General features: G+C 63.4%; 41 protein-coding genes. 22 read left to right on the top strand and 19 right to left on the bottom strand.

The window, feature by feature from the left end:
* The first annotated feature begins 233 nt into the window (after positions 1-233).
* The 3 genes from NKH01_RS31545 (at position 234) to msrA (ending at position 2,151) form a co-directional block, all read left to right on the top strand.
* Positions 234-1,040 (top strand): DUF1223 domain-containing protein, encoded by an 807-nt coding sequence (locus NKH01_RS31545; protein WP_502912703.1) that lies wholly within the window; start codon positions 234-236, stop codon positions 1,038-1,040.
* On the top strand, positions 1,037-1,345 hold the full coding sequence (locus tag NKH01_RS31540) for a hypothetical protein (protein WP_352848301.1): 309 nt from the start codon (positions 1,037-1,039) through the stop codon (positions 1,343-1,345). Before NKH01_RS31545 ends, NKH01_RS31540 begins: the two co-directional genes overlap by 4 nt.
* Positions 1,346-1,422: 77 nt before the next feature.
* Positions 1,423-2,151, top strand: a complete 729-nt coding sequence (gene msrA, locus NKH01_RS31535) for a peptide-methionine (S)-S-oxide reductase MsrA (protein WP_353006080.1) — start codon at positions 1,423-1,425, stop codon at positions 2,149-2,151.
* A 228-nt stretch (positions 2,152-2,379) separates the two neighbouring features.
* On the opposite strand, the gene NKH01_RS31530 is transcribed toward msrA, so the two are convergent.
* The 3 genes from NKH01_RS31530 to NKH01_RS31520 form a co-directional block, all read right to left on the bottom strand.
* The gene (locus NKH01_RS31530) at positions 2,380-4,914 is read right to left on the bottom strand and encodes a mechanosensitive ion channel family protein (RefSeq protein ID WP_353024198.1); all 2,535 of its coding nucleotides are present in this window, start codon (positions 4,912-4,914) and stop codon (positions 2,380-2,382) included.
* A 101-nt stretch (positions 4,915-5,015) separates the two neighbouring features.
* The gene (locus NKH01_RS31525) at positions 5,016-6,020 is read right to left on the bottom strand and encodes a cytochrome d ubiquinol oxidase subunit II (protein WP_352481386.1); all 1,005 of its coding nucleotides are present in this window, start codon (positions 6,018-6,020) and stop codon (positions 5,016-5,018) included.
* Entirely contained in the window at positions 6,017-7,390 is a 1,374-nt protein-coding gene (locus NKH01_RS31520; RefSeq protein WP_353024196.1) for a cytochrome ubiquinol oxidase subunit I, read from the bottom strand. Before NKH01_RS31520 ends, NKH01_RS31525 begins: the two co-directional genes overlap by 4 nt.
* A gap of 263 nt (positions 7,391-7,653) precedes the next feature.
* On the opposite strand from NKH01_RS31520, the gene NKH01_RS31515 reads away from it, so the two are divergent.
* The 4 genes from NKH01_RS31515 (at position 7,654) to NKH01_RS31500 (ending at position 10,662) form a co-directional block, all read left to right on the top strand.
* The gene (locus NKH01_RS31515) at positions 7,654-8,580 is read left to right on the top strand and encodes an ABC transporter ATP-binding protein (RefSeq protein WP_023718883.1); all 927 of its coding nucleotides are present in this window, start codon (positions 7,654-7,656) and stop codon (positions 8,578-8,580) included.
* 14 nt (positions 8,581-8,594) lie between these two features.
* Complete coding sequence (locus NKH01_RS31510; RefSeq protein WP_023718882.1) at positions 8,595-9,356, top strand: ABC transporter permease; 762 nt, start codon at positions 8,595-8,597, stop codon at positions 9,354-9,356.
* A gap of 137 nt (positions 9,357-9,493) precedes the next feature.
* The gene (locus NKH01_RS31505) at positions 9,494-9,985 is read left to right on the top strand and encodes a MarR family winged helix-turn-helix transcriptional regulator (RefSeq protein ID WP_353024193.1); all 492 of its coding nucleotides are present in this window, start codon (positions 9,494-9,496) and stop codon (positions 9,983-9,985) included.
* The gene (locus NKH01_RS31500; RefSeq protein WP_023718880.1) at positions 9,982-10,662 is read left to right on the top strand and encodes a GNAT family N-acetyltransferase; all 681 of its coding nucleotides are present in this window, start codon (positions 9,982-9,984) and stop codon (positions 10,660-10,662) included. Before NKH01_RS31505 ends, NKH01_RS31500 begins: the two co-directional genes overlap by 4 nt.
* A 103-nt stretch (positions 10,663-10,765) precedes the next feature.
* Here NKH01_RS31500 and NKH01_RS31495 read toward each other — a convergent pair whose 3' ends face one another.
* The gene (locus NKH01_RS31495; RefSeq protein ID WP_353024191.1) at positions 10,766-12,757 is read right to left on the bottom strand and encodes a PhoX family protein; all 1,992 of its coding nucleotides are present in this window, start codon (positions 12,755-12,757) and stop codon (positions 10,766-10,768) included.
* 202 nt (positions 12,758-12,959) lie between these two features.
* Between NKH01_RS31495 and NKH01_RS31490 the strand changes: the two genes are divergently transcribed.
* The 4 genes from NKH01_RS31490 to NKH01_RS31475 all read left to right on the top strand — a co-directional run bounded on the left by NKH01_RS31490 (position 12,960) and on the right by NKH01_RS31475 (position 16,497).
* Complete coding sequence (locus NKH01_RS31490) at positions 12,960-13,298, top strand: hypothetical protein (RefSeq protein WP_352918696.1); 339 nt, start codon at positions 12,960-12,962, stop codon at positions 13,296-13,298.
* A gap of 14 nt (positions 13,299-13,312) precedes the next feature.
* On the top strand, positions 13,313-14,014 hold the full coding sequence (locus NKH01_RS31485; RefSeq protein ID WP_023718877.1) for a phosphatase PAP2 family protein: 702 nt from the start codon (positions 13,313-13,315) through the stop codon (positions 14,012-14,014).
* A 319-nt stretch (positions 14,015-14,333) separates the two neighbouring features.
* The gene (locus NKH01_RS31480) at positions 14,334-14,603 is read left to right on the top strand and encodes a helix-turn-helix domain-containing protein (protein ID WP_023718875.1); all 270 of its coding nucleotides are present in this window, start codon (positions 14,334-14,336) and stop codon (positions 14,601-14,603) included.
* A 181-nt stretch (positions 14,604-14,784) separates the two neighbouring features.
* Positions 14,785-16,497, top strand: a complete 1,713-nt coding sequence (locus NKH01_RS31475; protein ID WP_352939222.1) for a SulP family inorganic anion transporter — start codon at positions 14,785-14,787, stop codon at positions 16,495-16,497.
* Between the two features lie 13 nt (positions 16,498-16,510).
* On the opposite strand, the gene NKH01_RS31470 is transcribed toward NKH01_RS31475, so the two are convergent.
* A complete protein-coding gene (locus NKH01_RS31470) occupies positions 16,511-17,371 on the bottom strand; it encodes an SMP-30/gluconolactonase/LRE family protein (protein WP_352851348.1) in 861 nt (286 codons plus the stop codon).
* 115 nt (positions 17,372-17,486) lie between these two features.
* Between NKH01_RS31470 and NKH01_RS31465 the strand changes: the two genes are divergently transcribed.
* Positions 17,487-18,290: a helix-turn-helix domain-containing protein gene (locus tag NKH01_RS31465; RefSeq protein ID WP_352851346.1), complete on the top strand. Its 804-nt coding sequence runs from the start codon at positions 17,487-17,489 to the stop codon at positions 18,288-18,290.
* Between the two features lie 681 nt (positions 18,291-18,971).
* The gene (locus NKH01_RS31460; RefSeq protein ID WP_502912702.1) at positions 18,972-19,451 is read left to right on the top strand and encodes a DUF6647 family protein; all 480 of its coding nucleotides are present in this window, start codon (positions 18,972-18,974) and stop codon (positions 19,449-19,451) included.
* A 110-nt stretch (positions 19,452-19,561) separates the two neighbouring features.
* On the opposite strand, the gene NKH01_RS31455 is transcribed toward NKH01_RS31460, so the two are convergent.
* Genes NKH01_RS31455 through NKH01_RS31445 form a run of 3 tightly spaced genes read right to left on the bottom strand, consistent with a single transcriptional unit; the run spans position 19,562 to position 21,833 of the window.
* Positions 19,562-20,374, bottom strand: a complete 813-nt coding sequence (locus tag NKH01_RS31455; protein ID WP_352789088.1) for a C40 family peptidase — start codon at positions 20,372-20,374, stop codon at positions 19,562-19,564.
* Positions 20,375-20,415: 41 nt separating this feature from the next.
* Positions 20,416-21,363: a CHAD domain-containing protein gene (locus tag NKH01_RS31450; RefSeq protein ID WP_353024183.1), complete on the bottom strand. Its 948-nt coding sequence runs from the start codon at positions 21,361-21,363 to the stop codon at positions 20,416-20,418.
* Positions 21,360-21,833 carry a CYTH domain-containing protein gene (locus NKH01_RS31445; RefSeq protein WP_353024181.1) on the bottom strand — a complete coding sequence of 158 codons (474 nt, stop codon included), beginning with the start codon at positions 21,831-21,833 and terminating at the stop codon, positions 21,360-21,362. Before NKH01_RS31445 ends, NKH01_RS31450 begins: the two co-directional genes overlap by 4 nt.
* A gap of 88 nt (positions 21,834-21,921) precedes the next feature.
* On the opposite strand from NKH01_RS31445, the gene NKH01_RS31440 reads away from it, so the two are divergent.
* Genes NKH01_RS31440 through NKH01_RS31425 form a run of 4 tightly spaced genes read left to right on the top strand, consistent with a single transcriptional unit; the run spans position 21,922 to position 25,650 of the window.
* On the top strand, positions 21,922-22,638 hold the full coding sequence (locus NKH01_RS31440; protein ID WP_353024179.1) for a CerR family C-terminal domain-containing protein: 717 nt from the start codon (positions 21,922-21,924) through the stop codon (positions 22,636-22,638).
* Entirely contained in the window at positions 22,635-23,588 is a 954-nt protein-coding gene (locus NKH01_RS31435; RefSeq protein ID WP_353024177.1) for an HlyD family secretion protein, read from the top strand. The genes NKH01_RS31440 and NKH01_RS31435 overlap by 4 nt, the downstream gene beginning before the upstream one ends.
* Positions 23,585-24,505: an ABC transporter ATP-binding protein gene (locus NKH01_RS31430; protein ID WP_353024175.1), complete on the top strand. Its 921-nt coding sequence runs from the start codon at positions 23,585-23,587 to the stop codon at positions 24,503-24,505. Before NKH01_RS31435 ends, NKH01_RS31430 begins: the two co-directional genes overlap by 4 nt.
* Before the next feature lie 8 nt (positions 24,506-24,513).
* Positions 24,514-25,650 (top strand): ABC transporter permease, encoded by a 1,137-nt coding sequence (locus NKH01_RS31425; protein WP_023718863.1) that lies wholly within the window; start codon positions 24,514-24,516, stop codon positions 25,648-25,650.
* Between the two features lie 36 nt (positions 25,651-25,686).
* On the opposite strand, the gene NKH01_RS31420 is transcribed toward NKH01_RS31425, so the two are convergent.
* From NKH01_RS31420 to NKH01_RS31410, 3 genes are all read right to left on the bottom strand, one after another.
* The gene (locus NKH01_RS31420; protein ID WP_352848277.1) at positions 25,687-26,340 is read right to left on the bottom strand and encodes a glutathione S-transferase family protein; all 654 of its coding nucleotides are present in this window, start codon (positions 26,338-26,340) and stop codon (positions 25,687-25,689) included.
* A 92-nt stretch (positions 26,341-26,432) separates the two neighbouring features.
* On the bottom strand, positions 26,433-27,410 hold the full coding sequence (locus NKH01_RS31415; RefSeq protein WP_353024173.1) for a threonine/serine dehydratase family protein: 978 nt from the start codon (positions 27,408-27,410) through the stop codon (positions 26,433-26,435).
* Positions 27,411-27,612: 202 nt separating this feature from the next.
* On the bottom strand, positions 27,613-27,930 hold the full coding sequence (locus NKH01_RS31410; RefSeq protein WP_023718860.1) for a hypothetical protein: 318 nt from the start codon (positions 27,928-27,930) through the stop codon (positions 27,613-27,615).
* 181 nt (positions 27,931-28,111) lie between these two features.
* Between NKH01_RS31410 and mbfA the strand changes: the two genes are divergently transcribed.
* Positions 28,112-29,095 (top strand): iron exporter MbfA, encoded by a 984-nt coding sequence (gene mbfA / locus NKH01_RS31405; protein WP_023718859.1) that lies wholly within the window; start codon positions 28,112-28,114, stop codon positions 29,093-29,095.
* Positions 29,096-29,101: 6 nt separating this feature from the next.
* Here mbfA and NKH01_RS31400 read toward each other — a convergent pair whose 3' ends face one another.
* From NKH01_RS31400 to NKH01_RS31390, 3 genes are all read right to left on the bottom strand, one after another.
* The gene (locus NKH01_RS31400; protein WP_023718858.1) at positions 29,102-29,446 is read right to left on the bottom strand and encodes an antibiotic biosynthesis monooxygenase family protein; all 345 of its coding nucleotides are present in this window, start codon (positions 29,444-29,446) and stop codon (positions 29,102-29,104) included.
* Complete coding sequence (locus NKH01_RS31395) at positions 29,443-29,775, bottom strand: NIPSNAP family protein (protein ID WP_353006071.1); 333 nt, start codon at positions 29,773-29,775, stop codon at positions 29,443-29,445. The genes NKH01_RS31400 and NKH01_RS31395 overlap by 4 nt, the downstream gene beginning before the upstream one ends.
* 95 nt (positions 29,776-29,870) lie before the next feature.
* On the bottom strand, positions 29,871-30,086 hold the full coding sequence (locus NKH01_RS31390) for a DUF1127 domain-containing protein (RefSeq protein ID WP_353024170.1): 216 nt from the start codon (positions 30,084-30,086) through the stop codon (positions 29,871-29,873).
* A 68-nt stretch (positions 30,087-30,154) separates the two neighbouring features.
* On the opposite strand from NKH01_RS31390, the gene NKH01_RS31385 reads away from it, so the two are divergent.
* Positions 30,155-30,829 carry an ArsR/SmtB family transcription factor gene (locus NKH01_RS31385; RefSeq protein ID WP_353024168.1) on the top strand — a complete coding sequence of 225 codons (675 nt, stop codon included), beginning with the start codon at positions 30,155-30,157 and terminating at the stop codon, positions 30,827-30,829.
* Positions 30,830-31,052: 223 nt separating this feature from the next.
* Here the strand turns inward: NKH01_RS31385 and ligD are convergent, their stop codons facing one another.
* From ligD to NKH01_RS31370, 3 genes are all read right to left on the bottom strand, one after another.
* Positions 31,053-33,554, bottom strand: coding sequence for a DNA ligase D (gene ligD / locus NKH01_RS31380; RefSeq protein WP_353024166.1), 2,502 nt, complete (start codon positions 33,552-33,554; stop codon positions 31,053-31,055).
* Positions 33,555-33,563: 9 nt separating this feature from the next.
* Positions 33,564-34,415, bottom strand: a complete 852-nt coding sequence (gene ku, locus NKH01_RS31375) for a non-homologous end joining protein Ku (RefSeq protein ID WP_353024164.1) — start codon at positions 34,413-34,415, stop codon at positions 33,564-33,566.
* Positions 34,416-34,540: 125 nt separating this feature from the next.
* Complete coding sequence (locus tag NKH01_RS31370; RefSeq protein WP_023718852.1) at positions 34,541-35,047, bottom strand: YciE/YciF ferroxidase family protein; 507 nt, start codon at positions 35,045-35,047, stop codon at positions 34,541-34,543.
* Between the two features lie 407 nt (positions 35,048-35,454).
* Between NKH01_RS31370 and NKH01_RS31365 the strand changes: the two genes are divergently transcribed.
* The 3 genes from NKH01_RS31365 (at position 35,455) to NKH01_RS31355 (ending at position 38,016) form a co-directional block, all read left to right on the top strand.
* Positions 35,455-35,601: a hypothetical protein gene (locus NKH01_RS31365; RefSeq protein WP_023718851.1), complete on the top strand. Its 147-nt coding sequence runs from the start codon at positions 35,455-35,457 to the stop codon at positions 35,599-35,601.
* 256 nt (positions 35,602-35,857) lie between these two features.
* Positions 35,858-36,238, top strand: a complete 381-nt coding sequence (locus NKH01_RS31360) for a thiol-disulfide oxidoreductase DCC family protein (protein WP_353024201.1) — start codon at positions 35,858-35,860, stop codon at positions 36,236-36,238.
* Positions 36,239-36,288: 50 nt separating this feature from the next.
* A complete protein-coding gene (locus NKH01_RS31355; RefSeq protein ID WP_353024161.1) occupies positions 36,289-38,016 on the top strand; it encodes a saccharopine dehydrogenase family protein in 1,728 nt (575 codons plus the stop codon).
* On the opposite strand, the gene NKH01_RS31350 is transcribed toward NKH01_RS31355, so the two are convergent.
* Together NKH01_RS31350 and NKH01_RS31345 are read right to left on the bottom strand one after the other, a co-directional pair.
* Positions 37,929-38,312, bottom strand: coding sequence for a DUF1850 domain-containing protein (locus NKH01_RS31350; RefSeq protein WP_352858787.1), 384 nt, complete (start codon positions 38,310-38,312; stop codon positions 37,929-37,931). The genes NKH01_RS31355 and NKH01_RS31350 overlap by 88 nt on opposite strands.
* Positions 38,309-40,405 carry a TRAP transporter permease gene (locus NKH01_RS31345; RefSeq protein ID WP_353024159.1) on the bottom strand — a complete coding sequence of 699 codons (2,097 nt, stop codon included), beginning with the start codon at positions 40,403-40,405 and terminating at the stop codon, positions 38,309-38,311. The genes NKH01_RS31350 and NKH01_RS31345 overlap by 4 nt, the downstream gene beginning before the upstream one ends.
* Positions 40,406-40,492: the final 87 nt, after the last annotated feature.

Here is a 40,492-nt window from a genome sequence, read left to right as displayed (position 1 = left end):
TTTTGTGACCGGCAAATGCGCCTTCAACAAGCGGCCTTCGGAGACCGTGCTTACGCAATAGCCGGGCCAAGTGCCGATCTCCCCCACAAGGGGGGAGATCGGATGTCGCCTCGGCTCTCGCCAATCCCTAAGACGAAAAACTTGGACTTCTCCTCAATCACGAAGCGGTGATGCTGTAACGAACCGTGCGTCGGCGGCGAAGTGTGGACATGGAACCGCACAAGAGGACAGCGATGACCGGATCGAAACGCAGCACGGCCCTTGTCGGGCTCTCCCTAGCATTTTTTTCGGCGACTTTGTTTTCGGCAATCGGGTTTTCGGCAACCAGCGTGGCTGCCGGCCAGACGCTGACCGTCGTCGAGTTGTTCACCAGCCAGGGCTGTTCGTCCTGTCCGCCGGCCAACGCCAATCTGATCAAGGTCAAGGACCAGCCCGGCGTGCTGGCGCTGTCCTTCAACGTCACCTACTGGGACTATCTCGGCTGGAAGGACACATTCGGCAAAGAAGAATTCACGCAGCGCCAGGTCAGTTACGAGCCGTCGCTCGGCCGTTCCGGCCCGTTCACGCCGCAAGTGGTGGTCAACGGCAAGGCCGATGCGGTCGGCGCCAGGCCGGGCGAGATCGAGCAGCTGATTTCGAGTGGCGGCCACGGTGACGGACCTTCGTTGTCGCTCGCCGGCGGGAAGGTCAGCATTGGCGCCGGTCCGGTGCCCGGCGGCAGGGCCGATGTCTGGCTGGTGCGTTACGACAAGGGCGTCGTCGAGGTGCCGGTGGCGCGCGGCGAAAACACCGGGCGCACGCTGCCGCACGCCAATGTCGTGCATTCGCTGACCAGGCTGGGCAGTTGGACCGGCGACGCCACCGCGCTGCCGTTGCCGGCCGCTGCAAGCGGCCTCAGCACCGCGGTGCTGGTCCAGGTGCCGGGCGCGGGCCGATCCTCGGTGCCGCTGCGAATTAGAACCCGTTCCGAATTTGCGCAACGCCGCAGCGGCGCCGCCGCATGCGATCAACCCTGCCATAACCCAAGGAGACCACCATGACCAATCACCTGACCCTGGCGGCACTCGCCCTCGCACTTTGCTCGACGGCGCTGTTTGCCGGAGGCGCGGCGCGGGCCGAAGATGCGATGAAGCCGGCGAACGCCATGGCGACAAACGCCATGAAGCCGGCAACCGATGCCATGAAGCCGGCCGGCGCCATGGCGCCTGATGCAATGGCCACAACTGCGATGAAGGCGGGCGATCCGATGAAGGCCGACTGCATGGACAAGGCCGCCGCCGAGACGGACGCCATGAAGAAGGCAGAGGCGACCAAGGCCTGCGATGCCATGGCTCCGGCCAAATAGGCGATGCGCACAGCAATGTGAGAGCCCGGCGGATCTATCCGTCGTATAATCCACACCAGCATCATGGGAGATCAGACATGACCGGAGCCCTGAAACGATCGTCGATTTTCGCAAAAGCAGCACTTGCCGCGCTCATCCTCACGGCTGCTGCTGCCGTGTTCTGGCAGACACCGGCAGTCTCGGCCGAAGACGCGGTGGTGATCCCGCCGCCGGCAATGGACGAGAAGGCCACCGCCGGGACCGAAAAGGCGGTCTTCGCCGGCGGCTGCTTCTGGGGCGTCCAAGGCGTGTTCCAGCACGTCAACGGCGTAACCAGCGCGGTCTCCGGCTATGCGGGCGGCGACAAGGACACGGCCGTCTATGAAATGGTCGGCACCAGCCGGACAGGCCACGCCGAATCCGTCGAGATCACCTACGAGCCATCCAAAGTCAGCTATGGCCAGCTGCTGCAGGTGTATTTCTCGGTGGCGCACAATCCGACGCAGCTGAACTACCAGGGGCCGGACAGCGGCACCCAGTACCGCTCGACGATTTTTGCCGAAAACGACACGCAGAAAAAGATCGCCGAAAGCTACATCGCCCAGCTCGACAGGGCCAAGGTGTTTGCAAAGCCGATCGTGACGACGCTGGAGACCGGCAAGACCTTCTATCCGGCCGAGGACTATCACCAGGACTTCCTGACGCTCAACCCGACCTATCCCTATATCGTCTACAATGATCTTCCCAAGGTCGAGAATCTGAAGCGGCTGTTCCCCAACCTCTACAGCGAAAAGCCGGTGCTGGTGCTGGCCGCCAACAAGAGCTGAGCTTTTGGGGCCTGCCTAAACTGGAAGCGTCGGCGGGACAGCGCCCCCCTCTGGCCTGCCGGCCATCTCCCCCACTTGGGGGGAGATTGGATGTCCCCGGCTTTCGCCAACCACCGATGTTGGAGGGAGGGAGCCGGCGCCGACGCTGCAATCTCGCTCCTTGTGGGGGAGATGGCCGGCAGGCCAGAGGGGGGCGCGAAGGATCGCCGACGCCTCTGCGCAAACGACCTAAACCCCCTTTTTCCAGGGCAGGCTCCAGCGCACTTTCTCCAGCGTCGCCTTTGCCTCGGCCGAGTCCGGGTCGGGCTCTGTCTCACGATAATGCGCCGAGCCCTCAGGCGGGTAGGCAAGTGTGTTGTTGAACGCGAATTTGTCGATCTGGCTGAAGTCGGGGAAAGGCAGGTTTTCCGTCTCGCGCCAATCGCTGACCCTTTTCTCCGCGGCGATGCGTTTTTCGTCGTCGATCGGAAGGTCGGTGGCTCTGTATTCCAGCGATGAGGGGAAGGCGAACTGCGCGCCGGCATCATCCATGATGTTGATCATGGACAACAGGATGTCCTCGCGGATGGCTTGGAACTCGGCCACGTCGGCGGTTTTGACGTAGGTGAACACGTCGATGTCGAGCGAATAGGCGCCGAAGCCGGCAAAGCGCACGCGGCACGGCTCGTCGACGACGCGCGGATGGGCGATCAGCAGCTTGCGCAGCTCGGCCAGGACGTAGCGCAGCTGATCGGGCGTGGTCTCGTAGCGCAGCTGCAGCGTCGTCGCGAACCGGGTGCGGTCGCGATGCGCGTAGTTCTCGATCTGCATGCCGGCGAAATCCGAATTCGGCACCGAGATGATCGTGCGGTCGAGCGACCGGATGCGTGTCGAGCGCATGCCGATATGCTCGATCGTGCCGGACTGGTCGCCGAACTTGCAGAAGTCGCCGACGCTGACCGGCCGATCGGCATAGAGCGTCAGGCCGGAGAGGAAGTTCTGCAGCGTCGGCTGCGCCGCCAGCGCCACCGCCAGGCCACCGATGCCGAGACCGGCAATGACGCCTTCATAAGGGATGGCGAGCACTTCGGCCAACAGCAGGAAGGCGACGACCAGCACGGCGACGCGCGCGACGCCGGTGGACAGCGAAATCAGCGTGTCGTGATAGCCGGGCACTTGCCACAGCCCGCGATAGTGTTCGGCGACCTTGCCGATCAGGTGCCAGACCACCGGCACGGCGCCGATCACGATCAGGCTCCAGGCGATTGCCTTGACCGGGGCGGCGACCACTTGCGGCAGGCCGAGCGGGCGCGGCGTCAACAGCAGGAAGAAGCCAAGCACGATCGAGCGCACCGCCCATTCGACGATGCGGAAGAAGGCCGAGCTGTCCGTCCTTCGCACAAACAAGGAAATCAGCGCATTGGCGATGAAGCCGAAGACGATGCCGGCCACTGCGGCAAGGCCGAGCATCCACCACTGCCAGTGCTCCATCGGTCCGGCGCGGGTGAGCAGGCCGGGGCTGATCTCGCGGGCGAGGCCACGGGCGATGAAGAACGGGTCGGTGCTGGCGAAGGCAGCGAACTCCGGCGCCACCGGCACGTCTTCCACGTCGGCGTAGAGCGCGCGGATGTGGGCGAGCGTCTCGGGCGTGAACTGCCAGATCTTGCCCTTCTCGGTCTCGACAGGGCCGATGACGATGTTGCCGGCGGGATGCTCGAAATAGATGAAGGGGGTGTTGCTCTTCGGGTCGTCGGGGATCTCCTGCCAGTAGACATAGCCGATGCGGTCGATGACCTTTTTGAGATAGCGCTCGAGCAGGAACGCCTCGTCGCCGCGCACCGCCTGACTGTAGTTGCGCAGGTCGAGCGCCGCCTGTGCCGGATCGCCGGCCTCGGTGAGGCCGCTCAACAGTACCTTGAACGTATCGCGTGGCGAGGCGAGCCTGCTCGGATCGTCCACCATGTCGACGGCTTCGCCACGCGCTTCCTGGAATTCGGCGAGCTTGGCCTGAAGCTGGCCAAGTGGCGGCCCGACGATAAACCACTCCCCATTCTTGCGGCGAAAGGTGAGATCGAAGGAAACCCTGGTGCCATATTGCGGGAGCGTCGCCGTCACCTCGTCGCCGGCAATCGTATCATGCGGCAGGCTCCACAGGCGGAACGTCGCGTTGTCGATGACGGTGAACAGGAGCTTGGTGTAATCGGGCATGTTGAGGCCGCCGCGGTCGGCCTCGGTGACGTCGACGAGGCCCGCTGCCAGACCGGCAAGACCCATGCCGCCGCCGGTCGCGCGCGGCACGTTGTCGGCGCCGCTCTCGTTCATCGTCTGCAGGAACGAGCGCATGGTGCTCATCGGGCTCGACTGGTCGACACGGACGTCCTCGACGGCGCTGACGCGCACGCCTGTCCACCATTCGGCGGTGGCGACATCGAAACGGCCCATGAAGCTTTCGCCGTCAGGCGACTGGACGAAGGTGAAGGCGCCCTGGCGGTCGCCTTCGAACCAGTGGCCGACAAGCTTGTCGCCTTCGGCCTTCGCCTCGATACGGCCGCTGTAAAGCGGGTAGACGCCCTTTACGTCGGCGCCGGTCTGCTCGAACTTGATCTGGGCGCCGCCGCCGCGCCATTTCGTGTCCCACACGCCGGTCCAGCTGGCCGCGTCCTGCGCATGCGCCTGCGGCATGGCCGGCAGCAGGCCTGCAAGCGCGAGTGCGCCGACCAGCGCGACCGTCCGGATCAGCATCAGCAACAGCCGATCCTGTCTCGCCGCAAAAAAGGGGGTCATTCTGTTGCCCTTCTTCTGCCGGCGATTCTGCTGGGCCGGCCAGAGAGGGTTATTCCGCTTGAAGATGAATATTCTGTTTCGGCCGGCGCCGGCGAAGCCGGTCAGTCATAGGTCAGATCCGTCGCCTTGCCGCCGAACACGCGGTAGGCAAAGAACGAATAGAAGATGATGATCGGCAGCACGACGACTGTCCCGACCAGGATGACGGCCAGGCTTTCGGGTGCCGAAGCAGCCTGCCAGATGGTCAGCCGGTCGGGCACGACGAAGGGGTAGAACGACCAGGCGAGCCCGGCAAAGCCAAGCGTGAAGATCGCGGCCAATGTGAGGAACGGGAGCAGCGCGTGGCGATCGTCGGGCTTCGGCAGATGAAAGGTCTGGCGCCACAGCCACAGGAACAGCACTGCCGACAGGATCGGCAACGGCGACAAATAGAGCATGGCCGGCCAGACGAACCATTTGTCGAAGATGCGCGCGCTGGCAAAGGGCGTGGCCAGTGATACTGCAACCATGCCGAGCGCGGTCAGCACCAGTGCCGTGCGCAGCCACAGCACCGCTTTCTTCTGCAAGTCGCCTTCCGTCTTGTAGATGACCCAGGCCGCGCCCATCGCCGCGTAGGCGGCGGCAAGGCAGAGCGCCACCAGCGCCCCGAAAGCCATGCCGCCAGGGCCGACGTCGAGGCCGAGCACATAGACGCCGAGCATATAGCCCTGCGCCAGCGACGCGATGACCGAACCGAGGAAGAAGATGCGGTTCCAGCGGTGCTTCCTGCCGGCCGGCACCTTGGCGCGGAAATCGAAGGCGACGCCGCGCAGGATCAAGCCGACCAGCAGCACGAAAACCGGAATGTAGAGCGCGGTCAGGATGGTGCCGTGCGCCAATGGGAAGGCGACCAGCAGCAGGCCGACCGCCAGCACCAGCCAGGTCTCGTTGGCGTCCCAGAACGGGCCGATGGCGGCGATCATCGTATCCTGTTCGGTGTCTTCGGCTGCCGCGAACAGGATGCCGATGCCGAGATCGAAGCCGTCGAGGATGACGTAGATCAGGATGGCTAGGCCCATCAGGCCGGCGAAGATCAGAGGTAACAGGGTCGGCCAGTCGAAGCTCATGATGTTTCTCCCGGTTGCGCAACCGGCTGCGACAGCGGCCTGTTCATGACGCCCGGCAGCGGCGAGGTGTCACCATCCTTCGCCGCCTTCAATGCCAGATGCACCAACACGCCGAGATAGGCGATCAGCAGCAGCACGTAGAGGATGAGATAGACCGCGAGCGACAGCGCGACATGGCTGCCGGCGACCGGGCCGACAGCATCGGCGGTACGCAGCACGCCGGTGACCAGCCAGGGCTGGCGGCCGATCTCGGTGGTGTACCAGCCGGCCAGCGTCGCCAGCCAGCCGGACAGCGCCATCGGCACCATGACCAGCGCCAGCGGCTTAGGCAGGCTGTGGCGGCGCTTGAGGAAGAAGGCCGCCGACCAGGAGACGGCGAGCATCAACAGGCCGGTGCCGACCATGATGCGAAAGCCCCAGAACACCGGAAACACCGGAGGATGGTTGCCGGCATAATCGTTCAGCCCCGGTACGATGCCGCCGGCGCTGTGCCTGAGGATGAGGCTGGCGCCGTCGGGAATGGTGAGCTCGAACCTGTTCTCCTTGGCCGCTTCGTCGGGAAGCGCAAACAGCACCAGCGGCACGTTGGGACCGGTGTTCCAGTTGGCCTCCATGGCGGCGATCTTCTGCGGCTGATGTTCAAGCGTGTTGAGGCCGTGCTGGTCGCCGGCAAAGATCTGGATCGGGATCAGGATCGCGGCGGCGAAGACACCGGTGCGCAGCGCCTTCCACATCGATTCCGAGCGATCGCCGTAGAGATAGCGCAGCGCCGACAGGCCAGCGATCAGGAACGAGACGGTCAGCCCCGAAGCAAGCAGCATATGAACGAGCCGGTAGGGCATGGACGGATTGAAGACAACGGCCCACCAGTCGGTGGCGTGCGCAACACCATCGCGAATTTCGAAGCCGGCCGGCGTCTGCATCCACGAATTGAGGGCGATGATCCAGAAGGCGGACAGAGTGGTGCCGCCGGCTACCAGCACCGTCGCCAGCGTGTGGACGCGGTTTGAGACGCGGCGGAAGCCGAACAGCATGATGCCGAGGAACGCCGCCTCGAGGAAAAAGGCCGTCAGGATCTCGTAAGCCAGCAGCGGGCCGGCGATGTTGCCGACCGTCTCCATATAGCCCGGCCAGTTGGTGCCGAACTGAAAACTCATGGTGACGCCGGAAACCACGCCCATGGCGAAGGACAGCGCGAATACCTTAACCCAGGTGAAATAAGCGCGCATCCAGGCGGAGTCGCCTGTCGCGTTGTAGCGGAGCTTGAAGAACAGCAGCACCCAGCCGAGCGCGATGGTGATCGCCGGGAACAGGATGTGGAACGAGATGTTCGCGCCGAACTGTATGCGCGACAGGATGAGCGGGTCCATGGCGGCTCCAGCTGCTGCTTGTTTGTACAAGGATAGGCTTCATGCGCCGGGCGGTCAAAGCGGCGTCCCGCCGCGAGGCGGAACGCCGCAGTGCCGGTTAATCTGCTTTTGCGTGGAATTTTGCTGGACGACCAGGCGGGTGTTGCCTATTCCGGCGAACCTCGATGTCCAGAACTGTCAGGAGCGCCATTGACATCCGGATTTGCGCACCGACATTCAGCGGATTAAATCAACAACTCTGTTTCAAGCAGCCGTTTTCAGCCATGCAGCCGATCATCTCGATTTCCGGGGTCACGAAGACCTACGCCACCGGCTTCAAGGCGTTGAAGGAGATCAATCTCGATATCGTGCGCGGCGAGATATTTGCGCTGCTGGGGCCGAACGGCGCCGGCAAGACGACGCTGATCTCGATCGTCTGCGGCATCGTCAACCGCTCGTCGGGCACCGTCACGGTCGACGGCCATGACATCAACCGCGACTACCGCGCTGCGCGCGGCCTGATCGGGCTGGTGCCGCAGGAACTGACCATCGATGCCTTCGAGAGCGTGTGGGCGACGGTCAATTACAGCCGCGGCCTGTTCGGCAAGCCGGCGGACAAGGCGTTCGTCGAAAAAGTGCTGCGCGACCTGTCGCTCTGGGACAAGAAGGACGCCAAGGCGATCACGCTGTCCGGCGGCATGAAACGCCGGCTGATGATCGCCAAGGCGTTGTCGCACGAGCCGCGAATCCTGTTCCTCGACGAACCGACCGCCGGCGTCGATGTCGAGCTGCGCCAGGACATGTGGGCGATGGTGCGCCGGCTGCGCGAAGACGGCGTCACCATCATCCTGACCACGCACTACATCGAAGAAGCCGAGGCGATGGCCGATCGCGTCGGCGTCATCAACCGCGGCGAGATCGTGCTGGTCGAGGACAAGGCCGAGCTGATGCGCAAGCTTGGCCGCAAACGGCTTGTGCTGGAACTGCGCAGCCCGTTGGCCACCGTTCCCGATGCTTTTTCGCACTACGCGTTGGAGCTTTCGCCCGATGGCGGGCAGCTGACCTATACCTATGACAACCAGAGCGAACGGCCGGGCGTCGCCTCGCTGATCCGCGAGCTCGAGGCGGCCGGCATCCAGTTCCGCGACATCGATACGGAAAACAGCTCGCTCGAGGAGATCTTCGTCAATCTGGTGAGGAAACAGGCATGAACCCGCGCGCGGCCATGAACCTTCATGCGGTATGGGCGATCTATCGGGTGGAGATGGCGCGCGCCCTTCGCACTGTGCTGCAGAGCATCGTTTCGCCGGTCATTTCGACGTCGCTCTATTTCGTAGTCTTCGGCTCGGCCATCGGCTCGCGCATCACCGAGATCGACGGCATCAGCTACGGCGCCTTCATCGTGCCGGGGCTGATCATGCTGTCGCTGCTGACGCAGTCGATCTCCAACGCCTCCTTCGCCATCTACTTTCCGAAATTCGTCGGCTCGATCTACGAATTGCTGTCGGCGCCGGTGTCCTATCTGGAGATCGTCATTGCCTATGTCGGAGGTGCGGCGACAAAGTCGATCGTGCTTGGCCTGATCATTTTGGCGACGGCCTCGCTGTTCGTGCCGCTGACGATCGAGCATCCGTTCTGGATGCTCGCTTTCCTGGTGCTGACGGCCGTGACCTTCAGCCTGTTCGGCTTCATCATCGGCATCTGGGCAAGAAGCTTCGAGCAGCTGCAGCTGGTGCCGCTGCTGATCATCACACCGCTGACCTTCCTCGGCGGCAGCTTCTATTCGATCAACATGCTGCCCGGCATCTGGCGCACGGTGACGCTGTTCAACCCGGTGGTCTACCTGGTTAGCGGCTTCCGCTGGAGCTTCTACGGCAAATCCGACGTTTCGGTCGGCGTCAGCCTCGGCATGACGGTGGTCTTCCTGCTTGTCTGCATAGCGATCGTCGCCTGGATCTTCAGAACCGGCTACCGGCTGCGCAACTGATCGATTGGCCTTGCCAGGCAAAGCAGCCTTATCGATCAACGGAAACAGCACTGAGTGCAGCCCCTGCGACGATAGCCCCTTGACCTTCATGTTTTGTTATATATCATGTTATGATTTATCGCGAGGCGGATTGGCCTATGGAAGACGTCATACGATCGCTTGGCTTCCTGTGCCTGGGCAGCAGGATGAAGCGTATAGGCGAGCAACTGCAAGCGGAGGCGCAGCGCCTTCTCGACCGGCTGGATGTTCCGGTTCAGGCGAGCCAGTACCCACTGCTGGCCGCGCTCGACAGGCTAGGCCCCCTGCCTGTCGGGGAACTGGCGCAATCCCTTGGCATCGCGCAGCCAGGCGTAACGCGAAGCGTCTCGCTTCTCACCGAGTTGGGATTGCTCGAGGTCAGTCCGTCGATCGATGACCAGCGGCGCAGGGTCGTCTCCCTCACCAGGGACGGCCGGCGGCTGGTCGATGTCGCAAAGCGCGAGGTCTGGTCGCGCATCGAGAACGCCGTCGCGGATCTGTGCGCGGATCTTTCGGGGCCGCTTCTCGATCAGTTGGCCGCCATCGAGGACGGCCTCGCCGCGGCTCCTCTCGACCGTCGTGCACCAAAACCGAGAGATGCCGTGCAATGAAACACCTGCTTGACCGCCCGATCTGGAGCGCGCTTCAGACGCGACATCAGGCCTTCGCGCAAGGTGGCAACCTCGCCAGGCGATATCGGCCGTCGATTGTTCCTTTCGCCGCCACTGGCGCGGACGACGCGGAAAGCCTGCGGGCACTTGAAAAGCTTGTCTCCCCAGGCGAGAGTGTGATCCTGCTTCAAGCGGACGCCATTGCTCTGCCCACGGGGCTTTCCGCGACGTCGACCGCAGCCGGGGTTCAGATGATTGCCGAGCAGCCGTTGCAGATCGTCTCCGACCAGCGCGTGCAACGTCTGACGCGAGACGACGCCGCTGAGATGCTGGCTCTGGCGTTGGTCACCAAGCCTGGCCCATTCACGCTCGAAGCCTTGAGCCTGGGCGATTTTTGGGGTGTGAAAATCGAGGGCAGACTTGCGGCGATGGCCGGCGAGCGCATGAAGCAACCTGGCTATACCGAACTCAGCGGGGTGTGCTCACATCCGGAATTTCGCGGCGGTGGCCTGGGCAAGCTGTTGTCAATATTCGTGGCAAACCGGATAGTGGCACGCGGCGAAGTTCCCTATCTCCACGCCTATGCCAGCAACGCCACGGCCATTAGATTGTACGAGTCCATTGGCTTCAGGTTGCGAAGCACAATGAATGTGGCCGTGGTTCAGCGCACCGAATGATTCGTCGGCGCATAATGCGTAGCATGGATGCATCCCGCATCGGGAAAGGAAGGATTTCGTATCGCCGAAATCCTTCCTTGAGACTGCAAGACCTTGCTGCGTGTCAGACCGCGATCTTGCCACCACCTTGCCTGGTGATGGCAACGACCGCCGGCCGCACCGGCATGTCCGGCTTGAAGTCGGGCCAGCGGGTCGACAAATCCTCATAGTAGGACGGACGGCCGAAAGCCTCCCAGTCCTCGCCACCGTCGCCTGGATGCTGGACGGCAACGAAAGCGGTCTGGTCGTCCGGCGCAAACAGGGGACCACACATTTCGGCGCCGATCGGCACGCGGAAGAACAGTTTTGAGGTCGCCCGCGCCGGCCCTTCCGTATCGACCGCCCACAGACCGTCGGTGCGGCCAGTGGCCTTCGGACCCTGACCGTCGGTGGCGACCCAGAGGCGGCCGGTCGAATCAACCGCGCAATTGTCCGGCATGCCGAACCAGCCATTGGCCGTGGTTGCGGTCGAGAAGGTGGCGCCGACTGCCGCAACCGAGGGATCACCGCATTTCAAGAGCACCTCCCACTTGCCCTTGGTGGCGGCAAAATCGCCGCCGTCCTCGACGATCTCGATGATGTGGCCAAAGGCATTTTCGGCACGCGGGTTGGCGGCGTCGACCTGATCGGCCTTGCGCTTCGAATTGTTGGTCAGCATGACATAGACCTTGCCGTTGGCGGCATTGGGCTGGATGTCTTCAGGGCGGTCCATCTTGGTGGCGCCGAGCAGGTCGGCGGCGCGGCGCGTCTCGATCAGCACGTCGGCCTGGCTGGCAAAGCCGTTCTCCGCCGTCAGCGGTCCTTGGCCGAAGACGATCGGCAGCCATTCGACCGAACCGTCCTCGGCGAACTTGGCGACATGCAAGGTGCCGTCGTCGAGCAAATCCATATTGGCGGCGCGGTCGTCCGGATTGAACTTGCCTGTGGTGACGAACTTATAGACATAGTCGAAGCGCTCGTCGTCGCCGAGGTAGAAGACGACACGGCCATCCTTGGCGACGATCGATTCGGCGCCCTCATGCTTGAAGCGGCCCATTGCGGTGCGCTTCTTCGGCACCGAAGTCGGATCCTGGACGTCGACCTCGACGATCCAGCCAAAGCGGTTCGGCTCGTTCGGCTCCTTGCCGATGTCGAAACGGTCGTAATGCGCTGCCCATTCATAAGCACCTTCGGGAATGCCGAGGCGCTTGTAATTGGCGGCTTCCTTGTGGCCTTGCGGCAGCTCGCCCGAGAAATAGCCGTGGATGTTCTCCTCGGCCATGACATAGGTGCCCCACGGCGTGACGCCGCCGGCGCAGTTGTTGACGGTGCCGACAACTTTCGTGCCGCTCGGGTCGGCGCTGGTCTTGACTCGGTCATGGCCGGCGACGGGGCCGGACAGCGCGATCTCGGTGTTGGAGGTGATGCGGCGGTTGAGCTTGCCGTCGCGAACGACCTGCCATTTGCCGGCTTCCTTGCGGATCTCGACAATGGTGCCGCCATGCGCCGTCATCTCGACGTCGACTTGTTCCTTGCTGAGAGGCGCCTGCTTGGCTTTGCCATCGACGATGGTGACGAGGCCCGGAAACATCAGGTGCGGATTGGTGTATTCGTGGTTGACGACCAGCAGGCCGTGCTCGGCCGAGCCGTCGATCGGGATATAACCGACATAGTCATTGTTGTAGCCGAATTGTCTGGCCTGGGCTTCCGCCGACTGTTTTGTCGGATCGAATTCCGGCGAATCGGCGAACAGCGGATCGCCCCAGCGCAGCAGCACGTCGGCGTCATAGCCGGGTGCGACGTGATGCTTGTCGTCGATGCCGGCCTCGAGCTCGTCGAAAGCGAAGGCGGAGCCTTCGGCGGCGCGGGCGTTGTCGGCGGTGATCAGCGCCAGCGGGCTGACGGTAGCGGCTATGGCCGAGACGGCAAGCGAGCCCTTGAGGAAGCCGCGGCGCGAGAACCGCGCGGCGATGATCTCACCCATGGTGCGGTTGTCGCTGGGATTGGCTCCTGGCCCATCGTTTTCCTCGAGCAGGCTGGTGCGGAAATGGGCGTCAGGGGTGCGATGTTCGGTCATAGGGGCCTGCCTCTGGCTGGATGGATTGCTGGAGCGTGTTGCCTGGCCAATCCGGTATCGCCGGCAGGTCACAGTTTGATGACATGCCGGCTAATTGCCACCTGCGATTTCGTATCCAACATCGGCCCGCTTGACCGCGACCGGCGCTTCGGAAACAAGAGCTGCGGCAGGCGCGTAAGGACCGCATCGGGAGGAGCAAAAAGTGAGTTTCTGGGGACTTGGGCAGCTCTGCATTTCGACAGTGATCTTCCTGCTGGCGGCGACGGCGGCGAAGCAATGGGGACTGGCGCCGAGCCTCGGCAAGATCGTGCTGACGTTAGCGCTCTATTCGCTCGGCAATCTGATCATGCTGAGGCTGATCCGAGAATTCGGCATGTCGGTGTCGTTCAGCCTGTCAGCGGTGATCCAGCTGGTGTCGGTGAATGTGGTGGCGCTGGTCTTCTTCGGCGAGCGCGTCAATGCCTTACAGGCAACCGGCATCGTGCTTGCTATCGCAGCTGTGGCGCTGATCACGCTCGGGCCCTATCTGCAAAGGCTGTAACTGCGATCGGGCCGATGAAGAAGACCGCAAGCAGACTGCGCAACTGGCTGGAGTTCCCGGTTCTGCTGGCCGGGCTGATCATTGCCGGCGGGCTGTGGGGGTTCGAGGAGCTAATGGAGATGGCGCGGGCCACTACGCCGCATGCCTTCGATACCGAAATCCTGCTTGCCTTCCGCAAGGCCGGCCAACCCGACAATCCGATCGGACCGGCGTGGCTGGAAGGAGCGATGCGCGACATCACCAGCCTCGGCAGCGCCAGCGTGTTGGTGCTGATCACGGCAGCAATGATCGTCTATCTGCTCCTCATCCGCAGGCCAGGCGCGGCGCTTCTCATGTTCATCGCGGTAGCGGGCGGCCAGGTCCTGTCAAGCGTGCTCAAGTTCGATATAGATCGGCCGCGCCCCGATCTGGTCTCGCATCTCGCCGACGTGGCATCACTTTCGTTTCCGAGCGGCCACGCCATGCTGTCGGCGGTGACATATTTGACGCTGGGCAGCATGGCGGCGCGGTTTTTGCCCGGGCGGACAACGAAGATCTATGTGCTCGGTCTGGCGGTGCTGACGACGGTGGTGGTCGGCATCAGCCGCATCTATCTCGGCGTCCACTGGCCCTCCGACGTATTGGCCGGCTGGTGCGCCGGCTTTGCCTGGGCGATGCTGTGCTGGCTTGCGGCCCGGTTCCTGCAGCGATGGCTCGGGCGGGCCGGCGGCACCTGACTCATGTCAGTCGATTTGCGGTCAAATCAGCCTGTTGATCAGGCCATGACCCGCAGCCTGCCAGCAGGAAAACCATCGACAGCAAGGCTGTCGAGGTCGCCAACGCATTGAATATCTTCACCTGCTCATCCTTTTTGAGTCGTTGCCTGTGAAATCGGGATCGCAATGGATGTCCCGCCAAACGATGCCGAAATTGTAGCATGCTAGCGCATCGGCTGGCAAAGAGTGCTGCATGTTTCACATATGCAAGATGATGCTTGAACCATCATAATGAAGGTATTACACGTGATATCGCAGACTCAGACGGGCGTTATGGCCGATGATCACTGCCGCGCAGATGCGTGCCGCGAGGGCGCTGGCCGGCATCGATCAGAAGACGCTCGCCGAGCGCGCCGGGGTTTCGCTTCCAACCATTCAGCGCATGGAAGCGAGCGACGGCGTGGTCCGGGGCGTGGTCGATACGCTGATGAAGGTCATCCAGGCCCTTGAAGAGGCCGGGGTCGAGCTGATCGGCGACAACCAGGCGAGCGAGCGTGGCGGCAGGGGCGTTCGCCTCAAGCCTGTCACGCCGCAGAACCCGCAAGGCTGACGGTACTGCCGCATCGCCGAAAATCGAAATCGATTTTCGGATAGTCCAATGCGCGGTTCAAAAGTGTTGGAGCGTACCTGTGCGTCGATTTGGACGCACGCCGCTCCAAGTCGCGACGGCGACCGCCGACAGTCCTGCCGACGATCCCGCCGCCTCCTTGGTTTCATGGGGAAGGCACTCGATGGATCAGACCCGGCGGGCAGTGCATCAACCGGCACGGCCGACATTTTCCGAACTGTTCACGCCGAAGCTGGTGACGGTGCTGCGCGAGGGCTATACGCTCGCGCACTTCAAGGCGGATGCCATCGCCGGGCTGACTGTCGCCATCGTGGCGCTGCCGCTGTCGATGGCAATTGCCATTGCTTCAGGCGTGACGCCGGAGCGCGGGCTCTACACCTCGATCATTGGCGGCTTCCTGGTCTCGGCGCTTGGCGGCAGCCGTTTCCAGATCGGCGGCCCGGCCGGCGCCTTCATTGTGCTGGTGGCTGCGACGGTGGCGCGAATTGGCGTCGACGGCTTGCTGCTGGCGACGATGATGGCCGGCCTGTTCCTGCTTGCCATCGGCTATCTCGGGCTTGGCACCTACATCAAGTTCATCCCCTATCCGGTGACCGTCGGCTTCACCGCCGGCATCGCCGTCATCATCTTCTCCGGCCAGATCGTCGAACTCTTCGGGCTGAAGCTCGCCGGCAAGGAACCGGGGCCGCTGGTGCCCAAGCTGATGGCCATCGGCGAGGCGGCCGGAACGATCAACCTCGCCGCAACCGCGGTGGCGGCACTGACCATCATCACCATTGCGCTGTTGAAGCGGTTTCGGCCGAAGTGGCCGGCCATGCTGATTGCCATCGGGCTGGCATCACTCGTCGTGGCATTGCTCGCCATGCCGGCCGAAACGATCGGCACGCGCTTCGGCGGCATCCCGCGCAGCCTGCAATGGCCGGCCTTCCCGCCGCTCAGCCTCGACAGGATAATCGACGTGCTGCCGGACGCCATCGCCTTTGCGCTGCTCGGGGCGATCGAATCGCTGCTGTCGGCCGTCGTCGCTGACGGCATGACCGGAAGGCGGCATCGCTCCAATTGCGAGTTGGTGGCGCAGGGCTTCGCCAATATCGCCTCCGCCTTGTTCGGCGGTATCTGCACCACCGGCACCATTGCCCGCACCGCGACCAATGTACGGGCCGGCGCGCATGGACCGGTCTCAGGCATGATGCACTCGGCCATCCTGCTTGCCCTGATGCTGGTGGCGGCACCGCTGGCCAGCTATATCCCGCTTGCGGCACTTGCCGGCGTGCTGGCGGTGGTGTGCTGGAACATGTTCGAGAAACAGGCCTTCGCCACCTTGCTGCGCGCCTCGCGCGGCGATGCGCTGGTACTGCTGGCGACGTTCCTGATCGTCATCTTCCGCGACCTGACCGAAGGCATCGTCGTCGGTTTTGCGCTGGGCTCGATGCTGTTCATCGACCGCATGGCCAAGAGCATCGCGGTGGAGGCGGACCATCAATCCTTGGTCCAGGAAGACGTTGCCGACCGCGCCAGCGCTTATGATTCCAGCGAGGCGAGCGATGCCGATACCGTCGTCTACCGGATATCGGGCGCCTTTTTCTTCGGCGCCGCCTCGACCGTCGGCACGGTGCTGGACCGCATCGCCGACCAGCGCAGGAACTTCATCCTCGACTGTTCGGCGGTGCCGTTCTTCGATTCGACGGCGGCCAATGTTATTGAGGGCGCGGCCCACAAGGCCAAGCGCGCCGGCGTTCGCTTCATTATCTCAGGCGCTTCACCGCAGACACGCCGCATGCTGATCAACCACGGCGTCAAGCGGCCGCTGGTGACTTATGCCGCCTCGATCACGGATGCGCGGGCGCAGCTGAAGAAAGCCGCGCCCGCCGCCTGAGCCGATGGCTGGCTTAGTCGAGGCCTAATGCCGCGATCTCTCCGTCGTTCATCAGCGGCACGAAGATTGTCGACTTGCCGTCGGTGCCGATGTCGGCGCTGCCCGGCTTGAACGTCGCAACCGCTTGCGGCGTGCCGCCGGCTTTGTAGCTGTAGAGCGTGCCGGTCATATACGCGGTGGCGTAAACGCTGCCGCCGATGGCGACGACGCCATCGAGGTTAGCGAACTTTTCTGCGCCGGGCAGTGACGCAATTGCCTTGGTGGCGAGATCGACCGAGAGCAGGCCGCCCGGCTCCGCGGTGCTGAAATCGGGCTTGATGCCCTTGCCCCACGAAGCGACGATCAGCCGGCCGCCATCGGCGAAGATGCCATTCGGCGAAGCAAGCGCCGCATCCCTGACGAACAGTTCGGGCCGGTCGCCGTCGATGCGATAGATCGTATCGGCAAGCATATCAGTGACGTAGACCTTGCCGGACGCGTCGGCGGTCACGTCGTTGAGGAAGACCGCGTTCGGCACGTCGATCGTCGATGTTAGCTTGCCGCTTGCGAGATCGACGACGCGCACATGGGTGAGGTCGGCGACGTAGAGTTTGCCGTCGGCAATCGCCATGCCCTTGGGCGCGTCCATGCCGTCGGTCCAATGTTGCGTAACCATCTTGCCGTCCACAGACAGGACCGACAGGTATCCATTGCCGTCGGCGTCGCCGGGATTGCCAACGATATTGGAGATGATGATGCGTTTGCCGGCGGCATCGAACAGCGCCGATTCCGGTTGCTCAAGCCCGGTAGCGCGCCAGAGTTCGGCCGCCTGAACTGCCGGCGCGGCGGCGATGCCGACCAGGGCGAGAAGTATCGAGGTGAAGAGGCTCTTCATGGCTAGTCTCCTGTAATGGAATGGGGGAGAGCTAGGCCTTTCGATACTTTTCGGGAAGATGTATCGGGACTAGTACCGAAGGCTGATACCAAATCGCGTAAAAGAGGTGCATCCCATGAACGGCCCGATCTTCGAAGCGCTGAAGCGGACGCTTAAGGCCAAGGGCGTGACCTACCGTGTCCTTGCCGAGCGGATGGGCGTTTCCGAGCCGACGGTGAAGCGCATCTTCCATGAGCGCAACTGCAAGCTCGACCGGCTGATCGAGATCTGCGATGCCGCCGGCGTGGAGTTGGAGAACGTGCTCGGCTCGATGAACAGGGGACCGGGACCTGCCAACCGGATCGCGCCGGAGATCGAGCGCAGGCTCGCCGGGCGGCCGGCACTGCTGTTCGTCTTCGTCATGCTTTCCGAGAAATTCACGCCCGAAGGCATCATGCGCTCACAAGGGTTGAGCGAGGCTTCGATGTTCCTCTATCTGCGCGACCTCGAGGAACTCGGCCTGATCGCACTCGGTGGCGGCCTGTCGGCAAGGCTGCTGGTCGAGGCGCCGATCCAGTGGAATTTCGACGGGCCATTGCGGCCGCTGTTCGAGATGACCAACAAGAATTTCATCGGCTGGGCCATCACCCATCTTGAGCGCGAGGCGACATTCGTCAGCTTCTCCAGGCGGATGCGGCCGGAAACGGCGGAAATGGTCAGGCGCGAGGCGGAGGAATTGGCGGAGCGCGCCAAATTGCTTGCTCATCACGACCAGCACACGACGCCCGAAGACGGGCTGGTCGGCTACAAATGGACGTTTGCGTTCGGCGCAACGCCGTTCCCGGTGATCATGCCGATCGGGCCACATCCGCGCGACGCAGGCGCGCGGACGGACAATCGAGTTGCGGCCGCCGCAAACGGACGACGTCTGCCGGCCTAGGTCAAATCACGGAACGACTGAGGTCGGATTCTTGGGTTTAGGCTGCTGTCCTCCACAGACGCCTTGTAAGCCGCGAAGACTAGGCAGGCGCGCCGAAAACTAGGCAAGCGGCGCCTAGAAATTGGGTGACCGTACCGATGTGCATGGACATCGGCTTGCGTAGGGTGAGCCTGTGATTATCCAGGCTGCTTTGCAGTCCGGGGCCGGCGTCAGGAGGTGCGCACGGGACACCGGCCAGTAATTTATGCATCGCTTCGCAGGTTACGGGAGCACGTCGCGAAGCCGTCGCATTCGTTGACCGCAATGCAAACCTGAACGCTCTTTCGTGGCGTTGTTTCTTCATCACGGCGGTGTCTCCCAAATTGATGGCGCTGCCGATCAAGGAGGTCGTGACCATGAGCGCGCTCTTAAGGGCATGCTTGCCTTGCGTCCTAAGCGTGATCCTGGCGGCGACACTTGCCGCGTCCGCGGACGAGCCGGAGCTTAGAGGACCCAATGCCGATCCAGGCTCAGGATTGCCGCCGTTGGTCCTGCCTTATATCGAATTGCTCAGCGCACCCGGTGTAGTAGCATCAGCGACGCTTGCCGCGCCCGCGGGCGACTCGGAGCTTATAGGACCCGATCCCGCCCGGCCCGGCATCCAATTGCCCGGCGCACCTGGTGCTCTTGCTCCCATGAAAGATGTCTGACCGCTCGCAGCCGGCCGCGCTAATGGCAATAGCGGTATGGCTTTCGTCTGAACTCGGCCTTCCGTCGATCGAAGAGCCCCCGGCGGTAAGCTTCGTACCTGCGCGCAGGATGGCAGGTTTGCGGTTTCGCGACGTGGCGGCGGATCGCTGGAACAGCAGCCCCAATTTTGCCCGTCCGGACAATGTTGGCAAGCAGCCCACTGTTATTGCTATCTACGATGACGAAGCACGGACTATCTTCTTGCCGGAGGGCTGGACAGGCGGCACCCCGGCGGAGCTGTCGGTACTTGTGCATGAGTTGGTCCATCACGTCCAAACCGTGGCCGGGCTGAAGTTTGCATGCGCGGAAGAACGCGAGAAGGCGGCCTTTGAGGCGCAAGAGCGGTGGCTTGCCTTGTTCGGCAGCGACCTTCTGAAGGAATTTGAGCTCGATCCTTTCACGCTGTTGGTTCGCACGAACTGCCTGTATTGATGCTGAAGCCGCTTCGGGGGCAGCCAGTCTGACTGAGCTTCTTACCCCAGAGTATCGGCCGCAAAACCGGTTCTCGGAGGGCCCCATGCTCAAACCACAAGATCGAGCGGCTATCCGGCGGTCTTCGTCTCCGGAGCGGCCGCGACCGCCTTGTCATCCCAGACCATCTGCCGGTAGTCGAAGCCGTATTCCAGCGTCGGCTTGACGATGCGGAAATAGGGCGACAGGTCGAAGTCGCGCGGCGTGTAGAGCGAGTGATGGCGGATGTGCAGGATTTCCTTGCGCGAATAGCTCGACTGGGCCGAGGCACGGCCGGGCGCGCGGGTAATCTCCGGCAGGATCGGGTAGCGGATCCGGCCATAGGCCTCGGCAATCAGCGAAGAGCAGATGGCGCGCGTCGGGTCGCCGGAACCGAAAGCCAGCATGCGGCGGCGCCAGCGCACCGGCACCGGCGGCGTCGGCAAGAAGTAGCGCAGCATGTCGAATATGTTCTTGAGATCGTATCTGAGACCCAGCCTGCCGATCATGAAGGCGACGACCGCTTCGCGATCGTCGGGAGCCAGGCCGCTCGCCCGGCAGATGCGGGTGTTGTAGCTGCGGTAGCGGGACAGCGGCACGGCGATGCAGCCATCGCCGAGCGTGACCTCGATCAGGCGCCGCCGCTCCGACCCGTCCTCGGGCTCCGGCAATGCATCGCCGACATAGAAGGCGGCATGCGACCAGGTCGACTGGGTGAGGTATTTGATCGCCGCCGAGATCTTCTGGTTGCCTTCGATGAGCAGGATGTCGCCCGGCTCGAGCGTGCGGCGCAGCGTTTCGGCGTCCGACGGCGTGTAAGGCTCGTAGCCGGACGATTCCTCCTGCAGCCGGCCGGCAAGCCAGCGGCCAAGTCGGTCCAGAAGCGTGTCGCCGGGCTCGGTCATGCCAGACGGCGATTACCACAGGGCGGCAAATTAGACCATGATCAGCCCACGCCAGGCGCGCCGGCGTCTTCGTGCTGCAGTACCGCTGTGAGATCGTCGCGCACCTTACGGGCAAGCTTCCTCGTCGAGCGCTTCGGACTGTCGCCGAAAAGCCCGGCCGCCTCGGCGAGGCAGGTCTTTTTCAGGCTCTTTTCCGAGCGCTTCAGCAGCTTGGCAAGCAACCGCGTGTCCTCAGGGGGGCCAAGCGGCTGGTCCTCGGCATCGAGAAGCGCGCGCATAACGAACACATCGTGCAGTTCGCCGAGCCGCTCGCCCAATTCGTCGACGGCCTTGCGCCGCGTCTTGATTGGCGTCGGCCAGAGCCGGCCGAGCAGCGACAGGTGCATGCCATGCGTCTTGGCCGCCTTGCGCAGATCGTGAAAGTCATCGGCTTCGCCGCGCGAAGCCGCCTTGTCCAGCGCTTTCCTGGCGCGGCGCAAAGTGGTGCGCGCGCCTTCGGCGAGCACGTCGGCAGCCTGCTCCGGCTGGTCGGGCAGAGCGAGCTTGTCGATCCGGACGACACCTTCCTCGCAAGCGGCAATCGCCGCGCCTATCGCAGCATCGATGCCTGCTCCGCCATGCAGTTCATGCTGGCGCGCGACGAGCCTGTCGCGAACGGCATCGAGACCGCCTCCGGCGCTTTGTTCGGGAAAGATTGCCGCCAGCCGCTCGATTGTTTCGACCAGCGCGGTCGCCTCGCGCGGACCGGCAAGCAGAGCCGCCACCCGGCGGTAGCACTGGTTCTCGGTCACGCAGAACGTTTCGTCTCCGGAACGGACCAGGCGCAGCAAGGCCCGGACGTTCTTCAGCCGTTTGCGGCATTTGTGCAGCCCCTGTTCGGGCCTGTCACGCGCCGCGTTCAGATGGTCGAGCGCCTTGCCGATCTCCTCGGCGAGGATGCGCCGGACCTCGCCGGTCAGCGACATGCGCGGATCGATACGAAAGCTCATGCGACGATCTCCGGAACCCCCCCAAGGGCGAGCGACGCGTTGTAAAATCTCTGCTCGCCGGTGACTTCGCGGCCGAGCCAATCTGGCAGCATTTCGTCCGGTACATCCTCCGGCGTCTCGAGCTCGGCGATCACCAACCCCGCAAGTGTCCCGCCGAAGACATCGACTTCGTAGAGATAGCCGCGGTGTCTAACATGGTGGCGTGTCTTCTCGATGACACGTCCGATGGCAAAGGCCTGCATCTCCTGCGCATCCGCCAAAGGCACCGGATATTCGAATTCATCGCGCTCGCGTGCCTGGCTGCCGAACTTGAGCGTCAGCTTGGCAGCGGCGTCATTGCTGATGCGCATACGCGCCGTGCGGGTAGGCTCGGCGACAAGATAGAATTGACGGATATGGATGTCCGCCTCGACCATTCCCCGCCATTCCTCACCTGAGACCAGGAATTTACGCTCGATTTCCTTGCCCATGGCCCGGCACTAAAGCGCGCACGGCCAGAGTTGGCAAGCCGCTTGACCGCAATTGACTTTAATCATTCGATTGATTAAAGTATCGGCCATGATCAAATTGCCCAGCGCCAGCGGCCTTCCTCATGAGGCGCCCAAGACCGCCGCGGATATGACGCGGACGGCCCTCGTACGCGCGGCGCTGAAGCTGTTCGGACGCCAGGGTTTCGACGGCACGTCGACGCGCCAGATCGCGGCTGAGGCCAAGGCCAATATCGGCTCGATCGCCTATCATTTCGGCGGCAAGGAAGGGCTTCGCAACGCGGCAGCCGACTACATCGTAGACACCATCCAGACCGTTGCGGGCCAGGCGATCGGCAATCTGCAAGCGCCGCCCGCGGCATTGGCGGACACCGAGGCCGCGCGCGCACATTTAGCCGTCGCACTGGAGCGGATGGTCGCCTTCATCGCGGCAAGGCCGGAAGCCGGCGAGATTGTACAGTTCGTCCTGCGTGAGCTGTCGCATCCAACCGCCGCGCTCGACCGTATCTATGACGGCGTGTTCGAACCGGCGCATCACCGGCTCTGCCTGATCTGGGAACAGGCGACGGGTGAGCCGGCCGAGAGCGAGCGCACTAAACTCACCGTATTCACGCTGATTGGCCAGGTCGTTTATTTCCGCATCGGCCGCGAGGCGGTTATGCGCCGGATGGGCTGGCGCGAGATCGGCGATGACGAGGCCGGCAAGATCGCGGCAACAGTAACCGACAATCTCAGCGCGATTTTAGCTCGGCGCGATTTGGCTGTCCGGAAGGATCGTGGATCATGAGCCTGCTCTGTTCTTTGCCGCTTGCTGCCCAGCTTTTCAGCGCCTGCGCGCCGGCAGCACCGCTCGCCGTCGGCTACGTCGAGGGCGATTATGTCCTGCTGGCGCCGATCGAGGTGGCCCAGGTCGAGACGATTGCGGTCAAGCGCGGCGACCGCGTAGCGCCCGGCACGCCGGTGGTGACGCTGGAAAACGCCGACGCCAAGATCGCCATCGCGCAGGCCGAGGCGGCCCTCGCGCAGGCCCAGGCGCAACTTGCCGACCTGCAGGTCGGCAAGCGGCCGGAAGAGATCGCGGTGCTCGAGGCGCAGGTCGACATGGCCAAGGCGCAAGCCGCCGACGCCAAACGCCGTTACGTCCGCGCCAGCGATCTGTTCAAACGCGGCACCGGCACACAGGCCGACTACGACACGGCTTCCGCGACGCTGGAGACGGCCAACGCGCAGGTCGGCCAGGCGGAGGCCAATCTCGCCGTCGGCGGCCTGCCGGCACGGCCGGAGACGATCAAGGCCGCCGACAATCAGGTCAGGCAGGCGCAATCGGCGCTGGAGCAAGCGCAATGGCGGCTGTCGAAGCGCGTGCTGACGGCGCCCTCGCCCGGCCGGGTCAACGATGTCATCCGCTATCCCGGCGACACGGCCGGGCCGACCGCGCCGGTCATCTCCATACTGCCGGACGGCGCGGTGAAGCTCAGCGTCTATGTGCCGGAAAGCGCGTTCTCGTCGGTCGAGGTCGGCACGCTGCTCAACGTGCATTGCGACGGTTGCGGATCAGGCGTGAAGGCACGCGTCAGCTATGTGTCGCCGGATCCGGAATTCACGCCGCCGGTGATCTACTCGCTCGAGACCCGGCAAAAGCTGGTCTATCTGGTCGAAGCGCGCCCGGAGGGCGACGCCAGCGCATTGCAGCCCGGGCAGATCGTCGACGTCGATCTGGCGGACATCGGAAAATGAACGTCATCGACGTGCACGGCCTGGTCAAACGCTTCGGCGACAAGACTGTCGTCGACCATGTGACGATGACCGTGGCCGAAGGCGAGATCGTCGGCTTCCTCGGGCCGAACGGCTCGGGCAAGACGACGACCATCCGCATCATGTGCGGCTTGCTGACGCCCGATGAGGGTGAAGGCACGGTTCTGGGCTTCAACATCCGCACCGACAGCCTGCGGATCAAGCGCGAAGTCGGCTACATGACACAGAGATTCTCGTTCTACGAAGACCTGACGATCGGCGAGAATCTCGAATTCGTGGCGCGGCTCTACCGGCTGAAGCCGCTCGACGAGCATGTGGCTAAGACGCTTGAGGAGCTCGGCCTGACATCGCGCAGGAACCAGTTGGCCGGCACCTTGTCCGGCGGCTGGAAGCAGCGGCTGGCGCTGGCCGCCTGCATCATGCACAAACCGAAACTGCTGCTGCTCGACGAACCGACGGCGGGCGTAGATCCGAAGGCCAGGCGCGAATTCTGGGACGAGATCCACCGGCTGGCGAGCGGCGGCCTGACCGTGCTGGTCTCCACCCATTACATGGACGAGGCCGAGCGCTGCCATCGCATCAGCTACATCTCCTACGGCAAGATGCTGGCCACCGGCACGGTCGAGGACGTGGTGAGGAATGCCGGGCTGACCACATTCGTCCTGCAAGGGCCGCGGCTCGATCAGGTCGCTGCCGCACTTCATGGCCGCCCCGGCGTCGACCAGGTGGCGCCGTTCGGCGCGACGCTGCATGTCGTCGGCTCCGACAGGACGGCTCTTCAGGCAGCGCTCGCCGATGTCGAGAAAGAGCACGAGGGCGTTACGGTGACGCCCGGCGAGACCAGCCTGGAGGATGTGTTCATCCAGTTCATGTCCGGTTCGAAGGACAACATGGGATGAAAAATGGGATAAACAGCGTCTTTTCCTTCGCCAGGCTCGGCGCGCTGCTGATCAAGGAGTTCATCCAGATGCGGCGCGACCGCATCACCTTCGCCATGATGCTGGGGGTGCCGCTGATGCAGTTGGTGCTGTTCGGCTATGCCATCAACAACGATCCGAAGAGCCTGCCGGCAGCGCTGGTGGCGATGAGCAGCGATCCTTACACGCGGGCCATGGTTTCGGCGCTGCAGACCACCGGCTACTACCGCTTCGACCATGTCGCGCAAAGTGCGGCCGAAGCCGAATTCCTGATGGCGCGCGGCGACGTCGCCTTCGTCGTCACCATTCCCGCCGATTTCGCCCGACGGGTCGAGCGCGGCGATAGCCCGCAGATTCTGATCGAGGCGGATGCGACCGACCCGGCCGTCGCCAGCGGCGCCATCTCAACGCTCGGCACCGTCGCCAACCAGGCGCTGCTCAGGGCGCGCGGCATGCAGGAGACAGCGGCCGAAGCTGCCCGGGGCCAGCTCCAGGTCGTAGTGCACCGGCGCTACAATCCGGAAGCCGTATCGCAATACAACATCGTGCCCGGCCTGCTCGGCGTCATCCTGCAGATGACGATGGTAATGATGACCTCGATCGCGCTGACGCGTGAGACCGAGCGCGGCACGATGGAGAACCTTCTGGCGATGCCGTCCAGCCCGCTCGAGATCATGCTGGGTAAGGTGCTGCCGTATCTGGCGGTCGGCGCCGTGCAGGTGCTGGTGGTGCTGGCGGCATCGAAGCTTCTGTTCGCCATCCCCTTCACCGGATCGATGTCGCTGCTGTTGACGGCCGTCCTGATCTTCGTGCTGGCGCTGGTGCTGCTCGGCTACACGATCTCGACGATTGCCCGCACGCAGATGCAGGCACTGCAGCTCACCTTCTTCTTCTTCCTGCCGTCGATCATGCTGTCCGGTTTCATGTTCCCCTATCGCGGCATGCCGGACTGGGCGCAGATTTTCGGCGAGGTGCTGCCGCTGACGCATTTCCTGCGCATCATCCGCGCGGTGATGCTGAAGGGCGCCGAGCTGCCGGCGGTGGCAACGGAGATCGGCTGGCTGGTGGTGTTCGTGGCGCTGTTCGCCGGCGTGGCGCTGGTGCGGTTCCGCCGGACGCTGGATTAGGGTCGAACTCGATCCGCTTGTGCAAATGACCGAGATTCACACCGGCTTGGCCTGACCCGGGACCGGCGCCAATTCAGGTGCATTGAGCCCTTCGAAGGGATCGCGCCAGGTGTCGATTTCTTCAAGCTGCCGATACCAGCGACCGACAGAAGGATAATCATCGAGCGGCAATCGGGCGACGTCGTTGAAGGGCAGAAACGTCGCCATTCGAAAGTCGGCATAGGAAACCGAACTTCCGACCAGCCAGTCTCGCTCGGAAAGCTCGGCATCAAGTATTGCGGCGGCGGTGCTGAAGTCGCTCAGGCCCTCCTCAACCCGCGCCTGATCGATCGGGCCGAGCCCATAGCGCTGTTTGGTCCCGCGTTCGAAATGCACGACGTCGCAGGCTCTTGCGAAGTTCTCTTTGCCCCAACTCAGCCATCGGATCATCTCGGGCTCGTCGTCGCCGGTGCGCCAGAAATGCGAATGCGTGTCGCGTGAAAACCGGCAGGCTATGGCGTCGGCCTCCCAGAGGCTTTTTCCCAAGCCCACAAGGATAGGCAATGAAAGATTTGGATTGAGCGGCCGAAAGCGCTCGGCCTGCCCCGGAGCGAAGGGAGAGGCGAATTCGAACTCGACCTTGGCTTTGAGATACCGTGCCACCGCGACCGCGAGGCGAGGATTGGGATTGCGGCTGAAGAACAGTTTCATTGATCTCAGTCTTTGAAGGGTACCGGTTCGACCGGGCGCAACGGACGCTCAAGCACCTCGAATCGGCACATGACCTGGAACTGGTTGCTATCCTAGCCGGCAGCAATGATCTCGGCATAGGTGCTGAGATCGACATTGCCACCGGAGAGCACCACGGCAATGCATTTCCCGGCAAGGTCGATCTCGCCTGACGACAGCGCGGCCAAGCCGACGCAACCGCCAGGTTCGACGACCAGCTTCAGGCAAGCCATGGCATCGCGCATCGCCTGTGCCACCGCCTTGTCGGAAACGGTGATGGCGCCGGCGAGATTCTTGCGGTTGATCTCGAAAGTGATCGCGCCCGGCTCTGCGACGAGAAGGGCATCGCAGATCGAGGTGTGGCCGGGCGCGTTCGACACCCTGGCGCCTTTGATCAGCGAGCGGCGTGTGTCATCGAAATGCTCGGGTTCCACGGCCCAGACGGCGGTGCCCGGTGAGGCGTCCTTGACCGCTATCGAAATGCCGCTGCTCAACCCGCCGCCGCCGCAGGGGACCACCACCGCATCGAGGCTGACGCCAAGCGCGCTTGCTTGGCGCATCAATTCGAGGCCGATCGTGCCTTGGCCGGCGACGATGGCCGGATCGTCGTAAGGCGGCACCAGGACCATGCCCTTTTCCACGTAAGAACGGACGACGGCAGTGCGATCGTCGCGGACCCGGTCGAAGGTGATCACTTCCGCGCCCATCTTCCTGACATTGCCGACCTTCATCGCCGGCGCATCGGTGGGCATGGCGATGACGGCCTTGACGCCGAACATCGCCGCCGAGGCAGCGACGCCTTGCGCGTGATTACCCGACGAGAAGGCGACGACGCCACGACTGCGCTCTTCGTTGCTCAGTGAAGACAGTTTGTTATACGCGCCGCGGAACTTGAAGGAGCCGGTGCGCTGCAACGTCTCGGGCTTGAACAGGATCCTGGCGCCGAAGCGCTTGTTCAACTCCGGCGATTCGATCAGCGGCGTTTCGACGATCAGGCCGGACAATCGCGCTGCTGCGCTGCGGATATCGGCGATGCCGGGAGGGGTGATCATGGCGAGGTCCTGCAAGAAATGAGACCGCCTATGGTGCACGGAAAGGGAGGCCGCGCACCAATGAAAAAATGTGACGGTTACAATTCGTCTTGCAGGCAGGAGAGGAGCGTGCCTGCCACCTGCCGCCTCCTCGTCTCTCCGCCATGCGGTCGTCGCTTCAATCGACAAATCGTTGCCGATTGACCGGCTTGGCCGCCGCTCCTCACCCCAACAGCGTCTTTTGCCGTTTGGGACCGCCCATCTTACGCCAGGTGTTGAAGCGGTGGGTGGCGGCGGCGAAGGAGATCTTCATCTGCTGGGCGACCGAATAGCGCGACTTGCCCTCGTCGAACAGGCGATAGCAGCACTCGACACCCTCCTCAGTCAACTTGCCATCGGGAGCCTTGTTGTGCGGATTGGCGGGATCGAATTTTTCGACCTGCTGCTCGACCAGGCCTTTCAGGCGCTGCAGATCCGCCTCGATGTTGGCGATCAGGTCGAGGACTGGTTTGGGATCAAACGGCTGCTGTTTTTCCGGCATCTGCGGGTTCCTTTCTCTTGGTTCAGATTCGGTTATATAAGTGAACGTTCACCGATAGCAAACGACGACCTGCTCGGGGTTTCGAAATCTGTAGCTTTTGAGCATGAGTGGAGCACGCACGATTGACCGGCGACGTGCAAGGTCATAGTTTAGAACTATTCTAAACTAAGGTGAATTTCTCATGCTTTCCCGCGTTTTCGGCCTCGGCCGCCGTTCCTTTGAATCGCTCTCGGAACAGGAGATCCTGGCGCTCGCCATCTCCTCCGAGGAGGATGACGGGCGCATCTATCGCGCCTATGCCGACGGGCTGGCGGAAAGCTTTCCGCAATCGGCCAAAGTGTTCGAAGAGATGGCGGAGGAAGAGGACGGCCATCGCGATTCACTGATCGAGCTTTACCGCAAGCGTTTCGGCGAGCGGATACCGCTGATCCGGCGCGAACATGTGAAGGGTTATTACGAGCGCAAACCGGACTGGCTGGTGAGGCCGCTCGGCGTCGATCATGTGCGCAGCCAAGCCGAGGCCATGGAGCGGCAGGCCTACCTGTTCTATGTCGAGGCGGCCAAGCGCACAGGCGATGCGTCGACGCGAAAGCTGCTCGACGATCTGGCGATCGCAGAACAGGGCCACGAGACACTGGCGCAGCGGCTCGAACAAAAGCATGTGCCGGGCGCGGTCAAGGACGAAGAGGCGGCGGCCGAGCAGCGCCAGTTCATCCTGACCTACGTACAACCGGGGCTGGCGGGGCTGATGGATGGGTCGGTGTCAACACTGGCGCCGATCTTTGCCGCCGCCTTTGCCACGCACGACACGTTCCAGACCTTTCTGGTCGGGCTTGCTGCCTCGATCGGCGCCGGCATCTCGATGGGTTTCACCGAAGTGGCCTCCGACGACGGTAAGTTGTCGGGCCGCGGCTCGCCGGCAAAACGCGGTCTGACCGTCGGCGTCATGACAACGCTGGGCGGGCTCGGCCATGCGCTGCCCTATCTCATCCCGCTTTTCTGGACGGCGACCATTGTCGCCGCCGTGGTGGTTTTCTTCGAGCTGTGGGCGATCGCCTTCGTGCAGAACCGCTATATGCAGACGCCATTCTGGCGCGCCGCCTTCCAGGTGGTGCTGGGTGGCGCGCTGGTGTTTGCGGCAGGGGTGCTGATCGGGAATGCATAGCAGCCCCTATCCGTTCACCACCCGGCTGTCTGCTGGCGCCTCGGCGCGTTCGGTCAGGCCGTAGTCGCGCACGACGTGGGCGATGCGCAAACGATAGTCGGCAAAGATACCGCCGCGGCCGGCTTTCTGGGCCTGCCGATGTTCCTGCGTGTTGCGCCAGGCCTTCACCGCTTCCTCGTCGCGCCAGAAGGACAGCGACAGGATGCGGTTCGGATCGGCAAGGCTCTGGAAGCGCTCGATCGACAGGAAACCGTCGATGCCGTCGAGCAGCGGCCGCAGGTCGGCGGCGATGCCGAGGTAGGCTTCGCGCTTGCCCGCCGCCGGCTCGACCTCGAAGATGACGGCGATCATGGCTTCACCAAAGGACCATGCGGCCCGGAGGCCAGCTTGAGGAAGATGCGATCCTCCTTCAGGATGAATTTTTCCCGCCGGGCGAACTCGTAATTCGCCTTGCCGGCGGGATCGGCGGCGAGCCGGGCGCGGTAGACTTCGTAGGCCGCAAGACTGTCGATGTTGTAGGCGGCATAAGCCGTGGTGGCCGAGCCTTCGTGCGGCGCGAAATAGCCGATCAGATCGGCGCCGCAGCGCGGGATCGCCTGCCCCCAATTGCGGGCATATTCCTCGAACGCCGCCTTGCCGAACGGATCGATCTCGTAGCGGATGAAGCAGGTAATGGTCATTTTCGCCTCCTTGGCGGGTGGATGTTTCTTGCGACCACAGTTCGAGCCGGGTCGAAACGTTCCGAAGATCGATATGCTAGGCAATCCCTCGCTGATCATGCCTGCCAGAAGGATTTCGCGTATTCGCGACGGACGTCTTCGGGTGTCAGGCCAAGGTCACGCAGCAGATGATCGTCGATTTCGGCGAGATCGAGGCGCTGCGAATGACGGTCGTACCACCGCTTCAGGAGCCGCAGCCGCAAGCGGCGCAAGACAATGAACGGGAACGGCCGGCGAGCAGGCGCGGCGCTGAGAATGGTCCTTGCAGGCATCGTCGTCTCCTTGATTTGCATCGAGATTAATGCTTATCTGACGAGGATGCTTCGATGAGGAACGAACTATGCGCGAAGGACCTGACATAGCCCGCATTGCCAGCCTGGTCGGCGATCCGGCGCGGGCAAACATGCTGTCCGCACTGATGGGCGGCACGGCACTGACGGCGAGCGAACTGGCACTCGAGGCCGGCGTGTTGCTGCCGACCGCGAGCTCGCATCTGTCGAAGCTGATGGAAGGCGGGCTGCTGACGCTGGCGAGCCAGGGACGGCACCGCTATTACGGCCTCGCCGGGCCGCAGGTGGCGGGGATGATCGAGGCGATCACCGGCGTTGCCGCCGCGGTCGGGCCGCAGAGGGTGCGACCCGGCCCTCGCGACGCGGCCATGCGCGTGGCGCGGGTCTGCTACGACCACCTCGCCGGCGAGCAGGCGGTGGCGATGCTGGACCGTCTTGTCGCTCGACAAGTGCTCCTGCGCGACGACAAGGAGATCCAGCTTGGGCCGTCGGCCGCCTCGCATTTCGCCGCGATCGGCATCGACATCCATACCAAAGCGCGGCGACCGGTGTGCCGGGCGTGCCTCGACTGGAGCGTGCGGCGTTCGCACCTTGCCGGCACGCTGGGCGCCGCCATTCTCGACAAGATCCTCGCCGAGAAATGGGCGCGGCGCGAGAAGGACAGCCGTGCCGTGATCTTTTCACCGGTAGGCAAGCAGGCCTTCGAGAAGACGTTTCTCGCCTGACAGATCGCTTCGAGGCGCTAGAACGGTTCGTCGTTTCACGGAAACGCCGAACCGCTCTATCTTTTGTTTTGACGCAATTCCGGACGGAAAACCGTTTCACACTTCTTTCCTGGAATTGCTCTAAAGCGCGTCGCGTTCGACCGGCGTCATGCGACGCGCTTTAGGTTCTTGTTTGATGCATGTCGTTATCGCAAAACCGCTGCACACTTTTGCGCGACATGCACTAGTCGCGCTTGAGCAGCTTGGCCTGCTTGAAAAAATCCGCCCAGGGATCGGCTTGCCCGAGCCGCTTCAGCGTCGTCTTGTCGCCGATCGGAAAGGCGTTCGGCGGCAATCCGGCCTCGATCTCCACCCAGGTCACCGGCATCGATACCGTGGCGCCCTTTTTGGCGCGCGACGAATAGGGGGCGACGGTGGTGGCGCCGCGGCCGTTGCGCAGATAATCGACGAAGATCCTGCCCGTGCGTGCCTTCTTCGACAGCGTCGCCGTGTAGCGGTCGGGTGCGCCCTGTTCGAGCGCTCGGGCGAACTCATGGGCGAAGCCCTTGACCTCGTCCCAATCCGCCGACGGCTTCAGCGGCACGACGACGTGGTAGCCCTTGCCGCCCGAGGTCTTGACGAAATTCGGCAGGGACAGTTCGTCGAGTCGGCCGCGGATATCGAGTGCCGCCGCGCGCACCGCCTTCACGTCGACGCCCTCGTCGGGATCGAGATCGAAGATGATCTGGTCCGGCTTATCCAGTTGGTCCGTGGCCGAACCCCAGATGTGTATTTCGACCACGCCGAGCTGCACCAGAGCCACGACACCGTCGAAATCGCGGATGAACAATATCTCCTCGCCGTCGGTCGGATCCTTCATCACGGCGATCTTGTCGTGCATGCCGGCCGAGGCATGCTTCTGGAAGAAGCGTTGGCCGCCGACGCCGTCCGGCGCCCGCACGAGGCTGAGCGGCCGATTGATGACGAACTGCTTCATGCGCGGCCAGACCAGCGCGTAGTGATCGACCAGATCCTGCTTCGATACGTTCTCCTCGGGCCACAGAAGCTTGTCAGGGCGGGACAGCGTAACCGAGGTTTTCGCCGCGCCTGCGGTTTTGGTGGGCTTTGGCTTCGGCTCTGCCGTGGCTGAGCGTGCTTTCGGTTTCTCCTGCACGACTTCCTCCGCCGGCTTGTCCTCGCGCAATCCCTGGAAGGACGCGTGGCGTATTATACGGTCCGACGTCCAACTGCGAAACTCCACTTCGCCGACAAGTTCGGGCTTGACCCAGACCAGCCCCTTGCCCCTTGGCACCGCGCTGTCGAAGGGCGAGGTTGTCGTCTTCAGCGCATCAAGCCTTTTCTTCAGCTCGTTGGTGCTTTTGGCCGTGAAGCCGGTGCCGACGCGGCCGGCATAGCGCAGCTTGCCGCCCTCGTGATAGCCGACCAGCAGCGAGCGCAGGCCACGCCCGGTCTTGTCCGACGGCATGTAGCCGCCGATGACGAATTCCTGGCGCGCCGTGCATTTCGACTTCACCCAGGAGGGAACACGCCCGCTGCGGTAGGGCGCATCGGCACGCTTGGAGACGACGCCTTCGAGGCCCAGGCGGCAAGCATGCTCCAGCATGATCTTGCCGGGCTCGGCAAAGTGGTCGCTGAAGCGCACGGCCTGCTCTTCGGTCTGTCCGGCGAGCAGGCTGCGCAGCCTTTCCTTGCGCTCGACCAGCGGCTCGGAACGGATGTCTTGACCATTGAGCTGCAACAGGTCGAAGACATAGTAGATGAAACGGTCCGTACGGCCCGCCGACAGATCTTGCTGAAGCAGCGAAAAGGACGACACGCCATTATCCGCCAGCACGACGATTTCGCCGTCGATGACGGCATCGGTACATTTCAGGCCGCCAAGTGCCGCGATAATTGAGCCACCAAATTTGTCGGTCCAGTCGAGGCCGGTGCGTGTCAAAAGCCGCACCTCGGTACCGGCAAGCTGCGCCTGCATGCGATAGCCGTCGAACTTCACCTCATGCAGCCAGTCCTTACCGGGCGGGGCGTCCCGCTCCAGCGTGGCGAGCGCCGGCTCGACGAATTCGAGCCGCCTTGCCGCGACAGCCTTCGCTTTGCCGGCGGCCGGCCTGTCGGACTGCCAAACCCTTGGCTTCTTGCCGTCGGCGGTCTTGCCTTCGCCGACCTCCTCGATGGTCAGGCCGGATTTCACCGATTGCGGCGCCTCCTGCAAAATGTCCTCACCGGGACGCGCGGCGGCATCGTCGGACTTGATCAGCAGCCAGTTGTCGCGTTTTTCGCCGGGCCGCGGCTTCAGCCGCACCAGATGCCAGGCGCCATGCAATTTGTGGCCATGCAGTTCGAAATTGATATGGCCTTTCTTCATCCCTTTGGCAGGGTCGCCTTCGGGGACCCACGTGCCTTCGTCCCAGACAATGACCGAGCCGCCGCCATATTGGCCCTTGGGGATGGTGCCTTCGAACGGCGCATAGTCGATCGGGTGGTCCTCGACATGCACGGCGAGCCGCTTCTCATGCGGGTCGAGGCTGGGGCCTCGCGTGACCGCCCAGCTCCACAGCACGCCGCCATGCTCGAGACGAAGGTCGTAGTGAAGCCTGGTGGCGGCATGCTTGTGGATGACGAAGATGCCACCCGGCTCGGCTTTCTTGCCGCGCGCGAGCTTACCGGCCGGTTCGGCGGTCTTCTTGAAATCGCGCTTGGCGTGATATTGCTCGAGGCCGGCCATGGTCTGATCCTAAGCCGATTTGCGCCGGGCGGCTTTGGGCTTGGCGGCTTTTGCCGGGCGTCTGGCCTTTGCCGGCGGGCTGGCCTCCGACGAAAGGCTCTTCTTCAGTGCATCGAAGAGATTGACGACGTTGGAGGGCCGCGGTTCTGCCTTGGTCTTCGGTGCCTTCTTGCCGGCCTTCTTGGCGCGGACCAGCTCGATCAGCGCGTTTTCGTATTTGTCCTCGAATTCGGAAGGATCGAACTTCGCCTGTTTCTCATCGACGATGTGTTCGGCCAGCCTGATCATCTCGGCGTCGGTCTTCACCGGCTTGATGTCGCCGAACACCATCTCCGGCCTGCGAACCGTATCGCCATAGCGCAGCGTCGTCAGCAGCAGGCCCTTCTCCAGCGGCTCGATGACCACCGGACGCTCGCGGCGGTAGAGCACGATGCGGGCAAGGCCCGCCGTCTTCTTGGCGGCCATGGCGTCGCGGATGACGGCAAAAGCCTCTTCCGAGACATCGTCCGCAGGCGTCACATAATAGGGCGTGTCGAGATAGATCTGCTGGATCGAAGATTTTTCGATGAACCCGTCGAGGCTCATCGTATGCGAGGATTCGATCTGGACGGCTTCGATCTCCTCCTCCTCGATTTGGACGAAATCGCCGTCGCCGATCTCGTAGCCCTTGATCTCGTCGCCTTCATCGAGCGGCTTGCCGCTTGCCGAATCGACATAGACGCGCCTGACAGTGTTGCCAGTCTTGCGGTTGAGCACGCGGAACGAAACTTTTTCGGCCTGGGTGACGACATTGGTCACTTCGACCGCGCAGGTGACCAGCGAAAGCTTGAGGTACCCTCTCCAGGCGGGGCGCGGCGCCATGACAAACTCCCTGCGCGACAACGTTCAACCGAGAACGGGCAAAGTCCGTTCCGGTTCCGGCGGCGCAAAAGGCAAGTCCGGGCTTTCGGCCCAGCCTTGCCTGAACTCCATTCTCGATCGCGGCCCTACTCGGCGGCTTGCAGGTTGATCTTGCTTTCCGCCATCTCGGTAAGCTTGCGGTCGGTTGCCTGTTCCTCCTTGAGGTTGTTGGCCAACACATTGGCGCAGTCGCTGCGGCCCAGTTGCTTGGCCCAGGCAATCAAGGTGCCGTAACGGGTCATCTCATAATGCTCGACCGCCTGGGCGGACGCGATCAGTGCAGCGTCGAGGACCTCCTTGTCGGCGATGTCGCCGCTGACCTCATCGGCCTCTTCGAGAATGCCATCGATGGCCGGGCAGTCGACTTCCTTGGCCTTCACGCCGTGCAGCTCGAACACCTGCTCGACACGCTGAATATGACCCTTGGTCTGGGCGAGATGCTTCTCAAAGCCGGCTTTCAACTGCGGATCACTCGCCTTGTCGATCATCTTCGGCAGCGATTTCTCGATCTGTTTCTCGGCGTAATAAATGTCGCGCAGCGTGTGCACGAAGAGATCGTCGAGTGTTTTGATGTCCTTCGAAAAGAAGCCCATGGCCTTTGCCTTTCCATTGCTCTTGCTGTTTCGGATTTTTGGCTGCGGCTTCAGCCGGAAGCTGCAGCCCGCGCACCCGGTTCGTCCCGGCACTGGGAAATCAACGTGCGGCTGACGGGCCGGTTCCTGGTTTTTCGACCACGTGCACGGAAATTTCGCGGTGGCAGCAAAAGTGAAACAAACGCGCGCCTCGGCGACATTCAGGCGAAACATATGTGATGCAAAAGTCACACTGGGCGAAATGCCAACGGACAGCACGGAAACACCGCGAATCAGCCGCATTGCAGCCATGAACAAAGGCATTTTCGACCAGAGATTAACATCGCGTTCACCGACTATTCACGCTTGGACGCTATGATCCCAGCAATTCGGAAGGGACATCCGAAACGGGACAGGGACCGAGTAAAATGAGCTTCTGGAATCAAATCGCCGGCTATGCCGCCGCCATTCGCGAATTCGTCGCGCCGACCTATCGGCCCGAGCGCTATTACATGCGCGGCCCAGGCCCCGCCTGCGCGCGCCGTGGCAACACGCTTGGGATCAGCGTGCACTGATGATGACCAGGGAAAGCCGTCACGACAGCCGTATCTGCCGGCCCGACGCCGACAACCGGTCAACGACCTATCGCGCCGAGCGCCCTGCGCTGACCGACAGACGTCGGGCGACAACGCCAAGCCTCTAACATTCCGGGCTTGATCCAGCCGCCGGCAGGCCTAGTGTCGCCTGATACCAGCTGCCGGGCGCCACGTGATCGTCAAGCCGAACCATTCTCCTGAGCCGCCAGAATTCGAATCAAGTCGCCCGTTGATCGTGTTCGACGGCGTCTGCGTGTTGTGCTCGGGTTTTGTGCGGACGGTGGTAAAGCTCGACCGCAAGGGCCACTTCCATTTCGTAACGGCGCAATCGCCGCTCGGCGAGATGCTGTTCAAGAAATACGGGCTGCAGACGGATCGCTACGAGACCAATCTCGTCATCGTCGATGGCGCGGCTTTCACAGGCCTGGACAGTTTCGTTGCCGTCATGGCCGAACTCGGCTGGCCATGGCGAGCGGCGCGGATCCTGCTGTTGTTGCCGCGCCCGCTTCGCGACTGGCTCTACGATCGCATCGCAAAGAACTGCTACGCCCTGTTCGGCAAGAAGGACAATTGTGAAATCCCTTCCGCCGAGGTGAGGGCAAGATTGATCGGCTAGGCTCATCGCCGTGGCCGGGAGCGGCGCGGGGCATTTTGGGGGAACTGCGGATGAAGGTTCTTGTCGTCGGCGGTTATGGCACCTTTGGCGGTCGCACCGTCGAGCTTTTGGAGGGCGAGCCCCATCTGATCCTGTTCGTCGCCGGGCGCTCGCTCGCCAAGGCTGACGCGTATTGCAAGAAGCGCGCCCCGACGGCAGCGCAACTGCTGCCGGCACTGTTCGACCGTGACGGCGATCTCGCCGTGCAACTCGCTGCATTTGAGCCTGATATTGTGGTCGACGCGAGCGGTCCGTTCCAGGCCTATGGCGAGGGACGCTATGGCCTGATCGAGGCATGCATCGCCCGGCGCGTCAACTATCTCGATCTTGCCGACGGCTCGGATTTCGTCGCCGGTGTCTCTGCGTTCGACGAGGCGGCGCGAAACGCCGGCGTCTTCGTGCTATCCGGAGTCTCGAGCTTTCCGGTGCTGACGGCGGCGGTTGTGCGCCGCCTGTCTTCGGACCTGACGCGGGTCGACGGAATTCGCGGCGGCATCGCGCCGTCGCCCTTCGCCGGTGTCGGCGGAAACGTCATTCGCGCTATCGCCGGTTACACCGGTCAGCCGGTGCGCCTTGTTCGTAATGGCCGTCCCGAACAAGGCTGTCCGTTTACCGAGCAGCTGCGCTATACTATCGCGCCGCCGGGCCGGCTGCCGCTTCGAAACACGCTGTTTTCGCTGGTCGACGTTCCGGACCTGCGTGCTCTGGCCGAGCTTTGGCCGGAGGCGAGGACCATCTGGATGGGAGCCGGGCCGGTACCCGCGGTGCTGCACCGCACCCTGATCGGCCTCGCCTGGCTGGTGCGCGCCGGGTTGATCGGTTCGCTTTCGCCGCTGGCGCCGCTGATGCATCAGGCGACGAACCGGCTGCGCTGGGGCGAGCATCGCGGCGGCATGTTCGTCGAGGTGGAGGGATCGGACCGCGCGGGCGCCACCGGCAAGCGCTCGTGGCATCTCTTGGCCGAGGGCAACGATGGGCCGCTGATCCCGTCGATGGCGGTTGAAGCGCTGGTCCGCAAAGTGCTGGCCGGACATCAGCCCGCGCCGGGCGCACGGGCGGCGGTGCGCGATTTAGAGCTCCGGGACTATGAGGCCCTGTTCGCCGGGCGGACGATCTACACCGGCTTCAGGAACGGGGCCGCGGACGAGGACAAGCCGCTCTATGCCGAGCTGCTCGGTGCCGCCTGGCAAGGCCTTCCCGAGGCAATTCGGTCAATGCATGACCGTACGATCACGGCCGCAGGCCGCGCTAGCGTAGAACGCGGGCACAATGTTCTTGGCCGGCTAATGGCCTGGATGGTCGGCTTCCCCGGAGCAAGCGAGGACATCCCGGTTCATGTCCGCTTCGACACCGACAAGGACGGCGAGACCTGGACGCGGACATTCGGCAAGCACAGTTTTTCGAGCCTACAGTTCGCAGGCCGGGGTCGATTGCAGCGCCTGCTGTGCGAACGCTTCGGCCCGCTGACCTTCGCGATGGCACTGGTTGCCGAGGACGGCCGGCTGGCACTGGTCTTGCGCCGCTGGAGCTTTTTTGGCTTGCCGCTGCCGATGTGGCTCGGTCCACGCTCGACTTCCTACGAAACGGTGGAGGATGGCCGCTTCCGCTTCCATGTCGATATCTCGCATCCGCTTGCCGGCATGATCGCCCGCTACCGTGGCTGGCTAGAGCCTTCCGACCCGCACGGCTCCAGCGAGATCGTGTCGCCTGCCACCTTGCCAAATTCGCGGCAGTCCTGAGCCGTGCACAGCGTCCAGCCTTGACCCGTGGCGCCCGAGGCGGCGAGCACCAGGCGCGGCTGTGGCCCGACCCGGGGCGCATAGACCCACCAGCCGTCGCGCAGCGCCGAGCCTTGCGGTGGCTCCATGCCGGCGCCCGAGCCCTTGATTCGTGCCTCGACGAGTTGCAGGCCGGACGGCAGCACCTTCCAGTCTTCCTGCCACTGGGTCTTCTCCACAGAATGCGTCCAGGAGAGCGTGAAGGCGGCGACCGCGAGCGTCATCGTCTTGCCGGCCGCGACGATGCAGAGGCTCATGCCGAATTGGCCAGCGACGCCTGCCGCGCGCGCCAGCAGTGCCACCCGATCCAGGCAAGAGACAGCGCCCAGCCCGCCTCGTCGGTGAGCGGCAGCGCCGCAACCAGCAGCACGCCAGCGGCGAAGGCGACGAGGCGTTCCCACCAGGCCATGCGCCGGGCGAGAAAGCCGACGGCGGCGGCGCCCCACAGGACGATGCCCATGCAGGCTTTGATGACGATGTAGGCGACCTCGACGGGATAGCCGAACTGGGCGGCGATCGGGCCGGGGTCCTGCAGCATCAGCGCCGGGGTATAGACCGCCATGAACGGCACCACGAAGCCAGCAATGGCAAGCTTGGTGGCCTGGATGCCGATCTTGAGGCCGCTTTCCTTGGCCATGGGTGCGGCGGCGAAGGCGGCCAGCGCCACGGGCGGGGTGAGATCAGCCATGATGCCGAAATAGAAGACGAACATATGGCTGACCACCAGCGGCACGCCGAGCGACAGAAGCGCCGGCCCGGCTAGCGACGAGGTGATGATGTAATTGGGAATGGTCGGGATGCCCATGCCGAGCACCAGGCAGGTGAGCATGGTCAAAAGCAGCGACAGGAACAGATTGTTCTCGCCGATCGAGATGATCCAGCCGATGAAGGTCGAGGCGATGCCGGTGAGCGTCAGCGTGCCGATGACGATGCCGACGATGGCGCAGGCAATGCCGACCGGCAGCGCGTTCTTTGCTCCCTCGGCAAGGGAATCGACGCATATGCGCAGTGTCTCGCGCCCGCCCTTGAAGGTGAGGCAGGCGACGACCAGCACGGCGATGACCAGGCTGAGGATGTTGACGCCGAACTTCATGAAGGAAGCGGCGGCAAGCCCGAGCGCCAGCCAGAAGACGACGCGGAAGGCGAGCGGCCCGATCGATGCCGCCAGCGGCGTGCCGAGGATAAGCACAATGGTCAACGCCAGGCCCATGGTGCCGGCGAAGACCGGTGTGTAGCCGGCAAACAGCAGGTAGATCAGTGCTGCGAGCGGCAGTACCAGCGGCCAGTGTTGTCTCACCGCATCCCACGGATTGGGCAGGTCGGCCTTGGCCATGCCGTGCAGGCCGGCCTTGCCGGCCTCCAAATGCACCTGCCAGAAACAGGCGCCAAAATAGAGCAGCGCCGGAATGATCGCCGCCTTGACCACCGCGGCATAGGGAATGTTCAGCGTCTCGGCCATGATGAAGGCAACCGCACCCATCACCGGAGGCATGATCTGGCCGCCCATCGACGAGGTCGCCTCGACGGCTCCGGCGAAGGCCGAGCGGAAGCCGAAGCGCTTCATCAGCGGGATGGTGAACTGGCCGCTGGCCACCACGTTGGCGACGCCGGAGCCGGAAATGGTGCCCATCAGCGCCGAGGACAGCACGCAGACCTGCGCCGGGCCGCCGCGCCATGAGCCGACCATGCCAAGCGCAAAATCGTTGAACAGCGCGATCATGCCGGCGCGCTCAAGAAAGGCGGCGAAGACGACGAAGATGAAGATGTAGGCGGCCGAAACATAGATCGGCGTGCCGTAGATGCCTTCGGTGCCATAGGCGAAGGTGTCGACGAGCTGGGCGAAATCATAGCCGCGATGGATGAAAGGCGGCGGCAGATGATTGCCGGCAAATGCGTAGGCGAGAAAGATGAAGGCAATGACGGCGAGCGGCAGCCCCATCAATCGCCGCGCCGCCTCGAAGACCAGCACGACCAGCACCGCGCCGACGATCAGGTCAGGCGTGGTGAGAAAGCCGGAGCGGCGGATGAGGTCGGCATAGAACACCCAATTGTACAGACCGGTGGCGAAGCCAAGCACGCCGAGCGTCCAGAACACTGCTTTCGCCGGGACGCTTTTGGCACGCAGATTGGCGATCAGGGCAAAGCCGAGCAGCAGCAGGAAGCCGACATGCATGGCGCGCACGACCTGGCTCGGCAGGCTGCCGTAGGCGGCGATGTAGATCTGGAAGATGGAGAAGGCGACGGCGATAAAAAAAGCCGCCTTGCCGGCGATGCCTTCGCCGAAGCCCGGTGGCAGGCCTTCGACAGGGATTTCGGCTGTGGTGGAAAGAACGGTCGGGGTTTCGGTCATTGGCGGGGTTCCTGGGGGGCGTCCCGCCCCCAGTGCGGGGGGGGGGGACCGCCCCCGAAGGCGGATGGTCGGGTGGGGTAGCCTCAA

It is taken from the genome of Mesorhizobium sp. M1403, from assembly GCF_040317695.1.
Taxonomy (GTDB): Bacteria; Pseudomonadota; Alphaproteobacteria; order Rhizobiales; family Rhizobiaceae; genus Mesorhizobium.
Note: the sequence above shows the minus strand (reverse complement) of the source record. Positions and strands in the feature narration are given on the sequence as shown.

What these genes read in the sequence shown, in the direction of transcription:
- NKH01_RS31545 (WP_502912703.1), top strand. Translation starts at nt 234, where the DNA reads ATGACCGGATCGAAACGCAGCACGGCCCTTGTCGGGCTCTCCCTAGCA.
- NKH01_RS31540 (WP_352848301.1), top strand. Translation starts at nt 1,037, where the DNA reads ATGACCAATCACCTGACCCTGGCGGCACTCGCCCTCGCACTTTGCTCG.
- msrA (WP_353006080.1), top strand. Translation starts at nt 1,423, where the DNA reads ATGACCGGAGCCCTGAAACGATCGTCGATTTTCGCAAAAGCAGCACTT.
- NKH01_RS31530 (WP_353024198.1), bottom strand. Translation starts at nt 4,914, where the DNA reads ATGACCCCCTTTTTTGCGGCGAGACAGGATCGGCTGTTGCTGATGCTG.
- NKH01_RS31525 (WP_352481386.1), bottom strand. Translation starts at nt 6,020, where the DNA reads ATGAGCTTCGACTGGCCGACCCTGTTACCTCTGATCTTCGCCGGCCTG.
- NKH01_RS31520 (WP_353024196.1), bottom strand. Translation starts at nt 7,390, where the DNA reads ATGGACCCGCTCATCCTGTCGCGCATACAGTTCGGCGCGAACATCTCG.
- NKH01_RS31515 (WP_023718883.1), top strand. Translation starts at nt 7,654, where the DNA reads ATGCAGCCGATCATCTCGATTTCCGGGGTCACGAAGACCTACGCCACC.
- NKH01_RS31510 (WP_023718882.1), top strand. Translation starts at nt 8,595, where the DNA reads ATGAACCTTCATGCGGTATGGGCGATCTATCGGGTGGAGATGGCGCGC.
- NKH01_RS31505 (WP_353024193.1), top strand. Translation starts at nt 9,494, where the DNA reads ATGGAAGACGTCATACGATCGCTTGGCTTCCTGTGCCTGGGCAGCAGG.
- NKH01_RS31500 (WP_023718880.1), top strand. Translation starts at nt 9,982, where the DNA reads ATGAAACACCTGCTTGACCGCCCGATCTGGAGCGCGCTTCAGACGCGA.
- NKH01_RS31495 (WP_353024191.1), bottom strand. Translation starts at nt 12,757, where the DNA reads ATGACCGAACATCGCACCCCTGACGCCCATTTCCGCACCAGCCTGCTC.
- NKH01_RS31485 (WP_023718877.1), top strand. Translation starts at nt 13,313, where the DNA reads ATGAAGAAGACCGCAAGCAGACTGCGCAACTGGCTGGAGTTCCCGGTT.
- NKH01_RS31480 (WP_023718875.1), top strand. Translation starts at nt 14,334, where the DNA reads ATGATCACTGCCGCGCAGATGCGTGCCGCGAGGGCGCTGGCCGGCATC.
- NKH01_RS31475 (WP_352939222.1), top strand. Translation starts at nt 14,785, where the DNA reads ATGGATCAGACCCGGCGGGCAGTGCATCAACCGGCACGGCCGACATTT.
- NKH01_RS31470 (WP_352851348.1), bottom strand. Translation starts at nt 17,371, where the DNA reads ATGAAGAGCCTCTTCACCTCGATACTTCTCGCCCTGGTCGGCATCGCC.
- NKH01_RS31465 (WP_352851346.1), top strand. Translation starts at nt 17,487, where the DNA reads ATGAACGGCCCGATCTTCGAAGCGCTGAAGCGGACGCTTAAGGCCAAG.
- NKH01_RS31460 (WP_502912702.1), top strand. Translation starts at nt 18,972, where the DNA reads ATGTCTGACCGCTCGCAGCCGGCCGCGCTAATGGCAATAGCGGTATGG.
- NKH01_RS31455 (WP_352789088.1), bottom strand. Translation starts at nt 20,374, where the DNA reads ATGACCGAGCCCGGCGACACGCTTCTGGACCGACTTGGCCGCTGGCTT.
- NKH01_RS31450 (WP_353024183.1), bottom strand. Translation starts at nt 21,363, where the DNA reads ATGAGCTTTCGTATCGATCCGCGCATGTCGCTGACCGGCGAGGTCCGG.
- NKH01_RS31445 (WP_353024181.1), bottom strand. Translation starts at nt 21,833, where the DNA reads ATGGGCAAGGAAATCGAGCGTAAATTCCTGGTCTCAGGTGAGGAATGG.
- NKH01_RS31440 (WP_353024179.1), top strand. Translation starts at nt 21,922, where the DNA reads ATGATCAAATTGCCCAGCGCCAGCGGCCTTCCTCATGAGGCGCCCAAG.
- NKH01_RS31435 (WP_353024177.1), top strand. Translation starts at nt 22,635, where the DNA reads ATGAGCCTGCTCTGTTCTTTGCCGCTTGCTGCCCAGCTTTTCAGCGCC.
- NKH01_RS31430 (WP_353024175.1), top strand. Translation starts at nt 23,585, where the DNA reads ATGAACGTCATCGACGTGCACGGCCTGGTCAAACGCTTCGGCGACAAG.
- NKH01_RS31420 (WP_352848277.1), bottom strand. Translation starts at nt 26,340, where the DNA reads ATGAAACTGTTCTTCAGCCGCAATCCCAATCCTCGCCTCGCGGTCGCG.
- NKH01_RS31415 (WP_353024173.1), bottom strand. Translation starts at nt 27,410, where the DNA reads ATGATCACCCCTCCCGGCATCGCCGATATCCGCAGCGCAGCAGCGCGA.
- NKH01_RS31410 (WP_023718860.1), bottom strand. Translation starts at nt 27,930, where the DNA reads ATGCCGGAAAAACAGCAGCCGTTTGATCCCAAACCAGTCCTCGACCTG.
- mbfA (WP_023718859.1), top strand. Translation starts at nt 28,112, where the DNA reads ATGCTTTCCCGCGTTTTCGGCCTCGGCCGCCGTTCCTTTGAATCGCTC.
- NKH01_RS31400 (WP_023718858.1), bottom strand. Translation starts at nt 29,446, where the DNA reads ATGATCGCCGTCATCTTCGAGGTCGAGCCGGCGGCGGGCAAGCGCGAA.
- NKH01_RS31395 (WP_353006071.1), bottom strand. Translation starts at nt 29,775, where the DNA reads ATGACCATTACCTGCTTCATCCGCTACGAGATCGATCCGTTCGGCAAG.
- NKH01_RS31390 (WP_353024170.1), bottom strand. Translation starts at nt 30,086, where the DNA reads ATGCCTGCAAGGACCATTCTCAGCGCCGCGCCTGCTCGCCGGCCGTTC.
- NKH01_RS31385 (WP_353024168.1), top strand. Translation starts at nt 30,155, where the DNA reads ATGCGCGAAGGACCTGACATAGCCCGCATTGCCAGCCTGGTCGGCGAT.
- ligD (WP_353024166.1), bottom strand. Translation starts at nt 33,554, where the DNA reads ATGGCCGGCCTCGAGCAATATCACGCCAAGCGCGATTTCAAGAAGACC.
- ku (WP_353024164.1), bottom strand. Translation starts at nt 34,415, where the DNA reads ATGGCGCCGCGCCCCGCCTGGAGAGGGTACCTCAAGCTTTCGCTGGTC.
- NKH01_RS31370 (WP_023718852.1), bottom strand. Translation starts at nt 35,047, where the DNA reads ATGGGCTTCTTTTCGAAGGACATCAAAACACTCGACGATCTCTTCGTG.
- NKH01_RS31365 (WP_023718851.1), top strand. Translation starts at nt 35,455, where the DNA reads ATGAGCTTCTGGAATCAAATCGCCGGCTATGCCGCCGCCATTCGCGAA.
- NKH01_RS31355 (WP_353024161.1), top strand. Translation starts at nt 36,289, where the DNA reads ATGAAGGTTCTTGTCGTCGGCGGTTATGGCACCTTTGGCGGTCGCACC.
- NKH01_RS31350 (WP_352858787.1), bottom strand. Translation starts at nt 38,312, where the DNA reads ATGAGCCTCTGCATCGTCGCGGCCGGCAAGACGATGACGCTCGCGGTC.
- NKH01_RS31345 (WP_353024159.1), bottom strand. Translation starts at nt 40,405, where the DNA reads ATGACCGAAACCCCGACCGTTCTTTCCACCACAGCCGAAATCCCTGTC.